The organism is Vibrio gallicus (assembly GCF_024346875.1).
GTDB classification, from domain to species: domain Bacteria; phylum Pseudomonadota; class Gammaproteobacteria; order Enterobacterales; family Vibrionaceae; genus Vibrio; species Vibrio gallicus.
The window spans coordinates 346028-403698 of sequence record NZ_AP024872.1 but is presented as its reverse complement, the minus strand read 5'-3'; the positions used below and the strand labels follow the sequence as shown (position 1 = coordinate 403698).

The 57671-nt window shown below is 43.7% G+C and carries 55 protein-coding genes, 1 pseudogene and 1 riboswitch (1 of these 57 cut by a window edge); of the genes and pseudogenes, 16 read left to right on the top strand and 40 right to left on the bottom strand.

Annotated elements, in window-relative coordinates:
* Positions 1–78 precede the first annotated feature (78 nt).
* The 4 genes from cobA to nirB form a co-directional block, all read right to left on the bottom strand.
* A complete protein-coding gene (gene cobA, locus OCU28_RS13420; protein WP_261818185.1) occupies positions 79–840 on the bottom strand; it encodes a uroporphyrinogen-III C-methyltransferase in 762 nt (253 codons plus the stop codon).
* Between the two features lie 172 nt (positions 841–1012).
* Positions 1013–1822: a formate/nitrite transporter family protein gene (locus OCU28_RS13415; RefSeq protein WP_261818184.1), complete on the bottom strand. Its 810-nt coding sequence runs from the start codon at positions 1820–1822 to the stop codon at positions 1013–1015.
* A gap of 118 nt (positions 1823–1940) precedes the next feature.
* Positions 1941–2264, bottom strand: coding sequence for a nitrite reductase small subunit NirD (nirD, locus tag OCU28_RS13410; protein ID WP_261818183.1), 324 nt, complete (start codon positions 2262–2264; stop codon positions 1941–1943).
* A gap of 14 nt (positions 2265–2278) precedes the next feature.
* Complete coding sequence (gene nirB, locus OCU28_RS13405; protein ID WP_261818182.1) at positions 2279–4834, bottom strand: nitrite reductase large subunit NirB; 2556 nt, start codon at positions 4832–4834, stop codon at positions 2279–2281.
* 242 nt (positions 4835–5076) lie between these two features.
* On the opposite strand from nirB, the gene add reads away from it, so the two are divergent.
* Positions 5077–6072: an adenosine deaminase gene (add, locus tag OCU28_RS13400; protein ID WP_261818181.1), complete on the top strand. Its 996-nt coding sequence runs from the start codon at positions 5077–5079 to the stop codon at positions 6070–6072.
* Between the two features lie 44 nt (positions 6073–6116).
* Here add and OCU28_RS13395 read toward each other — a convergent pair whose 3' ends face one another.
* On the bottom strand, positions 6117–7046 hold the full coding sequence (locus OCU28_RS13395) for a GlxA family transcriptional regulator (RefSeq protein ID WP_261818180.1): 930 nt from the start codon (positions 7044–7046) through the stop codon (positions 6117–6119).
* Positions 7047–7148: 102 nt separating this feature from the next.
* On the opposite strand from OCU28_RS13395, the gene OCU28_RS13390 reads away from it, so the two are divergent.
* Complete coding sequence (locus OCU28_RS13390) at positions 7149–7670, top strand: cysteine hydrolase family protein (RefSeq protein ID WP_261818179.1); 522 nt, start codon at positions 7149–7151, stop codon at positions 7668–7670.
* A 50-nt stretch (positions 7671–7720) separates the two neighbouring features.
* Here the strand turns inward: OCU28_RS13390 and OCU28_RS13385 are convergent, their stop codons facing one another.
* The 3 genes from OCU28_RS13385 to OCU28_RS13375 all read right to left on the bottom strand — a co-directional run bounded on the left by OCU28_RS13385 (position 7721) and on the right by OCU28_RS13375 (position 10853).
* Complete coding sequence (locus OCU28_RS13385; RefSeq protein ID WP_261818178.1) at positions 7721–8341, bottom strand: LysE family translocator; 621 nt, start codon at positions 8339–8341, stop codon at positions 7721–7723.
* A 152-nt stretch (positions 8342–8493) separates the two neighbouring features.
* A complete protein-coding gene (locus OCU28_RS13380; RefSeq protein WP_261818177.1) occupies positions 8494–9981 on the bottom strand; it encodes a DUF1254 domain-containing protein in 1488 nt (495 codons plus the stop codon).
* Between the two features lie 152 nt (positions 9982–10133).
* Positions 10134–10853, bottom strand: a complete 720-nt coding sequence (locus tag OCU28_RS13375) for a LysR substrate-binding domain-containing protein (RefSeq protein WP_261818176.1) — start codon at positions 10851–10853, stop codon at positions 10134–10136.
* Between the two features lie 145 nt (positions 10854–10998).
* Between OCU28_RS13375 and OCU28_RS13370 the strand changes: the two genes are divergently transcribed.
* Positions 10999–12192 (top strand): ISL3 family transposase, encoded by a 1194-nt coding sequence (locus OCU28_RS13370; RefSeq protein WP_261816841.1) that lies wholly within the window; start codon positions 10999–11001, stop codon positions 12190–12192.
* Here OCU28_RS13370 and OCU28_RS13365 read toward each other — a convergent pair.
* From OCU28_RS13365 to OCU28_RS13350, 4 genes are all read right to left on the bottom strand, one after another.
* Positions 12144–12374, bottom strand: a complete 231-nt coding sequence (locus OCU28_RS13365; RefSeq protein WP_390623831.1) for a LysR family transcriptional regulator — start codon at positions 12372–12374, stop codon at positions 12144–12146. The two genes, OCU28_RS13370 and OCU28_RS13365, sit on opposite strands and share 49 nt — an antisense overlap.
* Positions 12375–12524: 150 nt before the next feature.
* Entirely contained in the window at positions 12525–13718 is a 1194-nt protein-coding gene (locus OCU28_RS13360) for an acetate/propionate family kinase (RefSeq protein WP_261818175.1), read from the bottom strand.
* A 278-nt stretch (positions 13719–13996) separates the two neighbouring features.
* A complete protein-coding gene (locus OCU28_RS13355) occupies positions 13997–15883 on the bottom strand; it encodes a DEAD/DEAH box helicase (RefSeq protein ID WP_261818174.1) in 1887 nt (628 codons plus the stop codon).
* Between the two features lie 314 nt (positions 15884–16197).
* Positions 16198–16335, bottom strand: coding sequence for a lipoprotein (locus OCU28_RS13350; protein WP_261818173.1), 138 nt, complete (start codon positions 16333–16335; stop codon positions 16198–16200).
* 416 nt (positions 16336–16751) lie between these two features.
* Between OCU28_RS13350 and rnb the strand changes: the two genes are divergently transcribed.
* The 4 genes from rnb to OCU28_RS13330 all read left to right on the top strand — a co-directional run bounded on the left by rnb (position 16752) and on the right by OCU28_RS13330 (position 22428).
* Positions 16752–18737, top strand: a complete 1986-nt coding sequence (rnb, locus tag OCU28_RS13345) for an exoribonuclease II (RefSeq protein WP_261818172.1) — start codon at positions 16752–16754, stop codon at positions 18735–18737.
* Positions 18738–18931: 194 nt separating this feature from the next.
* Positions 18932–19606 carry an AraC family transcriptional regulator gene (locus OCU28_RS13340; RefSeq protein WP_261818171.1) on the top strand — a complete coding sequence of 225 codons (675 nt, stop codon included), beginning with the start codon at positions 18932–18934 and terminating at the stop codon, positions 19604–19606.
* Between the two features lie 22 nt (positions 19607–19628).
* On the top strand, positions 19629–20777 hold the full coding sequence (locus tag OCU28_RS13335) for an iron-containing alcohol dehydrogenase (RefSeq protein ID WP_261818170.1): 1149 nt from the start codon (positions 19629–19631) through the stop codon (positions 20775–20777).
* Positions 20778–21465: 688 nt separating this feature from the next.
* Positions 21466–22428, top strand: coding sequence for a hypothetical protein (locus tag OCU28_RS13330; protein ID WP_261818169.1), 963 nt, complete (start codon positions 21466–21468; stop codon positions 22426–22428).
* Between the two features lie 49 nt (positions 22429–22477).
* Here the strand turns inward: OCU28_RS13330 and OCU28_RS13325 are convergent, their stop codons facing one another.
* The 7 genes from OCU28_RS13325 to OCU28_RS13295 all read right to left on the bottom strand — a co-directional run bounded on the left by OCU28_RS13325 (position 22478) and on the right by OCU28_RS13295 (position 30377).
* Positions 22478–22888 carry an RNA-binding S4 domain-containing protein gene (locus OCU28_RS13325; RefSeq protein WP_261818168.1) on the bottom strand — a complete coding sequence of 137 codons (411 nt, stop codon included), beginning with the start codon at positions 22886–22888 and terminating at the stop codon, positions 22478–22480.
* Positions 22889–22933: 45 nt separating this feature from the next.
* Positions 22934–23545, bottom strand: coding sequence for a glutathione S-transferase family protein (locus tag OCU28_RS13320; protein ID WP_261818167.1), 612 nt, complete (start codon positions 23543–23545; stop codon positions 22934–22936).
* Positions 23546–23655: 110 nt separating this feature from the next.
* Positions 23656–24246, bottom strand: coding sequence for a DUF502 domain-containing protein (locus tag OCU28_RS13315; RefSeq protein ID WP_261818166.1), 591 nt, complete (start codon positions 24244–24246; stop codon positions 23656–23658).
* 305 nt (positions 24247–24551) lie between these two features.
* Positions 24552–24869 carry a N(4)-acetylcytidine aminohydrolase gene (yqfB, locus tag OCU28_RS13310; protein WP_261818165.1) on the bottom strand — a complete coding sequence of 106 codons (318 nt, stop codon included), beginning with the start codon at positions 24867–24869 and terminating at the stop codon, positions 24552–24554.
* 52 nt (positions 24870–24921) lie between these two features.
* On the bottom strand, positions 24922–26352 hold the full coding sequence (locus OCU28_RS13305; RefSeq protein ID WP_261818164.1) for an aldehyde dehydrogenase family protein: 1431 nt from the start codon (positions 26350–26352) through the stop codon (positions 24922–24924).
* A gap of 230 nt (positions 26353–26582) precedes the next feature.
* On the bottom strand, positions 26583–28181 hold the full coding sequence (locus OCU28_RS13300) for an isocitrate lyase (protein WP_390623830.1): 1599 nt from the start codon (positions 28179–28181) through the stop codon (positions 26583–26585).
* Positions 28182–28214: 33 nt separating this feature from the next.
* Positions 28215–30377 (bottom strand): malate synthase G, encoded by a 2163-nt coding sequence (locus tag OCU28_RS13295; RefSeq protein ID WP_261818163.1) that lies wholly within the window; start codon positions 30375–30377, stop codon positions 28215–28217.
* A 139-nt stretch (positions 30378–30516) separates the two neighbouring features.
* Between OCU28_RS13295 and OCU28_RS13290 the strand changes: the two genes are divergently transcribed.
* On the top strand, positions 30517–32073 hold the full coding sequence (locus OCU28_RS13290; RefSeq protein ID WP_261818162.1) for a DUF3612 domain-containing protein: 1557 nt from the start codon (positions 30517–30519) through the stop codon (positions 32071–32073).
* On the opposite strand, the gene OCU28_RS13285 is transcribed toward OCU28_RS13290, so the two are convergent.
* On the bottom strand, positions 32070–33344 hold the full coding sequence (locus OCU28_RS13285) for a hypothetical protein (RefSeq protein ID WP_261818161.1): 1275 nt from the start codon (positions 33342–33344) through the stop codon (positions 32070–32072). The genes OCU28_RS13290 and OCU28_RS13285 overlap by 4 nt on opposite strands.
* A 397-nt stretch (positions 33345–33741) precedes the next feature.
* Here OCU28_RS13285 and OCU28_RS13280 point away from each other — a divergent pair, with 397 nt between their 5' ends.
* On the top strand, positions 33742–34359 hold the full coding sequence (locus OCU28_RS13280; protein ID WP_261818160.1) for a LysE/ArgO family amino acid transporter: 618 nt from the start codon (positions 33742–33744) through the stop codon (positions 34357–34359).
* A 223-nt stretch (positions 34360–34582) separates the two neighbouring features.
* On the opposite strand, the gene OCU28_RS13275 is transcribed toward OCU28_RS13280, so the two are convergent.
* On the bottom strand, positions 34583–35710 hold the full coding sequence (locus OCU28_RS13275) for a ribosomal protein uL16 3-hydroxylase (RefSeq protein ID WP_261818159.1): 1128 nt from the start codon (positions 35708–35710) through the stop codon (positions 34583–34585).
* 146 nt (positions 35711–35856) lie between these two features.
* On the opposite strand from OCU28_RS13275, the gene OCU28_RS13270 reads away from it, so the two are divergent.
* Entirely contained in the window at positions 35857–37032 is a 1176-nt protein-coding gene (locus tag OCU28_RS13270) for a multidrug effflux MFS transporter (RefSeq protein WP_261818158.1), read from the top strand.
* Positions 37033–37106: 74 nt separating this feature from the next.
* On the opposite strand, the gene thiE is transcribed toward OCU28_RS13270, so the two are convergent.
* The 14 genes from thiE to OCU28_RS13200 form a co-directional block, all read right to left on the bottom strand.
* Positions 37107–37733 (bottom strand): thiamine phosphate synthase, encoded by a 627-nt coding sequence (gene thiE, locus OCU28_RS13265; RefSeq protein ID WP_261818157.1) that lies wholly within the window; start codon positions 37731–37733, stop codon positions 37107–37109.
* Between the two features lies 1 nt (position 37734).
* Positions 37735–38526, bottom strand: coding sequence for a hydroxyethylthiazole kinase (gene thiM / locus OCU28_RS13260; protein WP_261818156.1), 792 nt, complete (start codon positions 38524–38526; stop codon positions 37735–37737).
* 9 nt (positions 38527–38535) lie between these two features.
* The gene (gene tenA / locus OCU28_RS13255) at positions 38536–39201 is read right to left on the bottom strand and encodes a thiaminase II (protein WP_261818155.1); all 666 of its coding nucleotides are present in this window, start codon (positions 39199–39201) and stop codon (positions 38536–38538) included.
* 8 nt (positions 39202–39209) lie between these two features.
* The gene (locus tag OCU28_RS13250) at positions 39210–40157 is read right to left on the bottom strand and encodes an ABC transporter substrate-binding protein (RefSeq protein WP_261818154.1); all 948 of its coding nucleotides are present in this window, start codon (positions 40155–40157) and stop codon (positions 39210–39212) included.
* Positions 40158–40186: 29 nt separating this feature from the next.
* Complete coding sequence (locus OCU28_RS13245; protein WP_390623834.1) at positions 40187–41107, bottom strand: ABC transporter substrate-binding protein; 921 nt, start codon at positions 41105–41107, stop codon at positions 40187–40189.
* Between the two features lie 36 nt (positions 41108–41143).
* Positions 41144–41950: an ABC transporter permease gene (locus tag OCU28_RS13240; protein WP_261818152.1), complete on the bottom strand. Its 807-nt coding sequence runs from the start codon at positions 41948–41950 to the stop codon at positions 41144–41146.
* Positions 41943–42698, bottom strand: coding sequence for an ABC transporter ATP-binding protein (locus OCU28_RS13235; protein WP_261818151.1), 756 nt, complete (start codon positions 42696–42698; stop codon positions 41943–41945). Before OCU28_RS13235 ends, OCU28_RS13240 begins: the two co-directional genes overlap by 8 nt.
* Positions 42698–43516 carry a bifunctional hydroxymethylpyrimidine kinase/phosphomethylpyrimidine kinase gene (thiD, locus tag OCU28_RS13230; protein ID WP_315972407.1) on the bottom strand — a complete coding sequence of 273 codons (819 nt, stop codon included), beginning with the start codon at positions 43514–43516 and terminating at the stop codon, positions 42698–42700. Before thiD ends, OCU28_RS13235 begins: the two co-directional genes overlap by 1 nt.
* Before the next feature lie 86 nt (positions 43517–43602).
* Positions 43603–43700: riboswitch (TPP riboswitch) on the bottom strand.
* A 54-nt stretch (positions 43701–43754) separates the two neighbouring features.
* Positions 43755–44411 (bottom strand): cupin domain-containing protein, encoded by a 657-nt coding sequence (locus OCU28_RS13225; RefSeq protein WP_261818150.1) that lies wholly within the window; start codon positions 44409–44411, stop codon positions 43755–43757.
* Positions 44412–44541: 130 nt separating this feature from the next.
* On the bottom strand, positions 44542–44997 hold the full coding sequence (locus OCU28_RS13220) for a hypothetical protein (protein ID WP_261818149.1): 456 nt from the start codon (positions 44995–44997) through the stop codon (positions 44542–44544).
* 1 nt (position 44998) lies between these two features.
* Entirely contained in the window at positions 44999–45403 is a 405-nt protein-coding gene (locus OCU28_RS13215) for a hypothetical protein (protein ID WP_261818148.1), read from the bottom strand.
* Positions 45404–45450: 47 nt separating this feature from the next.
* A complete protein-coding gene (locus tag OCU28_RS13210) occupies positions 45451–45951 on the bottom strand; it encodes a hypothetical protein (RefSeq protein WP_261818147.1) in 501 nt (166 codons plus the stop codon).
* 3 nt (positions 45952–45954) lie between these two features.
* Positions 45955–46398 carry a hypothetical protein gene (locus tag OCU28_RS13205; protein WP_261818146.1) on the bottom strand — a complete coding sequence of 148 codons (444 nt, stop codon included), beginning with the start codon at positions 46396–46398 and terminating at the stop codon, positions 45955–45957.
* Positions 46398–46751 (bottom strand): hypothetical protein, encoded by a 354-nt coding sequence (locus OCU28_RS13200; RefSeq protein WP_261818145.1) that lies wholly within the window; start codon positions 46749–46751, stop codon positions 46398–46400. The genes OCU28_RS13205 and OCU28_RS13200 overlap by 1 nt, the downstream gene beginning before the upstream one ends.
* A 251-nt stretch (positions 46752–47002) precedes the next feature.
* Here OCU28_RS13200 and OCU28_RS13195 point away from each other — a divergent pair, with 251 nt between their 5' ends.
* Together OCU28_RS13195 and OCU28_RS13190 are read left to right on the top strand one after the other, a co-directional pair.
* Positions 47003–47731, top strand: a complete 729-nt coding sequence (locus OCU28_RS13195; RefSeq protein WP_261818144.1) for a nitroreductase family protein — start codon at positions 47003–47005, stop codon at positions 47729–47731.
* Between the two features lie 101 nt (positions 47732–47832).
* On the top strand, positions 47833–48624 hold the full coding sequence (locus OCU28_RS13190) for a LysR family transcriptional regulator (protein WP_261818143.1): 792 nt from the start codon (positions 47833–47835) through the stop codon (positions 48622–48624).
* A 46-nt stretch (positions 48625–48670) separates the two neighbouring features.
* Here OCU28_RS13190 and OCU28_RS13185 read toward each other — a convergent pair whose 3' ends face one another.
* On the bottom strand, positions 48671–49702 hold the full coding sequence (locus OCU28_RS13185; RefSeq protein WP_261818142.1) for an HlyD family secretion protein: 1032 nt from the start codon (positions 49700–49702) through the stop codon (positions 48671–48673).
* A gap of 5 nt (positions 49703–49707) precedes the next feature.
* On the bottom strand, positions 49708–50217 hold the full coding sequence (locus tag OCU28_RS13180; protein ID WP_261818141.1) for a magnesium transporter: 510 nt from the start codon (positions 50215–50217) through the stop codon (positions 49708–49710).
* Between the two features lie 255 nt (positions 50218–50472).
* On the opposite strand from OCU28_RS13180, the gene OCU28_RS13175 reads away from it, so the two are divergent.
* From OCU28_RS13175 to nhaC, 3 genes are all read left to right on the top strand, one after another.
* Complete coding sequence (locus OCU28_RS13175) at positions 50473–50844, top strand: DUF2750 domain-containing protein (RefSeq protein WP_261818140.1); 372 nt, start codon at positions 50473–50475, stop codon at positions 50842–50844.
* 382 nt (positions 50845–51226) lie between these two features.
* Positions 51227–52789: a polysaccharide lyase family 7 protein gene (locus OCU28_RS13170; protein ID WP_261818139.1), complete on the top strand. Its 1563-nt coding sequence runs from the start codon at positions 51227–51229 to the stop codon at positions 52787–52789.
* Between the two features lie 195 nt (positions 52790–52984).
* Positions 52985–54397, top strand: a complete 1413-nt coding sequence (gene nhaC / locus OCU28_RS13165) for a Na+/H+ antiporter NhaC (RefSeq protein ID WP_261818138.1) — start codon at positions 52985–52987, stop codon at positions 54395–54397.
* A gap of 442 nt (positions 54398–54839) precedes the next feature.
* Here nhaC and OCU28_RS13160 read toward each other — a convergent pair whose 3' ends face one another.
* From OCU28_RS13160 to OCU28_RS13150, 3 genes and pseudogenes are all read right to left on the bottom strand, one after another.
* Entirely contained in the window at positions 54840–55073 is a 234-nt protein-coding gene (locus OCU28_RS13160; protein ID WP_261818137.1) for a hypothetical protein, read from the bottom strand.
* A 270-nt stretch (positions 55074–55343) separates the two neighbouring features.
* Positions 55344–56450 carry a Fic family protein gene (locus tag OCU28_RS13155; RefSeq protein ID WP_261818136.1) on the bottom strand — a complete coding sequence of 369 codons (1107 nt, stop codon included), beginning with the start codon at positions 56448–56450 and terminating at the stop codon, positions 55344–55346.
* A gap of 395 nt (positions 56451–56845) precedes the next feature.
* Positions 56846–56965 (bottom strand): annotated as a pseudogene (locus OCU28_RS13150) (LysR family transcriptional regulator); the annotation flags it as partial.
* A 117-nt stretch (positions 56966–57082) separates the two neighbouring features.
* Between OCU28_RS13150 and OCU28_RS13145 the strand changes: the two are divergent.
* Positions 57083–57671: the 5' portion of an MFS transporter gene (locus OCU28_RS13145; protein ID WP_261818135.1), read on the top strand. Its footprint extends 632 nt past the window's final position; 589 of the gene's 1221 nt are visible here — the first part of the coding sequence; its start codon is at positions 57083–57085; its stop codon lies beyond the right edge, outside the window.

Sequence of the window (57671 nt, the reverse complement as noted above, 5' to 3'; positions counted from 1 at the left end):
ATATGGCTCGGTAGGTTTTGAGTTAAATCCTTTAACTAACCACCTACTACGCGCTATTTAAATGTAGAAGATATCCCGCTAATTGTCGAGCCAACTCAATTGTTTATGCAGGCTTGTGACACTACCCACAACTATCAAAGATGGGCTAATAGCCTGCATCGCGATTTCAGACAATGTGCTCAAGGTTCCGGTCAATACTCTTTGATTAACGGTCGTACCGCGTTCGATAATGGCAATCGGTGTGTCACCATCTAATCCATTATCCATAAGCTTAGCTTGAATATTAGGGCTTTCTTTTAATCCCATATAAAAAACCAAGGTAGTATTCCCTTTAGCAAAACCAGACCAATCCACTTCCATCCCTTCACGTTTTAGATGACCGGTAATAAAGTGTACGCTCTGTGCGTGATCGCGATGAGTAAGCGGAATACCTGCATAAGCCGTACACCCCGCAGCAGCTGTAATACCTGGTACTACCTCATAGGGAATAGCTTCAGCTGCCAGTTTTTCGAGCTCCTCACCGCCACGACCAAACATAAAAGGATCACCGCCTTTTAGCCTCACCACATGCTTGTTTTCACGTGCTTTATTCACTAATACTTGGTTTATTTGGTCTTGGGGTACACAATGAAGATTGAGCCGTTTACCCACGTAAATCCGCTCTGCCTGAGGATTAACTAACTCCATGATCTCTTCTGAAACCAGCCTGTCATATAATACAACCTCAGCTTTTTGGATGAGTCGTAACGCTTTTACAGTCAAAAGGTCTGGATCTCCAGGCCCCGCACCGACTAACGAAACAAATCCACCTTGATTTGCTGAAGTTGCATGTTTTGTCATAGTTATAACTCGCTATTGGCTAGTCAATACACCTAGCATCAAGTGCTTAAGTTCAAATGGCTAAAAATTGTATATAACGCGTCTCCCGCAGTATTCCACAGAGGACCAGCTATATACAATTGCCCCACAAAATGCAGGGCAACTGCGCTATATTGCTACATGTTGTAGTCGTTTATTTACCCACAGCAGGTGCTGTTTTAGCGTGAGTAAGATAAAGAGGAATACAGGTAAATAATAAACCACCTACGATATTACCTAAAATGGTTGGGATTAGATTGAAGTTCAACCAAGTCGCAATACCAAAATCTGCACCTAGCATCATACCTAGAGGGAACAAGAACATATTTACAACCGTATGCTCAAACACAAGCGCAAAGAAGATGAAGATAGGAAGCCACATCGCAACCACTTTACCAGCTACAGTACGTGAGCTCATATTACCAATGACACCTAAGCACACCATAAGGTTACAGAAGATAGCGCGAACAAAACACGTTATCCATCCATCAAAGCCCATATGTTCAAATCCTGCTGAGCGCGCTGTCGATGCAGCAATAAATTTCTGAGCAACCGCATTTGGCTCTATAGAGAAATTAGCCGTCAAAGAAACGGCGATCAAAAACGCGACGATCAAAGAACCAATAAGGTTACCTAAACCAACCCATCCCCATACACGTAATACGCCACCCCATGTAACCCCAGGACGCTTATCAAATTTTGCCAAAGGTGCTAAGCCAAATGCTCCCGTGACCAGGTCATAGCCCATCAGGCTTAAAATACAAAAACCTACTGGGAACACCAAAGCCCCAACAATACCGATTCCTGTTTGCACAATAGTAGTGATTGCGACTACAACTGCTAGTGAAAGAATAATCCCCGCCATAGTGCCTCGAAGTACCAGGTCACGAGTGCTAGTTTTTATCTTCGCTTCCCCAGCATCAATCATAGTTTGTACTATTTCTGCAGGTTTAAAGTCGTTCATTTTGTTCCCTATCATTAAATTTAAAAATAAATAGGTAAGCGTTCTCGGAAACAAGCTATACACCAAGCCCCCACTCGTGTGTAGCCCTATAGCCCAGAACGCTTCGACTATTTAATCTTTAGGCGGACACTTCCACATAATCTTTATTAACGCGCGTCTTGTACGCCTTAATATTGAAGTTTTCATCTTCCTTACACGCACCAGTCAACAGATTAAAGCGTTGTTTTTTGAGGGGGCTCGCCACCCAAAATTGCTGGTCATGCTCCACAATAAGGCCGCGAGACAGCACATTTGATTGATAAAATGGGTCCATATTGCTTATCGCGAAGACTGATTTTTCCGCTGTAGGGCGAAAAATAGCAACCTGCTCTTCACCAACCAATGCGCACACACCAGTACCTGGGATGATGTCGTCTATATTGCAAACTTTAGTAAATGCCATGATGTCGTCTCCCTTTACACCAAATCAACATGAAGGATATCGCCCTTCGCTTGTGGGTGCTTTTCAGTAAATGTTGCCGGACGATGCTGGTCACGCTCGGTTACAAACACCACGTTATCATCGCGTTGATCTGAGTTAATGAAATGGGCAAAGCGTTTGAGCTGTGCTTCATCGTTTATCGCATCGGTCCACTCACAGCGATACTCTTCAATAAGTTTGGCCACATCACTCTCTAACTGATCGTTAATACCAAGCTTGTCCTCAACAATAACCTCGCGTAGATAATCAACCCCGCCTTCGAGGTTTTCTAACCATACCGAAGTGCGTTGCAGTGGCGCAGCGGTGCGGATATAAAACATCATGAAACGATCGATATATTTGAGTAGCGTTGCTTGATCAAGATCCCCTGCAAGCAGGTCACCATGACGAGGCTTCATACCACCATTACCACAGACATATAGGTTCCAACCAGCATCAGTTGCAATGATACCTAAGTCTTTACCCTGCGCTTCGGCACACTCTCGGGTACAACCTGAAACACCAAATTTCATCTTATGAGGCGTTCGAATACCCTTGTAACGGTTCTCGATCATCACACCAAGCCCTACTGAGTCTTGAACACCATAGCGGCACCAGGTTGAACCAACACAGGTTTTTGCCATGCGAAGTGCCTTAGCATACGCTTGACCGGTTTCGTACCCTGCGGCAATCAGCTTCTTCCAAATAGCAGGAAGGTCATCCTTTTGCGCACCGAATAAGCCAATGCGCTGTGCGCCAGTTATCTTGGTATAAAGGTTATATTCTGCAGCAACATCAGCCAGAACGCCGAGTGCTTGTGGTGTAACTTCACCACCAGCCATACGAGGAATAACCGAATAGGTGCCGTCTTTTTGCATGTTGCCTAAGAAGTTATCGTTGGTGTCGTGCAATTTAACCAATTCAGGCTTAAGGATGTGTTCACCCCAGCATGATGCCAAGATGGAGCCGGCCAGAGGTTTACACACTTCACAGCCATAGCCTGAGCCATGCTTTTCAAGTAACTCATCAAAGGTCTTGATTTCACCAATGCGTACCAGATGGAATAGCTCTTGACGAGAGTATGCAAAGTGTTCACATACGTCGTTTTTCACTACAACGCCCGCTTTTTCAAGCTCCGCATTAAGTACAGATGTGACCAAGGGAATACAACCGCCACAACCGGTTCCCGCACCCGTCACTGACTTTATATCGCCTATGGTATGGTGGCCATCAGCAACCGCTTGTGCGATCTTGCCTTTGGTTACGTCAAAACATGAGCAGATCACAGCAGATTCAGGCAGTGCATCAGCGCCGAGAGTCGGCTTTTCTGCGCCAGCGTGAGCTGGAAGGATCAACGCGTCGGGATGTTCAGGAAGGTCAATTTCATTTAACATCAATTGCAGTAAATCGCCATAATCGGAGGTATCTCCAACCATTACCGCGCCAAGCAGTTTTTTGTTATCTGCGGATACAATAAGGCGTTTATAGACTTCTTGCTCTTCGTTTTGGTATACGTAGCTCTTACAACCTGGCGTGCGACCATTGGCATCACCTATTGAACCTACTTTTACCCCAAGCAATTTCAGTTTTGCTGACATGTCAGCGCCTTCGAATGTGCTGTCGTTACCCACTAGATGATCAACGGCAACAGTAGCCATTTTATACCCTGGGGCAACCAAGCCATAAAAGTGCTCATTCCATGACGAACACTCACCAATGGCATAAATATTGTCATCAGAGGTTTGGCAATAATCATTAATCGCAATACCACCACGAGGGGCAATATCTAACGTCATTTCACGAGCAAGCTTATCTTGAGGACGAATCCCAGCAGAAAAAACGATGAAGTCGGTTTCTATCTCAGTACCATCAGCAAAACGCATAACGTTGCGGGCATTAACACCTTCAGGTGCGATCTCAAGGGTATTTTTACTGGTGTGAACCTTAACCCCCATGCTCTCAATTTTTTTGCGTAACTGATTGCCACCAGCTTGATCAAGCTGCTCTGCCATTAGCTTAGGTGCAAATTCGACAACGTGAGTCTCAACGCCCAAAGCTTTAAGTGCGCCTGCCGCTTCTAATCCAAGTAGACCACCACCAATAACTACCCCGACCTTGCTTTTCTTAGAGCAAGCTTCAATCGCTTTTAGGTCTTCAATGGTTCTATAAACAAAGCAGTCTTTACTCTCACGGCCTTTGATCGGTGGTACAAATGGGAATGACCCCGTTGCCATAACCAGCTTATCGTATTGAATTTCACGACCAGTACTAGAGTGTACAATGCGCTTGTCACGGTTAACGTTAATCGCACGCTCACCAATCAATAGATTAATACCGTGCTTTTCATAAAAACCCTCTTTTACAAGAGAAAGCTCGTCTGCGGTGTGGTGTGAGAAATAGGAGGAAAGGTGAACACGGTCATATGCCTTACGTGGCTCTTCACAGAACACGGTGATATCCATGTTTGTGACGTCTGTTTTATCAACCAGATCTTCAATATAACGGTGTCCCACCATACCATTTCCGATGATGACTAACTTCATCTTGCTCATTGGTGGTTCCTTAATTTATGAATTAATACTGCGCTCGATTCTATGGGTGCGACGATTACCAGAATTGATCTAAATCAATTCAAGACCAATATACCCCTTATTGGGTATTTGTATTACAAGATGATGATTCGATAGCGTTATTTATTAATTTGAATGTTTTTAACGAGTTACGAAAATTGTAACTATCTCAGTCACTTGTTAGAATTATTAGCAATCAAAACCATTGACAACCCTATATAACAATGAATTATTTCGACCTTAAAAAAATAGACCTCCATTGCCATTTAGACGGCAGTCTACGCCCAGCAACTCTCATCGAGCTGGCTAAATTGCAACATATCGAATTACCAAGCGAAGATGTGTCTGTTATTGGTGAAATGATGATAGCGCCCGAAACCTGTAACGATCTTCAGCAATATTTAACGCGCTTTGACCTACCTCTACAGGTGATGCAGACAGAGCATGCACTAGAGCGTATTACTTATGAGGTCTATCAAGATGCGGCCCAGGAAAACGTTAAATATATGGAAGTGCGGTTTGCCCCATTATTGCATACCCAATTAGGGCTGAATGTAGAACAGATTGTAAGTGCAGTTGTTAAGGGCCTAGATCAAGCCCAGCAAGACCATGATATCCAAGGCAATATTATCATTTGCGCATTAAGAACCATGCCAACTGATACTATTATCCCGATGCTCGACCAGTGTCAGCCGTTTTTAGGTAAAGGCGTGTGTGCCTTTGATCTTGCTGGCGCTGAATTTGCCGGTTTTTGTCACGACTTTATCTCCCACGCAGATTATGCGCGAAAGCTTGGTTTTAATATTACTATCCATGCGGGTGAACAAGGTGAAGGGCAGAATGTCGAAGATGCGATTCGTTTATTGCATGCTCAACGCATAGGCCATGGGATCTTCATTCACAACCATAAGGGTGGATATAACGCAGTCAAAGATGGCAACGTCGGGCTGGAAACATGCCCTAGCAGTAATGTTCAAACTAAAGCGGTTAAACAGTTGAAAGACCACCCTGCAGCTCAGTTCTATAGACAAGGGCTACCGGTGACTATCAACACAGATAATCGTACCGTATCCAATACCACCATGACAAAAGAAGTACAAAAGGTAATTGAGCACTTTGAGTTAACCGAATCGGATTACCATAAAATTTACCTGCAATCGGTTGAACAGAGCTTTGCTAGTGATGAGATTAAACAGCAGTTAAAGTCACTGCTTAAGTAAACATACTCTCTTGCATTATTACGAGCTAAAGCGGCGCGACAGAGTTAACTGTCGCGTACAAATCGCTGCCGAAACATCTTAGGGGTTAGCCCTACAATTTTCTGAAACTGGTTTCGGCAAGCACCCACATCCTCATATCCCACCTTCCTAGCTATGCTCTCAAAGCTTAGGTTTGAACACTCCAATTGTTCACACGCCATTTGAATTCGATATCTTTGAACATATTGCAGCGGCTTATAGCCAGTAGCTTTGTGAAATCGTCTCAACAAGGTGCGTGTAGTCAGATGACACTGCTGTGCAATATTTGTTACTGATAAAGGTTTCGAATAGTGCGTATGAATCCAGTGCTGAGCCTTGATGATACTTGCATCCCCATGGGTTTCCGATGGACTAAACTGAGCGTAATAGCTCTGTTGTCGAGACCCAGTATCGACCACTAGTATCTTACCTACTTGACGCATTACAGAGGGCGAGCAGAAACGCGATATAATCTCTAATCCTAAGTCGACCCATGCCATAACCCCAGCAGACGTGACAATGTCACCATGTGAGATGAGAATTTTGTCCGCATGTACTGGAATATCTGGAAAGTGCTGGGTAAACAACTCGGCCAAGGCCCAATGAGTGGTGATGCTACGCCCGCCAATTACCCCACACCTAGCCAGTATGAACGCCCCGGCACATGCCGATGTCAATACGCAACCCTTAGCGTGGCTGCCTTTGATCCATTCGATTATCCATTCGTCTACCCTCAGATAAGCTCTATCTTGATCAATACTAGGTGGAATAATAATTAGCTGTGACTCAATACAATCGTCAATACATTCGACAATACTGATACTGAATTTGATTCCAATCGCCCGTTGCGCTAACACACGATTTGCCACCTCGAATAACTCACAAAGCCCATACACTGCTGATTTGGAGACGCTTGGGTAGGCAAGCAATGCCACTCGCTGCTGTCTAATTGTCATTTTTACCACTTTTTATGTCATAAATGACTACTGTCAAAACAGTATATCGCCAACATAATAGGCGCATCAATTACAAATATTGCACGCGAATAGGAACTCAACATGTCAAATCAAGCGCTAATTGTTATCGACCTTCAAAATGATTATTTTCCGCAAGGTAAATTTCCGCTATGGAATACCGAACACACCCTAAACAATGTGAAGCAAGCTATGATTCAAGCTCTGCAAAACAATGTATTAATTGTGCATGTCCAACACATTGCCGACCCTAAATTGGGGTCAGCACCATTTTTCAATCATGGAACGCAAGGGGTTGATATCCATCCACAAATAATGGAGATAGCACCACAAGCACAGATTGTTATTAAGAGGTATGCCGACGGGTTTCATTGCACTAATTTAGACGAGGTGTTACAGCAACATAATGTTTCTGAATTAGTATTGTGTGGCATGATGACGCAAAATTGCATTACGCATACCGCACTGTCAAAAACTGCTGAAAAATACAATGTTTCAGTCTTGTCTGACTGCACCACGACCGTAGATGAAATGGTGCACAAGATAGCTTTAAACGCCTTAAAACCACGTATCGTTTTGGCAACGACACAGCAGATCTTTGGCTAAAGTCCCAATACAGAGAAGAGTGAGCCTACTTCTTCTGTATCTACAGGGGGTTATTCAATTAACAACCAGATCGCTACCATGATCATCAGGCTTCCTGCTATTCGGTTCATCACTTTTACGTTGTCTCTATTGGCCAACATAGCGCGAAGCCCCTTTCCACCCGATGCATAAATCGACATACAGATAAACTCAGATAGCATAATGATAGCGACTAAAATGGCCAGTTGTGGGGTTAGAGAATACTGAGACGAAATAAACGGAGGTAATAGGCTTACCATAAAGGCCCAGCCTTTAGGGTTGGCTATCGCGGTAATAAATCCTTGTGCCATTAAGGCGTAGTTGGAGCTTTGATCAACACTAAGGCTTTCGGAAGATATGGCCATCTTTCCCTTAGAGCGCCACATTTGGATACCTAGATAGGTAAGATAACTGGCGCCAACGATCTTAAATAGCAGAAATAGAGTGGGCATTTTGATCATCACGGCCGCAATCCCCACAACCGCACTGATAGCGACTACCGCAACACCGACGACCTCTCCTAGCATCATCCATAGTGTACGCTTGTAGCCTATACTCATGCCTAGGCCCAGCGCAAGCGTCATACACATCCCTGGGGTAATTGAAACAAAGAAAAAAGTAGGGATAAATACCCATAATACTGACGTGTCCATTAACATCCTAATTAATTACCAGCGCAATGATTCGAAATTATCCCATCATAAATAAATATGCAACCTTACAGACCAATCCAATTCTACAAAGGCGCTTTATAATGCTAATGCATAAGTAAAAACACCACAGTCAAGCTGTGGTGTTTATAAGATTATTTCTGAAGTTCGAGATCCCCTGGACGCCAACTCTTATCAAACCAAGCTTCAGTTGGACCATAGACTCTAAACAACAAGTTGAACCCTTTATTGGGCATAGTCTGAACCCAGTTGTTTTCCCAGCCTTTTGGTGCTTTCGGCGCGAAATGTATGGTAATCGAACCATCTTTATTAGTGCGCAGCCCCTTTTTCAAACCATCCACACCAGCTGAGCGTTGATCGGTCTCCAACATTGAGCGAGTTTGATTATCGTAAATCATAAACGACCAAAAATTAGCCACTGGTATCCCCTTAGGTAGGGTAACCGTATAGTGTTTCGACCCATCATATAATTGACCATCTGCATCTCTAGAACCAATTAAATAAGCTGACCCCTTGCCTACTTCCTCTGTGACCATATCTGGCGTCGTTCCCGTGGCATAAAAGTGAAATACTGCACGCTCACTTAGGTTTAGTACGCCATTTTCATCTTTAAACTCATAACCAGATATAAGCGGTGTGTACCATGCACGATCGTCATACACTACCATCTCCTTATCTGGCGAGAATGTGGCTCCTCGGATCTCTGCGGTGGCAATCTTAGCAGCCTCAATAAACACCTGTTGCATCTCTGGGCTTGGTTTAAACGGCGTACCTTTCTCTATTCCAAGCTCTTTTGCCAAGCCTATAAATTCTTCGTCCCAAAGCTGGGTCGGTTCATATTGAACCAGGGCATTAATCTCCTGATAAAATGTCTCATCCATGGCATGCACAGTATTGTATTTTTCACCGGAAATATTAATAAACTCAGTTTGCTGCTCAGGGTTAGAGTATGGATATATCTTCATCGTATCTTTTAGTTGAGCGATTGATTTATCTAATGTGTCAGGGGTACTCACCAAGCGCAGCAATAACCAATGTTGATAACCGTCGGTTTGAATCGGGATATATCCAGCTGGGATCTTCCCTTCATAAGAGTTGTGATAAACAAAGTATTTGCCACCTTTACCTTGGTCTTGCGGATGCGTCACCCCAATACGACTGGTGAACTTAAACGCGGCATTGTCAATCAGCCCCAAAACAGGGGAATTGAGTTCTACAACCACAGGACCGTTTTTAACGTCTATCTCACCGGTAATATAAGGCGTTGTGGTATTAGGGGTTAACCACAGGCTCTCCGCAGTCAACATCTGCTCGGAGATAGCAATGGTTTTATTTGCTTGCATACCAATGCTTTCGTGGCCCGCTAACATACCTTGCATTGATGCTGCTGGAATTCCCGAAAGAAACAACCTTACCGCATTTGCCGTATCTACAAAGTTATTCGCCTTAGCGATTGTTTCAGCGTTCGGCGCACCGTCGGTATAGTGCAAATCACCAAGGTAGCTAGATTGCACATGATTTGGTGTAATGACCTGCTCAGGTACATTTGCACTGTATTTAGGGGTGGCATAAGCGCCACATGCTAGGGTTGAGATTAACGACGCTAAAAGTAACTTTTTCATATTGGATACTCACCTTAATTTAGTAACTACGTTTTCGTATTCAGGGGCCTTCTAGGCTTTGAGTTAATCCTAAGTCAGACACTAAAACCCTCCCAATGACTTACATGCAAGTAGAATTATGCATTAACCGGGTATTACTTTAGGAAGGCATATTATTCTAGGATAGCCATTGTTTGCTGTTCAATTTGCGAGGCGAACCACTGATGGGCAGGAGAATGAAAGACTCTTTGATGTTCAATCAGAAACAGTTGCACATGGTACTCCTGCGCCTGTTTAAATTGGTAGATTGGCACAAAATGCTGTTCAAAATCAGGTAAGTGTTTAAGTGCATTCATGCCAAATATGACACTATCTGTTCGTTTCGCTACATCCAGCAAAACTTGGGTTTGGGTGCTTTTTAGCTCTGGGGCGACCTGTATTCCGTAGTCACGAAATAACCTCGATAGTGGCGCATTAAACGCCTGTTTATGGTCTTCTTCTACCGTCATTGCCACAAAGGGATATTGCATGATTTGAGCAATATTAGGATTGCTGTAAGCCAAAGGATGCTGCTTACCAACAAATAATTCAGGATAAATGGTGCCAAGTAATCGTGAGCGATATTTCTTGTTATTCTGCTCACTATAGTAGACCGCAAAGTCCAATTTTCCGCTATCTAACAGATCAAAAGGGTTACTCTTTGCAGAGATTTCTATCAAATTGGAATGGGGTGATACCTTGAAAATATGACTTGCAAGTGATGGCATCATTAGGCTACCTAGCAAGCTGGGCATCGCTTTCGAGAAGGTTTCGTAGCACAAGGAAGCGTCAAATTCTTCACTGCCAAATAACGCACTTAACTGAGGTAATAATGAACGGAGTTCTTTTTCCAACTCCAGCGCTTTAACCGTTGGCACTAAACCTTTTGCGGTCCGATTAAATAAGGTTCATCGCGGATTAGTGGGAACTGAAAACAAAAACGGTAGTTAGTGGTAAGGTTACATCGCCAAACACAACCTTTCACAAACTACCGTTTTCATGCCGAATAATACTTTCCTATCGTCGTTCTGGGAAGGCTTTCAGATCGTAAAGTCTTATAAAACTGATTCATTAATCTCTATCACCTTAATTCCTGATACCCCTGCATACTGTTCTTGTGGTCAAGTTTCTGACTCTATTCATGACACTCAGTGGCGAACGCTTAAGGATGCGATGATGCTAGGCACACCCGTCGAATTACTCGTTCAAACTCGGCGCATCAGGTGTTCAAATTGTGGTATCAAGACTGAGTCTATTTCTTGGGTTAAGCCATATTCTCGCCTTACCAATCGGCTGATTGATTACATTGAGAATCTATTACCATTGCTACCCATCAAACACATTTCAGAGCTTACTGGGGTGCACTGGCACACCATCAAAGAAATAGATAAGCAACGTCTGAAGCGTGTCGTACCTGAGGTTCCTTGGGGTTGTTTGCGTCAACTGGTCATGGATGAGTTTGCCATATTCAAGGGGCATCGTTACGCCACTGTTATCGCCGATGCACAAACGCATCAAGTACTTTGGATTGGTCTAGGTAGAAGTCGTAAAGATATACGTCCGTTCTTTGAAATGCTTGGAGAGCATGCTCAAAATATCGAAGTTGTGGCAATGGATATGAACACCGCTTTTGACCTAGAGGTTCAAGCTCATTGTCCAAAGGCTTGTATTGTCTATGACCTTTTTCATGTCGTCGCTAAGTTTGGTCGAGAAGTTATGGATAGAGTTCGAGTAGATCAAGCCAACCAACTTAAAGATGACAAAAGTGCACGGCGTTGGGTCAAGCGCTCACGTTGGGTATTACTGAAAAATAGAGAGAACTTAAATACTAAGCAACAAAGTTACCTGGATGAAATACTTGCGGTTAACCGTGACTTAATGGTGACCCATTTACTTGGTGCTCAGCTCAAGGAGCTCTGGTACTGCGACTCGGAAAAACAAGCCAAAGACCTTTGGGAAATATGGTGGCAGCAAGTCCATGAAAGCGGAGTAAAACCGCTCATAAACTTCGCTAAAAAGCTGAAACCGTACCTTCATGGGATAGTGTCTTCAGCTTTGTATCATTTAAATACATGCACCTTGGAAGGGATTAATAACAAGATCAAGCTAATCAAAAGAATGGGCTATGGGTACCGAGATACGGATTACTTCTTTATGAAGATAAAAGCGGCCTTCCCCGGAAAGCCGCGATGAACCTTAAATAATGGGTCTTCAAAGGTATCTCGCAAGCGCTGTAGACTGCGACTCATCGCCGATTGAGAAACAAACATAACCTGCGCGGCTTGAGTCACATTTTTCTCTCTTAACAGAACATCCAAACTAACCAATAGATTTAGGTCTACCCTAGCGAGTTTCTTAACACGATCCGTTTGCATCTGATCTCTACTAACATCAATATTTGTAATAATAGTAAAGCACTAATTCTCGGTAAATGAATATTGTGAGTAAGATTAATTTGTTTGATACGAAAAAAAACCGCCCATTAAAGGCGGTTAGTTAGGTGTTTGTATCTGACAATTAGCAGATTACAGAAGCGCTACCGATTGCTGAGCAATAACGAACTCTTCGTTCGTTGGGATAACAACTGCTTTAGCACCAAGCATCTTAGATTCAGCGATTTGACCCGATGCACCAAAGCGAGCGGCTTCGTTGCCTGCAACGTCTTCTTCAAAACCAAGGATTGAAAGGTTCTTGATAACTTCACGGCGAACATCAAGAGAGTTTTCACCAATACCACCAGTAAATGCAATCGCATCTAGTGAAGAAAGAGGTGCTAGGTAAGAGGCAATGTACTTAGCTACACGATAGGTAAATACGTCAAATGCGAGTTTAGCGCCCTTGTTACCTTCGTTCATTGCTTCTACGATGCCACGCACGTCAGAGGTAATTTCAGAGATGCCCAAGAAACCTGATTTTTTGTTCAGCATTTCGAATACATCTTCACGAGCCCAACCTTTCTTGATTAGGAATTCAATAACGATTGGGTCGATATCACCACAACGAGTACCCATCATTAGGCCCGCAAGTGGAGTGAAGCCCATTGAGGTATCTAGACATATGCCATTTTCAACAACAGCAACAGATGCGCCGTTACCTAGGTGAACAGTAATAACGCTTGTTTCTTCAACTTTCTTACCGATCATTTTTGCAGCTTCACGGCTTACGAAGTAGTGGCTAGTACCGTGTGCACCGTAGCGACGAATACCATATTTCTCATAAAGTTCGTAAGGAACAGCGTAAATGAACGCTTTTTCAGGCATTGTTTGGTGGAATGCAGTATCAAATACAGCAAACTGAGGCAAAGATGGGTAAGCTGACATTGCAGCACGAATACCTTTTGCACCCGCTGGGTTGTGTAGAGGAGCAAGTTCAGAAAGGTCTTCAATCTCTTTAAGAATCTCGTCATCAATGCGAACTGCACTATCGAATTTCTCACCACCGTGAACGATACGGTGACCTACCGCTACGATGCTATCGCAAAAGCCTAACTCTTCCATAAGCTTAACAACACGGCTAACAGCTGCTTGATGAGGATTTTCTAGGTCGCTGATTGCTTCCTGAACTTTCTCGCCATTAAACTTCCAACCAATCACGGCTTCTGGCAAGCCAAAGCATTCGCCAAGACCAGAGATCAATGCGTCTCCTGATTGAGAGTCAATAACTGCAAACTTTAGAGAAGAGCTGCCTGAGTTGATAACTAGTACGTTCTTGCTAACCATGTTTAAAAATCCTAAATATGACCGGGGTGCATTATATTTATGCGTTTGATGCATTCGATTATCAAATATTTTTTGTCGAATTCAAATTTTTTTAAGTTGAATTGTATTACAAAAAGCAAAAACCTTGAGCTGGATCATGTTTTGAATTTTTTTGAGCTCTAAATTTAGTAACTTATATATCATATTCAAATATTTTTGAACCAGATCGATTACTATTCACTCTATATTAAAATATTGTAGTAAAAAAAACGGCGCTATAAGCGCCGTTTTTTTAGATATTACTCTGCAGTTTTGTTGCGGGTATGGCCTCTTTCTCCACGAAAGTTGCCACGATTGTCTCCGCCACGGTTACGATCGAAACGACGTTCCCCGTCACGACGACCACGACCACCTTCACGGTTACCTTCGCGGTTACCACGATAACCACCACCATCACGACGAGCACCACCACCATCACGGCGACCACCACGAGATTCGCGGAAATCGTCAAAGTCGCAAACTACAGCTGCGGTTTCTTTTTGACGAATACGAAGCTTACGTAGTTTACCAGCGGTTTCTGAGCTCATTGCTTTTGGCAATTGTACAAAGGTATGTTCCGGAGCAAGTTTAATTGCACCGATAGAACCTTTAGTAAAGCCTAACTCATTTGCAAGTGCGCCAACGATATCCTTAACCTGGACACCTTGCTCACGACCAACTTGCAATTGGTAAGTATCCCACTCTTTGTTGTCTTGACCGTAACCACGACCACCTTCACGGCCGCCTTCACGACGACCATCACGCCCACCTTCACGACGTTCAGTGCGGCGCTTCTTATCACGTTCAATAGCCGCAACCATAGGATCATCGCCAACATAAAACAGAGGACGTTTACCTTGCTGACGGCGTAATAAGATAGCCGCCAATGTTGCCGCATCGATCTCTAGGTTTGCTTGTAGCTTTTCTACTAATTCAGCAAACTTATCTAAAGAGCTATGTGACAAGTCAGCTGCAAGCTCAAGACCCAGTTTGTTTAGACGTGATTCAGCTACTTTATCGCGTAGTGGCAGTTGAATCTCTTCCATTGAAGATTTGGTTACGCGCTCGATAGTGCGCAGCATACGCATTTGGTTAGTGCGTACCAATAGGATAGCTTTACCCTTACGTCCAGCACGACCTGTACGGCCGATACGGTGGATATACGATTCTACATCGAATGGAATGTCGTAGTTAAATACGTGTGTAATACGAGGCACATCAAGACCACGAGCAACAACGTCCGTTGCTACTAGGATATCAATCACGCCGCGTTTAATATTGTCTACTGTACGTTCACGTTGAGACTGAGGAATATCACCATGTAGCGCCGCAACTTTAAAGCCACGGTCTGCTAGATAGCTTGCAAGGCGTTCTGTGTCTTGGCGTGTACGCACAAATACAATAGAAGCGTCAGTTTCTTCAGTTTCAAGAATACGAGTCATTGCCTCATCTTTCTCAACGCCTTTAACTACCCAAAAGTTTTGCTCAACTTTATCAACGGTGTGGTTTTTACCAGCAACATCTACGAATGCTGGATCACGCAAGAAACGCTCTACAATGGTTTTAAGCATTGGAGGCATAGTTGCTGAGAAAAGTACACGTTGTGCCGAAGTAGGAGCATGCTCCAAGATAGCCGTTACATCATCTACAAAACCCATGTTAAGCATTTCATCTGCTTCATCGAGAACAAATGTATTTACTTCATCTAGGTGTAGACGATCACGGTTGATAAGGTCTTGTACACGACCAGGTGTACCAACAACGATATGCGTTCCATTTTTAAGAGCACGCATTTGATCTACGATTGAAGTACCACCGTAGATTTCAAGAACCTTAAGGCCACGAATGTTTTTACCAAGGTTTTTGATTTCAGCTGCAACCTGGATCGCAAGCTCACGTGTCGGCGCAAGAATGATAGCCTGTGGTTTGCGTTGGTCTAGGTTAATTTGAGTAAGAAGTGGTAGAGAGAAAGCCGCTGTTTTACCAGTACCAGTCTGTGCTTTACCTAGCGCATCTTTGCCTTGCAAAAGCAAAGGAATAGAAGCTGCTTGGATAGGTGTAGGAGTAACAAAACCCATGCCGTCAAGGGCAGAAAGGATTTGTTCACTAAGTTTTAAATCGCTGAATTTAATTTCAGATTCTTGCATTGGGATCCCAGTTTACTAGTCATTAAAAACGGTCCCATGTGCTTTCTAATTCATACACAAATCCAGCATATGCAACATTTCCGTGCTTTAAGGAAAGGATAAGCATATAAAACGCATCAAGCCGCCAGGGACAAAATAAGGAGGCGAATTCTGCCTTAAAAAACGGACAATTACCAGAAATAAATTGAAATAGATCACAGATCGGGTACTAACTACCCCACTCTATCATTGTAATTCTGGTAATTTGGACTCTGTTAGTACGAGTTCTGTCCGCGTTTTAATGCTTAGATTTAAGGGTATATGTTCTCGGTACCCTAATATTTGCGCCCTTGCCCATCAGAGTGTAGTTGTTTAACCAGATCTTGACGATCTTGATATGACATATTGTCGGATCCCGTATGGGCACAACCGGCTAATACAAGGGTGAGTAACGCAGCGAATATTATTTTCATGAGTGTTCTCCTGTCTACCTACACCGCACAACAACAAGTCGTACTGTTGCAGGTTATACGCCTTGAACGAGCATATCGATCTACATCTACAGCGATTTAAGCTTCTGACCGTTACGCTAATTAATAAGACCGGATTTACACTAAAAACTTCCCAGACTGCGCTTAATCACAAAATTAGTTACCCTCAACATATCTAACCACACTCATAAATCAGGTGCAGTAACAGTTAAATCGCAGCCAACAAATGATCTTCTTGTTATACATTCCTTTTGGTTGAATGTAGAATATAACCCAGTAACACGTCGCCCAATTTACGCGCCTCCAACAATACCTCTTGGCAATGCTCAGAGCGTTTTGAGGCAGGCTTTGGAAAAAGAATTAAACCTATTTAATATCAATGAGTTACATTATTATACATGTTTGCAGATAACCCGTTGCTCGCTCAACTAAAACAGCAGATAAAAGAAACCTTACCTACCAAAGAAGGTACCATTAAGGCCACAGATAAAAGTTTCGGTTTTCTTGAAGTCGATAGTAAAACCAGCTTTTTTATCCCACCTCCTTACATGAAAAAGGTCATGCACGGTGATAAGGTTCGAGCGGTAATTCGTACTGAAAACGACAAAGATTCAGCCGAGCCGGACCAGTTGCTTGAGCAAGCCGTTAACCGTTTTATTGGTCGCGTAAAGTTATTCAAAGGCCGTCTAAATGTTGTTCCTGATCACCCACAACTGCGTAAGCTTTCTCTAAAAGCGAAAACGGCACGTGGCATCAAACGCGATGAGTTTGCTGAAGGAGATTGGGTTGTCGCTCACCTAATCGAACATCCTCTTAAAGGCGCTGATGGTTTTCTGGTTGAAATTACTGAGAAAATCACCGATTCAAATGACAAAATTGCCCCTTGGTGGGTAACTTTAGCTGAGAATGATCTACCCAACACTGAGCCTACAGGCCTTGATGAGTGGACGTGCCTTGATGATGAGCAATTGGTTCGCGAAGACCTGACACACATTCCATTTGTGACCATAGATGGCGAGTCAACTAAAGATATGGATGACGCTCTATTTGCGAAATCTAATCCCGATGGCAGCTTCGAGCTCACCATCGCAATCGCCGATCCAACCGCTTATATCACGCCTGACAGTGAAATGGATAACGTTGCTCGCCAGCGCGGCTTTACCATTTATCTTCCTGGGCGCAACATTCCTATGTTGCCACGTGAATTGGCGGATAACTTATGCTCTCTTATTCAAGATGAACAGCGCCCTGCATTATGCTGCACCGCCACTATCTCCGTCGATGGTACTATCAACGATGATATACGTTTCTTTGCAGCGAATATCAAATCGCACGCTCGCCTAGCTTATAATCACCTATCTGATTACCTAGAAAATGGTTCAAGTGAAGCATGGCAGCCAAGTGAGACCATCGCTCAAGTAGTCACCGATTTAAACAACGTTGCTAAAGCACGTACACAATGGCGCGAAACAAATGCGGTGATCTTCCCTGATCGTCCTGATTATCGCTTTGAACTTAGCCAAGATAATGACGTTATCGCGATTCACGCGGATAAACGCCGCACCGCCAATAAACTGGTGGAAGAATGCATGATCAGCGCCAATATTTGTGCCGGTCGAGTATTATCAGAGAAATTAGGCTACGGGGTATACAATACCCACAGTGGCCTAAAAGAAGATAAAATTGAAGGCGTTTTAGAGTTAGTTACTGCCCACGGAGCTCAAGGGTTCGATGCAGAAAACGTGACCTCTATTGAAGGATTTAGCGCACTTCGTCGTTGGTTAAATGAACAGCCAACTCAATATCTTGATAATCGCATTCGTAAACATCAAACCTATAGCGAAATCAACAACAAGCCAGCCCCTCATTTTGCAATGGGCTTAGAGCTATATGCGACTTGGACATCCCCTATCCGTAAATATGGCGATATGATCAACCATCGTCTTCTAAAAGCGGTGATCTTAAATAAACAGCCGGTGCAACAACCCGACGATACTGTGGGTGAGGAAATGTCTTTGCACCGCAAGCATCATAAGATTGCAGAGAGAAAAGTAAGTGATTGGTTATATGCTCGCACACTACATAAAGACGTTTCGGCTAAAACACAGTATCACGCAGAAATCTTTGATATCAATCGAGCGGGAATGCGCGTTCGTCTACTAGAAAACGGTGCTGCGGCCTTTATTCCAGCGTCACTGATTCTCGATAATAAAGCGCGCATCGAGCTCAACAATGATGAAGGCACATTATCCATAGACAAAGAAATCGTTTATAAGCTAGCGGATACCTTACAGGTAACGCTATCAGAGGTGAATATCGACAAACGCAACATCGTCGCAAGACCGGTAGAAGTGTTTGCTGATGCGCCTGAAAAGTCAGAATAATTTCGGCTTAGAGGCTACCTTGTAGGTAGCCTCTTTTTTTTAGCATGTTAATATGAAGCAGTCGCAGTATTCAGATACCACGCATGGGCCATATTACTCACTTAACACTCTCATCAAGCGCACCGAACGCTCATTGTTTTCCACCACAATATTCGTGTGGCATCGTATGGTTAGTCTCTGGATCCCTAAAAATAGTGACGCCCGCTCAAGATATTGTAATCGGCGAGAGTCAATATTGTTTTTTTAGAACTACCGACAAATTAGAAGCTTTAAGCATCGATAGAAACAGCCCTTCTGTTGAAGCGCGCATCATCTTGTTTGACCCAAACTTCCTTGAGCATCAATTACCTAACACTCAAGGTGCAACAACCTCAGCCTATCCAATATTTGCAGCATCAGATTTAGATACTCTACTACTCAGAACCTTATACAGCAGCCTGGAATTGTCTCAGGATCAACACACCCATACCCATATAACTCAAGCGCTGCTGGCACATATGAATTATTGTGATCCTACTTTCTTCAACTTCGTATACCAATCACTAAGTTTGAGTTTAGTAGAGCGCATCATTTGGTTTATTGATACCAGACTCGATCAAGATCTCTCTCTAGGGAATCTTGCACAGTATTTAGGGTGTTCAGAGTCTACAATCAAGCGAAGATTATTCGATGAATCACTATCTTTTAGCGAACTGCTGCGAACAAAACGACTGCATAAGGCAGCAACACTTTTACGCTCAGGTCGACAGACTATAACGACCATAGCGACACAATCAGGATTTAACAGCGCCGCTCATTTTGCCAGTAGCTTCAAAGGCTATTACGGCTGTACACCGAAAACATTTCGTCGCGAGCGACGCAAGCCATAACATTAAACAAAAGGGAATTTTCATGAAATTCAGCTATTCAAACCCCACTAAAATCCATTTTGGACAAGGTCAAATCTCTCAGATATCAACCGCAATCCCGTCGACTAGCAAGGTGTTAGTCATTTATGGTGGTGGTTCAATCAAGAACAACGGGGTTTATGACCAAGTTGCACAAGCCTTAGAAGGCCATCAATGGCAGGAATTCTCTGGTGTTGAGCCTAACCCTACCGTAGAAACCTTAGACAAAGCTGTCAGCCTAGTAAAGGCACAAGGCATTGATTATATCGTCGCTGTAGGCGGCGGCTCAGTTATCGATGGTTCTAAATATGTTGCGGCGGCGGCTCACTACGAAGGCGACGGTTGGGACATCTTGATTGGAAAACATAAGGTAACCAGTGCAGTCGATTTAGGGGCTATTTTAACTCTGCCGGCAACCGGTTCAGAGTCAAACCAAGGCGCAGTCATTACTAAAAAAGCCACTCAGGATAAACTGTCATTTCTATCGCCTTGCGTTCAACCAAAATTTGCAGTTCTAGACCCAGATTCAATGAAAACTCTGCCAGAACGACAACTGATTAACGGCGTTGTTGATGCTTGGGTGCACGTATGTGAGCAGTATCTAACCCTTCCTGTTGGAGCTATGGTGCAAGATGGCTATGCTGAAACCTTACTCAAGAATCTAAAGACCCTAGGTGAGCAATTCCAACAGCGTGATAGCGATCAATGGCGCGCCAATTTAATGTGGAGTGCAAACCAAGCGCTGAACGGCCTAATAGGAACCGGAGTCCCGCAAGATTGGGCGACTCATATGATTGGCCATGAACTCACAGCGCAATGGGGTGTTGACCATGCACGCTCGCTAGCTATCATTCAGCCGTCGCTACTACGTAATCAAATCGAAGCCAAGCGTGGCAAACTACAACAAATGGGTAAAAACGTATTTGGGCTTGCTGAAAGTGACGATTTAGCCGAACAAACTATTGCCCATATCGAGGCATTCTATCAAAGCCTTAACGTCCCAACGCAATTGACCGAACACGGTGACGACAAGCAAGGCGCTATTACTATCGTGCTAAAACAACTCGAATCCCATGGTTTGGTTGCCCTAGGAGAGAGCCAATCAATCACCTTGATTGAGTCGAAACAAATTCTCGAATCCGCGATCCAGTAACGTAAATCACGATTTGTAATCGCTACGCAAAGGCAACCTTATGGTTGCCTTTTATGTCATTTAAGCCTCGACAATCTTCATTAAAGTGAACTCAGCGCAATACTCCTCACTATTATCGCGCTGTGCAAAATAATATTGAGTAATTGCAAACCTAAGATTGATTGATCATTAAACACGCCCAAACAAAAGGTGAACACCAACACCAACCTTGTTCATTGTTTTAAGGTGATACTTGCACCTTAACCTGCCTAACCTCAAGGTATGCACGGTTAAGATAACAATCCTAACATCAACAAAAACACATAACCGCATGTTTACACTAGCCTTTTAATAATTAGCACCTTCACCTGCCCTGTACTTCACAGCCGGACAGTCATTTAACAGATCGAGCTTCTTCTGGCTATAAACAGAGCAAGCAATAGCTTAAAATGTAGATAAAGCTGAGCCCAAAACCACTCAGCAACACCCCTGCGAATCAAAGTAAGATCCCATTTTCGATCTGTTGTCTTTTTCGGTCAAAGGCTTCATATTCATCGCAATTCACAAAAGCACGAAAGGAAAAACTTCAACCACGAATGATTGGAGTTATTGGTTCGCTAGATAAATAAGGCAGTTTAACGCGTACCCAAAAAGAGCAAACTTTCCTTTATATATGAATATTATCTAAGGCCTATAAATGAAAAATACTATGAAAATTTCAAGCGTTGTAACTGCTTTACTTGTAGCTATTGGCGTGACTGGTTGCAATGACCACTCTAAATCACCAGATGTTGAATACCTCGACTTAAATAAGACCGAGCTAAACGCTATCGATACATTGATAACCGGTGTCAACAAAGACTATGACTGGCCGATAAGCGCTAGCAGTGAAGATAAGGCAGATAGTAACAGCAAATATACTACGGTAAAATTTAGCGCAACCAAACCCTTCACCTCAGATACAGTAGAAGGCGAGTTTTCTCAAGAAATTCATAAGATTTTCACTTATAACTGGCAAGAGCTTAAAAAAAATGCAGCGGGAGAATATGAAGATATTGCTTCTAAACCCCATCAAATTAATATCGGGGTGCCTGGTTTAGCAACGACTCAGGATAAACTACAGGATTTACTTAACAGCGACCAACTCTCCCGTGAAGATATAATCAAACAGGCAGTGTGGAGCCACTTCGCACTACCAATGGCATTGGGAAACAACCAGATTGGTGCCTATACCAGTTTTGATGCACTCACCAATGAGCCTGTAGTTGCTAACGGCAATAAGCCATTATGTAAATACACTGTGAATACGAACCAGGCTCCGCGTAGTGACTTTAGTATGCGATGCAGTATTCCCGCATCTATCAGCCCATTTAACAGCCTAACGTCCGTGACTCTTGAGCAAGTGTATAATAATGGCCAAAGCCCTCAACAGGCAGCCAAATATTACACAACGAGTCGTGGTACAAACTACGAGGCGTATCACTTTATACAGGTTATCGAGCCTGAAAATGCAGAGATACCATCTGCTGATATACTTATCCACCCAGGTATTGGAATCATCTCTATTGAGCTAACAAATATCAAGCTTTCACAGAGTTACAGCATCCAAGCCACACAAACAAAGTGGCAATGGTTTAACAATAATCCCAATATTCTTGACCAAGACAACTAATAAAAAAGGGCAGCTATTTAGCTGACCTTTGTTGTCTGTTTTTGTTCTATCAGAAAAAGTCTATCGATTTACGACCCGACTTCGGGTTTCTTTGTGGCTGTTGCGGCTCAGGCTTGGCTTCCTGTACTGGTTGAGGCTGTGGCTCAAAAGGCGCTTCTGCAATTTCTGGCAGCTCAAATTCAGCACGTACCGCATCTGGATTCAAAATAACCAGGTAGAACTCCTCGTTAAACTGCACCAAATCACCATCCACCAGCTTACGGCGTTTACGCAGCTCAAGCTCGCCATTTACCGCGACAAAGCCCTGGCTTATCGCTTGTTTTGCTTCGCCACCACCGCTTACCGCATCAGCAATTTTAAGCACCTTGTAAAGCTCAATCGGTTCACTGGTAACCTCTACGCCTATCGCTTCTATTTCGACTTCTTGTTCTGAGTCAAACTCAGGGGCATCATGTGACAATGTTTTGTGCCTTGTGAAAATATTTACTTGGGTTAAGTGTAACTGCTATTGAAACTCTGGCATAGCAGAGAGTTTGGCATGCCAAGCAACAATAGCTGGGTATTGAGCGTCGAATTCAACCTTAAACGCCATCTTCATCACATTGACAAACAAGAACGCCGTAATATCGACAATCGTTAAACGATCACCCACAACATAGGAGTATTGGGACAGACGTTTTTCCAGTTTATCTACAAACGAAACGGCTCTTTGCTTAGCTTCCTCACCCCAAGCCGCTACACAATTTTCGCGGTCTGCATAAAACCCGCTAATATTACGAAACCCTTGAAAAGCCATCATCAAGCCTTGCAGCTCAACAACACGATGCCACATTTCAACTTGCGCCTGCTCCACCGCTCCCTTACCAAACAAGTCATGCTTGTTATCTACCACAGAGTCTAAATAACGACATACCGCTACAGATTCACTGATACAGGTACCATCATCTAGCTCTAGCATAGGTACTGTGCCACTTGGGTTACGGCTCTGAAAATCTGCTACAAGGTTATCACCCCCCTTGAGATCGAGCTGTATTCTTTCTACATCTGTATTTAGAAACTTCAAAAAAATGCTCACTCGACGGCTACTTGGTGTTGCAGCAGTTTCAAATAATTTCATAACTCGTTCCTTGATTTTGTGTGCTTATATATGATGCCTATTTAAAGGTAGTCTTAGCCTGCCGTTACTCAAATTTATATTTCTAATTAGAGACACAAGTCATATATCTATTATTTTTCAAACAGTTGCTGAGTTCCTGTTCCGCACAATGTTATCACGCGCAACGCTTCAGTAGAGTCCACATCCTCAAGAATATCAACATCACGGTTTGATACGATGTAAGAGTATCCAGATGTAGGTACTGGCGCTGTCGGGCAGAAAACCACTACGCTATCAATCTTATCTAAACTCTCAATCACAAACCCAAGCAATGACGCATTTTCACGCCCAGTTGGATAAACTCGACATGCTGTTTTCTTAGTGATATTTAGCGAATCACCATCAAGTAATTGCTTAGTGGTTTCTGAAATAAAGCCGTAGCCTGGCACCTTTCTGGCTATCTTTTCAAACAGACCATATGCTGACTTACCAATCTTGGTAGTGATGATCAGCCCAAGAGTGAAGCAGCTACCTAAAATCAAAGCAAAAGCCAACGCAATAGAGATTTGCTCAGAATAGCCAAAGTTCCCCACCCAATCGACTATTGGGTGAATAAGATCGGAAACAGTTGTTAGAGTCCAAACGACCAAGTAAGCCATTGCAGCAATCGGTAGCAATACCATCAAGCCCAACATAAAGGTAAGTTTTATTCGTTTTTTCATGATCATTTCCACAAAATATTCGGAGCCGGATTCTAACAAACATTGAGAGGAAACGATGCTTAGTGATGTAAAACCTTAATACTCATTATTTGGTGATAGAACAAACTAATACTAAGCGATTGTATTTATTATTCTTTTCTTGCATTTCAGCCATGTATAAAACTAAGTGAATAAATACATTGCAGATAATACCCAATCAATTGAATACTTTTCTCAATTTTTTAACCACGTTCTTTTTAGAGGACACACACCTAATATTGGTGTATGTCCTCAATTACAACCCTCTCAATTAAAGCGCTTATCTGCTAATTCGCAACTAAGCTGAAGCTGATCACATACAGTGTTTCAGTTTGTGGATAGATCTCTCTTATTACGCTCTTGAGCTCACTCAATGTCATATTCTCTTGCGCCGCATGCAGTTGTGACAGGTCTTTAAATTGTATCGGTTCAACTGATTTAATCATCAGATCACAAAACCAACGCCCCTGCTCAAATGTCGCAACGCTCACCTGACTATTGAGTAAAAAATCTTTCTCATCTTGATTACGAATCGTAATCGTTTTTTTACCCGATAAGATATCCGCCTCAAAGCGCTCAAAAAACGTTATCGTGGTTAAGCTCATGTTTGCTATCTCTTTTATATTTTGAGTTGAACCGATTACTATGTAAAAACACCTATTTTATAAACAATTTACGTAGCACTCGCAGTGTCAGGCTTTTCGCTTTTAGCATATAGCGCGCTCTAGGTAACCAAGTTGGCGTCCTCAATACAGTGCGCGCATGACTAAAGCTTAGAAAACCTTCCTTACCATGATAACGTCCCATTCCCGACTCACCAATACCACCAAACGGCGCATCTTCTGCCGCTACCTGCAAAATAGTATCGTTGATCGCCACGCCTCCGCTGTGGGTCCGGTTAAGGATATAATTGGTACTGATATCATCTTCGGACATAATATAAAGCGCCAACGGCCTTTCGCCTTTATTGATAATGGCAACCGCTTGCTCTAGATTTTGGTATCCTACTACTGGCAAGATTGGCCCAAATATCTCTTCTCTCATTAGCCGCAGTTCCGTATCCGGATTTAACACCAAATGAGGAAGCATGCGACGGGAATTATCAGATAATGCATCGCCAGTAACAGGTACTACGCGACAGCTCTCGCATAATTCAGCTTCCGATAAGTACTGCTGCAGCCGACGATGTTGGGTGTCATTAATGATATGCGTAAAGTCTTGAGGATTATTGCCATACAAGGTGATAAAACGCTCAATAAATAACTCGGCAAATGCATCGGCTTTATCTTGCTCAATCAATACGTAATCAGGCGCTACGCAAATTTGTCCCGCATTGACACACTTACCAAAGATAATACTATCCATCACCTTATTTAAATCACTCGATGGGGTGATAACGACTGGCGATTTACCTCCTAGCTCCAATGTAACTGGAACCAAATTTTTGGCGGCGCTTTGTGCCACTAGGCGACCTGTATGGGTTGAACCGGTAAATAAAAGATGAGCAAACTTTAAACTGGTAAATTTTGCAGCTATTTGCGCATTCCCCGTCACAACCTGAACATGTGAATCTAATGGTCTAAGTAGGTCCTTTATCACCTCATTGGTGCGAGGAGTATACTCACTGAGCTTGACCATTATTCTATTACCCGCTGCAAGAGCGGTCGCTAATGGTGCCAGGCTTAGCATAATTGGAAAGTTCCAAGGTGAAATAATTCCAACGACGCCTACAGGCTGATATTGAACCTCAAGCTTTGAGGGTGACAACAGCAAACCGGCTTTACGAGGCGATGCTTTCATCCATTTATTTAGATGTTTAACGGTGTAATTGATATGAGAAACCGTTGGCATGATATCCGCCATAACCGTGTCAAAATCACTGCGCGATTCAAAGTCACTATTTAGCGCAGTAATCAATGCATTTTGGTTTTCAAGCAGTGCTGATTTTAAGAGTTTAAGTAAACCAGCACGATGCTCAAAACTGGAATTAGGTTGAGCGTTGTAAGCTTGTTGCAACAATTCAAAGCTGCTTTGTAGTTCATCCTGCACTTGCTCGACGTTATCTCGAATAAGGTTTAGGTGTGGCATTAACAATTCCTTTTTTATTTTTATAGTTTAGTCGGCTCAACAATAGAGAGAATCACCTTTCATCAAAGATGTAATACGTACTTAGTGAGAGTTTAATAATAAGAGTCTATAACCGTCAGTACGTACATATTACTAGCAAATGCAATTGAGCCTGTTGCGCTTATATTTACACGGTCAATGAAACAAAAAAAGGAAGGCTTTCGCCTTCCTTGTCTTGGGTCTACTTTTATCTAACCAAATTGGTTCATGGTGTTATTTTCGCCGGATGCTTTTAGCGCCTGTTCGCCAGAGAAGTAGCTTTTATGGTCATCGCCAATATTAGAGCCCGCCATATCCTGATGCTTCACAGAAGAAAGCTGCTGGCGTATCTCTTGACGCTGAACACCTTTAACATAAGCCAGCATCCCCATTTCGCCAAAGTAATCTTTAGCCAGATTATCCGTTGACAGTGCAGCGGTGTGATAGGTAGGTAGCGTAATCAAATGGTGGAATATACCCGCCTCTCTGGCCCCATCACGTTGGAAGTTTTGGATACGGGTATCCGCCTCTCTTGCCAACTCGGTATCATCAAAGATACTACTCATCAGCTTCTCTCTATCATAAGCCGAGACGTCTTTACCTTGCTCTGCCCATGCATCAAATACTTGCTGGCGGAAGTTTAGAGTCCAGTTAAACGATGGGCTATTGTTGTATACCAGTTTTGCATTCGGTACCACCTCTCGGATGCGATTAACCATACCCGCTATCTGTTCCACATGAGGCTTTTCGGTTTCAATCCACAGTAGATCAGCCCCGTGTTGTAGGGAAGTAATACAATCAAGAACCACTCGATCCTCCCCAGTATTAGGCTTAAACTTCACCAAACCATTTGGTAGTCGAGTCGGCTTGATAATACGACCACCTTGTTTAAGAACCATATCACCGCTTTCAAGCTCATCTAGTGAAGTGATCTCTTCGCCATCTATAAAGGCATTGTATTGCTCTGCCAAATCGCCAGCACACTGTGATACAGGGATCTTCTGAGTCAAGCCTGCGCCCAGTGAATCGGTACGCGCCACGATAACGCCATCATCAACTCCAAGCTCTAGGAACGCATAGCGAACCGCATTAATTTTAGCGAGAAAGTCTTCATGAGGTACCGTCACCTTCCCGTCTTGGTGTCCGCATTGCTTGGCATCTGATACCTGATTTTCGATCTGAATACAGCATGCGCCCGCTTCAATCATCTTCTTGGCTAGCAGGTAGGTGGCTTCTTCATTACCAAAGCCTGCATCAATATCTGCCACTATCGGTACGATATGGGTCTCAAAACTGTCTATTTGTTTTTGCGCGGCGATTGCCTTGATTTCATCACCTTGCTGACGTGCATTATCAAGAGCATGATAAAGATGGTTTAACTCGCGGGCATCCGCTTGTTTTAAAAAGGTGTACAGCTCTTCGATAAGTTTTGGTACTGCGGTTTTCTCATGCATTGATTGGTCAGGAAGTGGCCCTAATTCAGAGCGCATCGCCGCCACCATCCAGCCAGACAGGTACAGATAACGACTTTGAGTCGTACCAAAGTGTTTTTTAATGGAGATCATTTTCTGCTGACCAACAAATCCGTGCCAGCAACCCAAAGACTGAGTGTAGTTTTCACAATCATCGTCATAGGCCTGCATATCTCGACGCATAATTTTGGCGGTATACTTAGCAATATCCAGCCCAGTTCTAAAACGGTTTTGAAGCTGCATGCGCACCACAAACTCAGGGTTAATTGCGCTCCACGTGTCTCCTTGCTGTTGAGTCGTATTCGCTGCGTTTTCCAACATAGTTCTATAGCTATTCATGGTGTCCCTCTCCTAGTATCAACTCAGTTCGTATTAGTGCTGTTTTGCTAAAATTCGATAGTGGTGTAATAAAGGCTCGGTATAGCCGTTGGGCTGCGCCATTCCCTCGAAAATAAGTGCTTTTGCGGCTTGATAAGCCAGGCTAGTGTGTGTGTTCGGTGTCATATCTTGGTAGCCCGCTGTATTACTATTCTGGCTATCCACCGTCATTGCCATCTGCTGCATGCACTCCTCTACCTGTTGTGTTGTGCAAATCTCGTGCTTAAGCCAATTAGCAATATGTTGGCTAGATATCCGTAAGGTGGCTCGGTCTTCCATTAGACCAACGTAATTAATATCAGGTACCTTTGAACAGCCAATACCCATCTCAACCCAACGCGATACATACCCCAAGATCCCTTGCACGTTATTTTTTAGCTCACTCTCAATCTCTGTAGAGGTGAGTGTCCTTTGATCATCAAGCAGTGGGATATCTAACATGCCTTCGCGATAAGACTTGGTCTGGATCTGTTGTTGACGCTCAAATACATTGCATTGCAAGTAATGCAGCGCATGTAGCGTAGCGGCGGTTGGTGACGGCACCCATGCTGTCGATGCACCCGCTTGCAAATGACTGGACTTTTGCTCCATCATCGCCGCCATCTCGTCTGGCATTGCCCACATACCTTTACCAATCTGAGCCCTACCGGACATTCCACATTGCAGGCCAGTTGCAACATTGTTGTTTTCATACGACTCAATCCAGCGCTGATGTTTTAACTCCGGCTTGGGCATAAATGGGCCGGCATTCATGCTGGTATGGATCTCATCGCCAGTTCTATCTAAAAAGCCTGTATTAATGAAGAACACGCGCTGCTTTGCTTGTCTGATACAGCTTTTCAGGTTTAGTGAAGTGCGACGTTCTTCATCCATGATCCCGATTTTGATGGTGTTTGGCGCAAGCTCTAGCATCTGTTCAACACGAGTAAATACATCGCAGGCAAACGCCACTTCTTCAGGACCGTGCATTTTTGGTTTCACGATATAAATAGAGCCTTCACGACTATTACGTATTCGGCATGCTTGCGGGTTCTTAAGCTCAATAGCCGCGATAAGCGCTGTTATTACCGAATCAATTAATCCTTCAGGTGCCATGTCTCCATTGCGCAGCGTAACAAGATCACTGTTCATCAAATGGCCTACATTACGGATCAGAAGTAGTGAGCGACCATGCAGATTATAATCCTCGCCGCCACGACCATCGTAGCTACGGTCACCTTCCAAACGACGGATATGATGTACGCCATCTTTTTCAAACCCTGCACTTAGTGACCCTGTCACTAACCCTAACCAGTTTCTATAGGCATCGACCTTGTCCTCACCATCTACCGCGGCAATAGAGTCCTCAAGATCCATAATGGTTGAAGTTGCTGACTCCATTTGAATATCATCAATATGAGACAGATCATTTTTACCAATCTTGCCTTGGCGATTTATAATCAATTCCACATGTAAACCATTGTGCTTTAAGATAATCGACGTTGGTTCACGCTCTGGATCACTAGCGGCAACAAACTGGCGCGGATTTTTAAGACCTGAGTGCGAGCCATCTGGGAAGTAAGCCAATAGATTTTGAAAATAGACGGTGTAGCTTTCTACATCTTGATGCGAGCCCTCATCTAGAGGAAATACCTCATCGAGCATATTTTTTGCATACTCAATTGCGCGCTTGCCACGTGCTGGGTTGTATTTTTTCCCTGCCTGCATACCGCCTTTACTTGGAATAACATCGCTTCCATATAATGCATCGTATAAGCTTCCCCAACGCGCATTAGCCGCGTTCAGTGCAAACCGAGCATTTTTGATTGGCACAACCAGTTGTGGCGCCGCAATTGCGGTTATCTCTGTGTCGAGATTTTGAGTTTCAATAGTAAAGTCTTCCCCTTCATCAACTAGATAGCCAATCTCGGTTAAAAACTGCTGATACTGCGCCAAAGTAAAGCTAGGGTGTGTGTAATGAAATTGATCAATTTGAGCTTGAAAATCATCCCGCTTTTGCAATAGAGCTTGATTACGCGGCGCGAACTCTTCCAATAGTTCAGTGAAGTCATGCCAGAAGGCCTCGACATCAAGATTCACTAGAGGAAGGACTTCAGTATTCAAGAACTGGGACAATTGGTGGTGAATTTGGCATTGTTTGGTTAGCGGTAAATTCATAGCCTTTTCCTCTGGTCAAATATGAGCGCTGCTACAGCGACTTCACAAAACTGATTTATTCCTCTTGGGTACGATTTAACTTTAACTAATTCTTTACTAAAATTTCACAAATAAAATTACACAGTGTAAATTTTACAAAATGAAATCAAAAACCAGCTTATTCAGACAATCACATTTTCTTGGCACCAAGATCAGGAATCTACGCAAACGTAACCACCTTACGCTTGAGGATTTATCAGCGCGTTGTATAAAATTAAACCCAGAATCTGCGCCCTCAGTGTCTTATCTATCAATGATTGAACGAGGCAAACGTGTACCGAGCGAAGACATGCTCGAGGTAATTGCGGATGTATTCCAAAAACCATTAAATTGGTTCTTAGACGATGCCAACGACCACCACGATATTGTTCCAGATAAGAGTGGGAAAGGCGGTGTTAGAGGAATGGCGCTTGAGCCTAGCTTTCTGTTTTCCAATGATATTTTGCAAATTGCTATTCCAGAAATGCTGGCTCAAACCGGTACCACCGGCCGACAATTTGCCCATCTTTTGATCCGAGCTCACCAAGAGCACAATCAGAACCACTTTCCCGATCTAGAGCGAGCAGCAGAAGAGGTTGGTCACAAACGTATGCCACTGCAGGTGGATGACCTGCTTGAAATCTGTGAAGAAATTGGCCTTAAAGTAAAATGGTTTAGTGATAGCCCAAAGCCTGTTGTTGATGCCTTAGATGACACGCGCCATCGGGTAACTCGCTCCTATTTTGAGCCACCAAATATCGTCCATATCAACAAAATACTCAAAAATGACCCAGTGCGACTAAAATATGACCTTGCGGTGAATATTGGGCACATGGTGCTTCATCAGGGAGATGGTGAAAAAAGCAATCTTATTGCAGATAGTAAGCCAAGCTATGGACTTAGAGATGAGAGCCAAACTAGCAACTCAGTCGAACTAGATTCCACTAAGATCCTACACGCCTGGCGCGATTTTGAGTGCTCATTTTTTGCGGGAGCACTGCTGTGCCCTAAAGTACCCTTTCGACAATTGCTTGACCGCAGCGGCTATGATATTTCGGTATGTAAATTGGCGGGTGTATCGGAATCCATTGCTATGCGACGTATGACCGCTGTATCACCCTACCCTCATTGGCATTACTTTGACGCCTACCATCCGGGTATATTAAAGGCAGTATATCGAGGTAATGGCATTCCTCTACCATGGGGCAATATGAAGATGGTCGAAGATCCCTGTCAACACTGGGCAGTGTTTCGTATGACAACCAAAGACAAAGACTTCAACCAGAGCGTGGCTCAGATATCAATTCTAATGCAAAACGATGAACCGCATATCTACTGCTGTGAATCGGTTAAAGTCAAAGACTTTGCTGGTAACGCCCATGTTCTGTGTAGCGGTCTCGACCTCAACCCTGCGATTCAGGCGCAAGGTTTTGACGCTATCAACATAGCCAATCAACTAAAAGATTCCTGTATCAAAAACGGGGGCACTGGGCCAATCCCTAAAGATATACAAAACTTGCTACTCACCGTAGGCCGTATCTTAAATATTAATTGGATTGAGCGCGGAATGGACAATCGCGCTCGGCTTATCTGTTCGAGAGGCTCTGTTTGTCCACGAGTTCCACAGTGTAAAACCTCCACACCACTACAAGAAATTGAAGTGCAAACAATGAGTTAATTAGTGTTGGAGGAGGAGGACTGTCGAATTAGGTTATTTAGCTGGTGGGTAAGCTGCTCTCTTAAAGCTTGCTCACCTTCGGAGAGAAATTTAGGCTGATGCGCCGCAACTACCTTTATGTTAGGTTCTCTCGATACAGGATTCTCTCCAGCCTTATCAAAAATCGAATTTAACATTCGCATTGACTTATCCATTAAATCCTCACTTTGCTGTTCATTAAGAATACGGGGTTTATCAAACCCTAATGCAGCCAATATGTCGTTGAAATGCATCTTATACCCTGCACTTCCGCCATCAAACGGGATGAGCTTTGAGCCGAGTTTGTCGCATACCCAAAGATAGGGAGGATGTTTTATGGTGCCAAAACCGATCGCGATTATCGAATCAACAAAGTGGACTTCAAGGCGCCTGTCCCAAATATCCCCCGCCTTACCAGATTCAATAACTACCTCGCAATCAAGGCTAGCACTATCACTAGATTGTCCCTTTAATATCCCAGAGCTATAAAGATGGGTTTCCACCCCTACCTCAAAATCAAGGCCAGGATAGTCAATTCGTTCTAATATGGATTGCTTGAGTTCAAAGCCATCTTGCAAACGGGATGATTTTTGAAGAAAACGAACCAATCCGGCTACGGCATGGATCCCCATATCAAGCCCATAGCCTGCCCCTCCATTTTTGTTTGGATCGAGCACCCCACGAGCGTTTAATCTTTGTATGCGGTTATCGAACTGAAAGTCCGACAATTCATCGGGGAGCTCGACTGGATTATCGGTAGCTATAGAGACCAACTTAGTGATTTGACCGCGTGACGTTAACAGGTCACCGTCAAATAATGCCTCCATAGACGGAGTGACCAACGCAGTATCAATAAAATAAAATCGGTTACCCTGAGCTTTCAATCGCGGGATCACACGCCCAAAACCTTCATCAACCTCATGCAATGCAAAAGAGGGTTTTTCGACCACAAACAAAAGGTCTTTACACTCAATTAAACTGGAAAGTTGCTTAATAAGCATAAGGTGAGTGCTAACCGGCGTGAGCAGCATAGCACAAGCAATAGATTGATTTGGTTGATGATTCAGGAAATGCTCGATAGTGCTATAGCATGCGCTGTAGCGACTGTCCTTTATTGTCGCCGTAGGGGTGACAGGGTCTATTGCGATGATGTCATAATGCTCAAGTAAGGCGTCAAAAAGCCCACTATAGAAGCCAACAACAGAGTATTCAGGGTCGCCCAACCCACCAAAAACCAAAATTGCCTTACGCACAGCCCACCTCGATACAAACTCAGATAAAGAAATAGTTTAGCAAAACCAACAACTAACCACCTCGCAACCCGTGTCGTAATTGTTAGAACTTACTTATCGTTTTATTTACATCTGTATTGCAACGATCTTCACAGATTTATCGAAATTAGCAACAATACAGAGATTTAAACTGCCCACATCGTAAAAACTGGCTCCGTTAGTTTGGTATTCACATAGTAATACTTGGATTGGCAGTGACTTTTCCGCTCACTTAGTTAACCTATAGGTAATTAACTTATTTAGAGCAAAAGAATATGGTTACTGTCGCAGTGTCAATTGAACCTATCGTTTTCAATGATTGCATACACACCCTTCTACATTGTAGTCGCCAAGACAATACCAATCAGGTGGCTATCAAATGATCCACAGTCTATTAACCGGTGCACTTATATCGGGAAGCTTAATTGTTGCCATTGGCAGTCAAAATGCATTTTTACTAAAATGCAGTTTAACTAAGCAGCACCCTATGTCGGTAGCAACCGTCTGTTTTATTGGCGATATTATATTGATAAGCACCGGTGTCCTCGGCATTGGTACCCTACTATATCACTCACCTTTATGGCGAGATATTCTTACGATATCCGGCGTTATATTTCTATTTTGGTACGGTTCACTTTCGGCAAAGTCTGCATGGCAGGGCACCAGTCAATTGAGTCTGACTAACAAAGGAACCAATAAAAGTTGGTTACAGCTGATGCTAATGACAGCGGCAATCACCTTCTTAAATCCACATGTATACATTGATACGGTAGTTATTTTAGGGGGAGTTACTTCCTCGATGACGCAGCAACAGAAAGTGTGGTTTGTAGTTGGCGCTTTGATGTCATCCGGAATATGGTTTTATGGCGTAGCGTATTTTTCTAAGGTGCTAATCCCGTTATTTGAAAGACCACGCATGTGGCAGATACTAGATACAATTATTGCAGTGATTATGTTTGGTATTGCGATAAAGCTTGCTCTGCCATTAGTCACTTAATGAAAGCGGTGCTGGGATTCTGGGGTGCACATCATCGATTCATCACCACTCTACACTACCGTCGTCCCCGCGCAGGCGGGGATCTGTAGGCTCTCGAACCCAATCATGTACACAGCACTAATTGAAGCCACCGCCCCTACAGATCCCGGCTCAAAACACCACCGGGAAGACGCGACAAACTGATAGTCATAACACTACTGGGTAACGGTGGGAAGACTGACAGCTATCCGAAATACCAATAACCTTTATTCACTAACTCAGTCAACAATGTGATCCCTTCGGTGGTCATGTTCTTAACGGACAACGACTCTTCATTTGCCAATAATTCAACCAGCTGTACCAATTCATCTGAGGTTTTAAATACTTCTCCATTCACATAGATCAAGGTCGGCTCGTCTTGATGATACAAGGTCCCTAGGCCTGCAACCTTAAATAAGGTGTCACCTTGGCCTAATTGTAACGAGACATCTTCGCAACTCCACTTTGGCTCTGGGGTGATAATATTGAGTTGATGTCTCGATTGAGTGAGCATGCTGCCCATAAAATCTTTTACCAGCGTAGGGGCATTAATTTGAGCCTTAAGCATATCAACTAGTGAAGTGAGATCGTCCGTTTTCAACTCACCATTATTAGGTTGGGTTGAAAGTTCTGGCTTGTGCAGATGCTTATCCCCGTAGTCATGAGCCAACACAAAATCCGCAAAATTGCTGATTAACTCTTGCTCTTTTGGTGAGCGAAAGCCAATTGAATAGCTCATGGAGGGCTCTAGTGCATAGCCGTCATGAGGAAACCCTGGTGGGATATAAAGGATATCTCCCGGCTGCAATACATCGTCAATTTGCGCATCAAACGACTCTATCTGTCGCAATGCCGAATGATGTTGCACCTCTTTATATTGACCGACATCCTTAGCGCCCACGCGCCAGTGTCTCTTGCCACTTCCTTGAATAATAAATACATCATATTGATCAATATGTGGCCCCACACCGCCACCTTCTACCGAGTAGCTAATCATCAAATCGTCAAACAGCCACTGCGGCATGCCCTTAAATGGTGTAACCAGTTGCGCAGCCCCTTCATGCCAATGATTTGCAGCTTGAACAATGAACGACCACGATTTCTCAGGAAGCTCTGCAAATTTATCTTCAGTGAAAGGGCCGTGTTCAGCACTCCACTCCCCCGCCAAATTTGACACAAAGCGCGAATCAACTTCTTGTTCCATGGTTAAGCCCGCCAGCTCTTCTGCGGTCAAGGGGTCTACAAAATTGCTAAAACCACCTTTAATAATGGTTGGTTTTTTTTGCCAATATTCGGCCAGAAACTGTTCAAGGGAGAAAGATAATTGATACATGTGCATTCGATTCAAAGAAATTTGGCGCCATAGTACCAAAATCTTCAATTATGCCTAGCCTTGGTTGGTAATAACCCATAATTCAATACTATTCATATCACAAGCTTGCTACTATCAGCGCCCCTGAAAAAATAGCCCCTAAAGACATGAACTCAAAAGCGCCAATTTACCTATTAATGTTATTGATTATCGTCAGCCCAATGGGTATCGATATCTACCTTCCGGCACTGCCGCAGATGGCTGACAGTTTACACACGCCAATAAGTAACATTCAGCTAACTATTACTCTATTTTTAGCCGCACTAGGAATGGGACAGCTGCTTGCAGGCCCACTTGCCGACCGCTATGGTCGAAAACCACTTATTATTGGCGGATTATCTCTATATATCTTGGGCTCTGTTATCTGCGCTATCGCCAGTCATGTCGAGATACTGTGGTTGGCAAGGATCATACAAGGTTTAGGGACATGCGCGGTTTCAGTCGGTGTAATGTCAGGGGTAAGAGATAGCTATAGCCCACAACGAACCGCAACTATATACAGTTATATCAATGGGGTAATCTGCGTGATCCCAGCCTTAGCCCCTATGGTGGGCGGCTGGCTCAGCCAAACATGGAGCTGGCACGCCAATTTTGTGTTTATGGGGATTTACGCACTATTAATCCTAATGCTAACCTTGTGGCGATTACCTGAAACTCGCCCCGCACACACAGTTGCAAGTAGCAGTCTTATTAATTTTCAGCAATTTAAGCCCATACTTCAAAGCCCAGTGTTTCAGCTCAATACTGGAATGGTAATGCTGGCAATGGCTATCATTATCGCATTTGTCAGCATCGCACCGGTACGACTTATGGTTGAGCTTGGTATTAGCCCCACCCTTTTTGCATTGTGGTTTGGAAGCAACGCGGTAATCAATATTATTGGCTCATTTAGTGCGCCAGTGGTGATACGTAAACTGGGCAAGACTCGCGCTCTGAAATTGGCTATGACGTTGTGCGCTGGCGCAGCACTACTTATTGTAATGTTGCAAGGTGTCCATCATCCGGCAGCCTTTATGGGGCCAATATTTATCGCCAGTACCGGTTTTTGTTTAGTATTACCGATTTGTTGTAGCTCGGCCCTAGAGCCTTTTGCTGAGCGGGCGGGCACTGCGGCCTCTTTGTTGGGCTTCTTCCAAATGGCCGGAGCATCACTGCTGGTGGGTTTAGTGAACCTACTTCCGTTTGCTTCACTGCAACTAATGGGGTTAATGATGCTATTACCTTTGCTATGGTTTGCAGGCAACTCGCTGCTTAGAAAAGCCAATCAGGCTCATCAAGGTTAAGGCTGTACCATAAACGCACTCGTCAAATGGCACTAGCGCAGTACTAGAAATGACTCGAGTACTGAGCATTCACGTTAGCGGGCGCGACGAATAAGCTGTAACAACTCACTACTTACACGTTTGGGATCTTCGGCGGAAGAAATAGCCGACACCAGCGCGATACCTTCTACCCCCGTTGCCGCTACTTTTTGAATATTGGTGTGATTAATACCACCAATCGCCACTAAGGGTTTGCTCGACAGAGAAACCGCACCTTGCAAGCCAACTAATCCCCAGTGGTTAACGGTATTAGTTTTGGTTGCGGTTGCGAAAATGGCACTCACCCCAAGGTTATCAACATCTAGGCTTTGCGCCGCAAGTAATTGCTGTTCGCTCTCCACTGACAGCCCCAAGAGCTTATCTCGACCAATTAGGCGTCGCGCATCATCAACAGGCATATCGGACTGTCCCAAATGTACGCCACAGGCATCTATGGCAAGGGCAACATCGACACGGTCATTGATAATTAAAGGCACATCACTGCCTTGCAACACCGATTTTACAGCACGTGCACGCTGGATAAACGCACGCACATCGCCGTGTTTTTCTCGTACCTGAACCATGGTCACGCCACCCTCAACAGCCTGTTCAACCACTTTGCACAAGGTATTTAACGACTGATGTTCATCGGTGACAAAATAGAGTTCATAAGGGTTGCTCATGTTATACCTTGCTGATCTTCAGACGCTGACGGAGCATCTGTTCATCAAGTTGATAAAGGGTGTCTAACAAATTCATCTGTAAACTGCCCGGCCCTGCTGATTTCTCAGCTGCGATCTCACCCGCAACGCCTAATATAGCGGTTGCAGCCATCCCAGAAAGGTCGCCAATTGCCGCAAATGCACCAGTTATCGCAGTATGCGAACAGCCCATACCAGTGACAAATGGCATCATTTCGTGACCATTTTCTAGCTTGAATACACCCGCACTACTAATCACATAATCGGTTGCACCCGAGATAACGACCGATGCGCAATACTCCTTCACTAAGTATTGCGCTGCGTTTACCGCAGAATCGCTGCTATCTAGGGCATCTACGCCCTTAGATTGTGCTTGCTCACCCGCTAACGCGATTATTTCAGAGGCATTGCCACGAATAACCAGCGTATCTGCTTGCTCTGCGATTTGGCGCGATACCTCGGTGCGTAATGTACTCGCACCGCACCCGACTGGGTCCAAAACCACCGGTTTACCATGGATATTGGCTTGCTCTACAGCGAACAACATCCGCGGTACCCATTGACTATCGAGGGTACCAATATTGATAACGAGAGCGCCAGAGAAGCTCATCATCTCAGCCATTTCTCTTGAAGAGTGCGCCATAATAGGCGATGCACCAACGGCTAGCAGCGCATTGGCTGTATTGTTCATCACCACATAGTTGGTTACATTAACCACCAGCGGCTTGGTTTGGCGTAGCGTATTCAAACACGCGATTACTTGAGCGATTTCCATTAATTATCCTTACTTAACTGCGTTTAGCCCCTGCTCCCAAAACGCAATTTCCATGCGGGTCGCAGTGCGAAATACTTCTATTAATTGTTGTGCTCTGGCACTGTCTGGATCAATATCCGCCAGCAGTACGTCTAGGTTTTCAATACTTTGGCTGACGCCTTGTTGGAACTCCTCAGAGCCATACATAGTCAACCAGCTCAGATAAGGATTGCCTTCGAGTAAAGTACTATCGCGCTGCGCAAGGTTCGCACCTATCTCTCCATAACCAATAGCGCAAGGCGCAAGCGCAACATACAAATCAATTAGGTCTCCTTGATTGCCAGTATCTAATACATAGCGGGTATAGGCTACCGTACCAAAATCCTCGGTTTCAGCTTCCATTTCAATCTCGCTGATACCCCAATTCTGACACCACTCTACGTGGTGTCCTATTTCGGAGTCCAGCAGTGCATGAAGGCTTGGTAAAGCAATACGCATCTGTTGCAGGCTTTTGGCTTTATATATGGCGAGCGCATACGCTCTGGCGTAGTGCTTTAAAAATAGAAAATCTTGCTTAAGATAATGCAAAAAGGCGTCGTGATGCAGCGTACCATCGGCCAACTGGTGAACAAAGCTGTGCTCAATATAATGTTGCCATTCCTCATGACACGCATGTAAAAGTTGTGAGGTTTTCATAATCTATCCTAGTTAAAAAGAGGCACATACTTAACGCTATTTGGCACGCTATTAATGATTTTATTGTCATGCATAAAGTTTGCGTAATTATCATATCGCTGATGATCAACCGCAGCTGGGCGCAGCGCAAAGCGAGTTAAGGTATCGTTCCAAGCGCGGCGGTTTAATTCATTGTTCAAGGTATCTGGGTTATAAGCCACGAACTCCTGCCACGCCTTGTTGGGATGATTAACAATATATTGAGTCGCCAGCTCAATGGCTTTGTTAAACTTCTTAATTTTTTCAACATCATAGCTATTTGCATTGGCTACAAATACCAGCTCATCATAGGCAGGAACACCGTGCTCTTCAGGGAAGAATGCCTTTGCTTTATAGCCTTCCAATGCTAGCTGATTGGATTCAAAGTTACGTAATCCTCCCCAGATAGCGTCCACCTTACCCGATGCCAGTGATGACGAAAGCGCCCAACCAATGTTGATGATCTGCACATCTTTAAAAGCAACACCTTGGTTTTTTAGCATAGTGCCAATGGTAGCCTCTTCATTGCCTGAAATAGCGACCCCAATCTTTTTACCTTTCAGATCAGCCAATGACTGTATCTTGCCATTATCCAGTACCATCAAGGTATTCAATGGCGTTGCGATAAGCGTACCACTGCGAATTAAAGGCAAACCTGCGGCAACATCGATAGTTAAAGTGGGTTGATAAGAGACTGCCATATCGATTTTGTTTGCTGCAACCAGTTTGGCCGGAACGCTTGGATCCGCTGGCTCTTGAATTTCTACCTCAATACCTTGTTGTTTAAATAGCCCTTTCTCTTTTGCGATGATAATTGGGCCATGGTTTGGGTTAACAAACCAATCTAGCATCAAGGTGATTTTATGGTCTTTAGCCAGCACGGCTGGACTAAAGACAAAGGTAATTACGGTAACTAAACTAACTAATAATTTTTTCATTGGTCTTCCTTTGTGACTCGAAAATTGCATTAGTGGATAAAATAAGATTGCTTATTGGGTAGGGTTTTGATCATTTTCAGACCATACATAAACTGCGCATATTCAGCATAACGCTTAAGGTTTCTAGCCGCCGGTCGCAAGGCAAAACGGGTCAGGGTATCGTTCCACGCCCTATGATTAAGTTCGTTATCTAGAGTGTCTGGGTTATACGCCACAAACTCTCGCCACGCCTGTTGGGGATGATTTATAATGTATTGCGTAGCAAGCTCCAACGCCTTATTAAAACGGGCAATGGCATCGCTGTCGTGCTGATTGGCATTGGCAACAAACATCAGCTCATCATACGGGGGAATGCCGTGCTCTTCTGGATAGAAAGACTTTGCCTTAAACCCTTCTAATTCCAGCTGATGAGATTCAAAATTGCGCATCCCGCCCCATATCGCATCTACGCGACCAGATGCAAGAGATGACGAAAGCGCCCAGCCTACATTAACGATCTTCACATCATCAAAGCTGACTCCTTCATCACTCAGCATCTTATCAATGATTGCCTCGTCGCTGCCAGACACCGAAACGCCTACGGTTTTGCCTTTCAGATCAGCCAAGCTATTAATTTTACCGTTATCCAACACTGACAATGTGTTTAACGGTGTCGCCAATAACGTGCCTGTCCACACTAAAGGAAGGCCAGCAGCGACATCTATGATAAATGAAGGCTGATAAGAGATCGCAAGATCAACCTGCCCTGCGGCAACAAGTTTCGATGGTACGCTAGGGTCAGCAGGTTCTTGGATATTCACTTTAAGCCCTTGCGCGGCAAAATAACCGTTTTGCTGTGCAATGATTATCGGTCCATGATTTGGATTTACAAACCAGTCAAGCATTAGGTTTAGCGTTTTTGGGGATGCACTTGCCTGAGCACTCACCAAAACCAGTGCAGATATCAATATCGTTATAAATTTTTTCAAAATTTCGTCCGTGAACTATTAATCAAATTGCCAAGGGATAAACTTATTTAGCAGCTTATCGGTAATGAAATACAGGGTGATTGAAATTAGAGCGAGCACAAACAGAGCGGCAAACATCTCATCTATCATCATACGCGCATTGGCTTGCAACATTAGATAACCAAGGCCGGCACTCGAGCCTACCCACTCACCAACCACAGCGCCAATCGGTGCCACTACCACTGCAACGCGTATTCCCGATGCTAGGGCCGGCATCGCGGCAGGCAGTCGCACTTGTTTTAGCATCTGCCAGCGAGTTGCCCCCATAGTTTGCGCAAGGTCAAGATAGCCGCGAGGCGTGTTACGGAGCCCGTCATAACAACAGGTGGTTACGGGGAAAAATATGATCAATGCCGCCATCACAACCTTAGAGGCAATGCCATAGCCAAACCACAGCATCAAGATAGGCGCGATAGCAAATACAGGGATTGCTTGCGAGGCGATAAGAATGGGAAGTAACCAGCGGCGTAACGGTTCAAACAACAACATCTGTAGGGCAAACAACAACCCCATGCCGAGTCCTAACAACAAGCCCAACACAATCTCTTGAGATGTGATCAGCGTATGGTGCCACAGTACATCCCATCGAGAATGCAATCTGTTCATTACCGCCATAGGTTCTGGCAAGATAAAGCTCGGTAGATCAAACAATGTCACCGCGCCTTGCCACAAGCCTAATACCACCACACACGAGATCATCAACCTTAAAATATGAGAAGATTGAGACTTAAATTTATGAGCTAATTGCTGCGTGGCAACCACACCAGCACCACTAGGTTTACTCATTCTCACCTCCCAACAGTTCAATGATTCTTTGCTGCAACTGAGCCAATTGTGCATCTAAAGGCCGCGGTGTTGGTGAATCTGGTAGCGCAATTGATGTCATTGTAACGGGTGTCGATTCCATCAAGTAAACTCGGTCACTGAGTCGTAACGCTTCTTGAGGGTCATGGGTTATCAACACCACCGTTTTGTCTGTGAGCATTTCATTGGCCAAATTTTGCAATCGATAGCGGTTGACTGCATCTAAAGCCGAAAAAGGCTCATCCATCAAAACCACGGGTTTATCTTGCATTAGGGTGCGAGCAAGCGCCACGCGCTGCTTCATACCGCCCGACAGTTGTCTTGGGTAGTAGCCTTCTTTGCCCGCTAAACCAACCTTGAACAACAACTCAGATGCTTGACGTGTTCGCTCATCATTAGATAGCGATGCGCCGACTCCAAATCGATCACTAAAGCACACATTTTCTAATACCGTAAGCCACGGCATAAGCAGGTCTTGCTGAGCCATATAGGCAATATGCTGGCTAAGATGTTGCCCCTCAATACCAAACTTAATATCACCACTCCAACTGGCATGGTCACTGAGCAAGCCAGCCATTAGACGCAATAGCGTGGTCTTACCGCAGCCACTTTTCCCAAGGATAGTAACCCAAGTATTGGACTCAATATGCAGCGAGAACTGTTCAAATAATGGTGACAGAGCGTCATTGAATTGCAGTCGCCCTTGCGTAATAGCAATGCGGCTTGGCATTACTTCACGCTCTGGTCAAAAAAGTGATGTACCGGCCCATGACCTTTACCAACGTTTAACTCGTCGGCATGGGCAATTGCGTTTGAGATATACGCTTTGCCTTTGGTCACCGCTTCGATTAACGACTTTGACTGGGTTAGATAAGAGGCAATCGCCGATGAGAGCGTACAACCAGTGCCATGGGTGTTTTGAGTATTGATACGTTTAACTGTGAAGGTTTCAACGCTATCAGCAGTAATAAGTAAATCGGTACTGTCTGCCTCTGATTCAAGATGTCCCCCTTTTAATAGCACCGCTTTGCACCCTAATTGGCGCAAACCACTGATCATCTCAACCATTTCTGGCTCGCTGTTTGGCACCGGAACTCCGAGCAAGGTAGCGGCCTCAGGAAGATTAGGGGTGATAACATCAGCTAAAGGAAGAAGCTCCGTTTTAAGGGTTTGAATAGCCGAAGATTGTAAAAGAAGATCGCCGCTGGTCGCGACCATCACCGGATCAATAACCAAAAATTGCGGTTGATACTGCTTGAGCTTTTTTACAACCGCTTGAATTACTTCCGTTTGGGCCAGCATGCCAACCTTAACCGCTGAGATATCAATATCGGTAAAAACCGCATCGAGTTGCTGCTCAATAAAATCTGGCGATACAGGGTAAATACCTGTCACGCCTTGTGTATTTTGGGCAGTTAAAGCGGTTATAACCGAACAGGCATAGCTCCCTGTAGCAGAGATGGCTTTAATATCGGCTTGGATACCCGCACCACCACCACTGTCAGAGCCAGCAATAGTTAATACGTTTGCGATTTGAATATGTGACACAGGCACGTTCCTTTTGTGTAATTGGCAACCCAATTCAAACAAACGAACGAAACCAAAGCCTGCATAGCTAGGAGAGAGATCTGTAGCTTTTGTGGCGATTAGTTCCCTACGTCAGTATTAACTGAATCAGGTTCAACGGGTTCGCTATTGCGATCTCAGCCTAATGGCTCCCCGACTAATACGTTTGTGGCGATACTAACAGACAATTTTTTGCTATGAAACAACTAATCTGGAAAACTCAGCGTCTACGCAATAAATGCCCAGTTTTTACATAAATGACCGTATCTTCAGTAACATAAGGAAGATGCTGGCTCATATGGGGATTTCTTATCCATGTATAAGCGGGATACGATCCAAATTCATCGACAAGCTCACCGCTAAGTACCAATATCTCTTCACCGCCAAAATGGGAGTGTAATCGAAAACGCTCTCCGGCAGGCCACTTGACCAAGGCTGTATTTTCTTCCTCAAAGCTGTGTAACGGCATAACTTGCAGGCCGCCAATCCCCGTAGACCATGGCTCAGTTAGGGTGTTAATTGTTACCGCAGACTTATCATTGTGGTGAAATTGGTTAAGCTTAACCAGCAAGGTGCAGCCATGTTCACTATAGGGAGTGTGCATACTAGCCGGAGGGTTACGAATGTAGGTTCCCGCTGGATAATCCCCCATTTCATCAGAAAAAACCCCATCCAAAACAAAGATCTCTTCACCAACAGGATGAGCATGCTGTGAAAATTGCGAACCCGCCTCATACTTAACAATTGAGGTAACTAAGCCCGACTCCAAGCGCTCTCGCTCCAAAGGCTTGCGCCACACCCCTTGCATAGGGCTTGCTTGCCACGGCTGCAAAGCTGTCTCGACCACCACCCTGTTATTCACATCCATATTCAGCATAACACCCCCAAACATCTCGCATCTGCCTTCATATTAGGTGAATAATTGAGGACAGGCACCTTATTCCATTCACAGACGATTAAGCACAGACGATTAAGGGACACACACCTAAGATTTAAGGACAGGCGCCTTATTCACAATCAATATCCCACACCATATTTACTCGGTAATGCCCAGCCCTCATCGTGGACTTTGGGCGTTTAACCTCCAAATAAAATTCTATGTCATGTGAGGAGTCTAATTCTGAAACATCGAATTCAACGCCACGTCGCCAATAATCAACGCCGCCCTCATATTGGGAGGGAGTTTTTACCGTGACGTAGATGACATCTTGCGTGTTGGTTGATGCGGGTTCATCTATAGATACATCCATCAAGGTCAACCTAAAACGATGATAATCAGAGTCAATATTGGCTTTCAAGGTTGCGCTTTGATACTGCTCATCACCTGAAAATTTAATCTCTCCCTGCTCTTGAACCTGGCTTAATCCACACTGCCGAACTCTATGCCCTTCATTGGCAAAAGAGATATGGGAATAAAAACAAATCAGCGATGTTATCAACCAGCGCAACATAGAGGAGTTCATATTAATCGACCATTACCCGCACGATAAAATCATTCACGGCCTTTTGTGTCACTGCTGTCTCAGAAAGGGTCAGGCTATTTTCGGTTTCTACTCGAAATCGAGTGCTAATTACGACATCTTTATCGTCGTAGTAGTAATTAATCACCAAGTCACAATCGACAACCTTAGGGTGATTTTCGGCAAGTAAGGTGCGAGTATAATTAAGCCTGCTATCAATGCTGACTATCTCTACCTTGCTCCAATTAATAAATTCAGATGTGGATATAGCATCAAATACGCGTCGCTCATGATAATCCGCCCCTTGATGGCAAAACTGCTCAAATACCTGACTATCTTGTGTAGAAATGCCATTAGCACAGGCAATGTTACTCACCAAAATGCTAACTAAAACTATAAATATACGCATAGTCGCTCTTTAGAAAATAGCTGGCCTGACATACAGGCCAGAACACCTTAGTTACAATCCACGGTCCAAACCGAAACTACAGAATATGCACGAGCATCAACGGTATCTGAGTCAACCACTGTCGCGGAAATATTGACTTCGTTGTGCGAGCTGTTGCCTGGGCCTTTTACCAATTCAACTCCATCGCCACTCCAGAAAGCCACGCCACCCGTTGTCGATTGCCCAACAGCGCCATCAACCTTAAATTCAAGGTTGTCATCTAGTGAATCTAACGATGATGCGCCAAGATCCAGTTTTAATGTTCCGGTACTGCCCGTATTATTTAGGTATCTGATAGTACCTTCATCTCCCCAAGTCTTATCTGAGGCGCCACTGGGTGTCATACCTAGTGAACCGCTATCTTCTGCATGGGAATGGTGAAAGCCGCACTCACCCTGAACTTCACCATTAAAGGTAATGGTTCCCGCCGAAGAGTTTGGGCCAGCTAGGGCAAGAGAACTAACGCTTACCAAGCCTAGGGCCAACGCAATATTTTTAACTTTACACATTTTTTACTCCGAAAATGTTGTATTGGTTTGTTTCATTTTTAGTAAGCGGTATTTCTCCGCCTCTATCTGTAAGAGTTTCAGTTCGTGCTCTGCGCGAGCCAGTTCTTCTTCTCTGTTTCGTTGACGCAACTCATATTCATAGAGCCTTGTACAATCAACTCTGTCTTCACCCCCAAACTGGATCGTCACTGCGGCATAAATGCCAGCTTCATCCTGATCTTGGTGATAATAATTGTTGTAATAGTTGTCACTGTCTTCATTGCCAGTTGCACCATAGGTTCCAACCTGGAAGGTTTTGCCAGTAGAAACGGCTTGCTCGCATGAAGACCCGTCGGAAAGCCTGACCCTATCCGTGCCGGATGGATTTGAAATACTGGGTATAGGGTTGGCAAATGCATGGCCGCAGAAGAGTAAAACTGCGCCTGCTTGAAATATAACCTTCAACATCAAAACCTCTTAAAACTAAGGCGAGTGCAGACTTCATATTGATTCTGAGCGCCAGTATCCATACGAGTACATACCCGCTTATGGGTTGTAGTGCCCGGCGGTGTATTAACTGTGATATCCAGTTCCTTTTTTTGGTTAGCCTGTAATATCAAAGGGTTAGGGAATCGTTTATCATCAATTCTGATGTAATATTTCGCAGCTCCGTCATAGCGGTTTATGAGCGTAAATTTCACATGGGTCTTATCAGAGTATGTTTGATACTCTGTTTGCTGCCACTGATGTACGTTTGCATAAGTAACAGTGCTAAGTAGTAACCCTGCCATACACAGCACTGCCCTTACTAAAATCGCCATTACCTCCCCCTTTAAAGTTATGAGTCATGTTTAATATGCTATTAAAGGGGCCTATAGTATTCACAACCACACTGATTGATTTACCTAAATACGCCACTTTTGATTAATTAATTCGAAGCTCGTAATTTAGTTAACTCTGTAATGAGTAGAAAATGACTTAGGAACATAAATGATATACACCTGATGCATATCCTTTCGTGGTAAGGCTTGGTAGACTAGCTATGCCCTTAAACCACTGACAATGAAGCCCAATGCCACACAATCAATCATTAACCGAACTTATTAACAGCCGTCGTTCGGTACGAAAATATGATCAATCCCATGAATTGGATCCTCAGGTCGTCTGCGACGCATTAGAACTGACGCTACTTAGCCCAAACAGCAGTAACATGCAGTTATGGGAGTTCCATCGAGTGATCAACCCACAAAAAAGACAGCAGCTCGCTGATATCTGTATGGGACAAAACGCAGCTAAAACGGCTAATGAATTGGTGGTATTTGTCACTACGCCAGGTAAGTGGAAAAGCCGAGCACAAGTTAATGCCAAACATGTTCGTCAAAACTTTGCCGATCGCCCTCAAGATGACATCGCCAAGCGGGCAACCAAGTATTATGAAAAGCTCATCCCCTTTGTATACAGCAATGACAAACTGGGAATTAAGGGCAAGTTACGAGCAATGCTGATGGCATTTATCGGCTTAAAAAAGCCAACTTATCGTGAAGTAGAAAAACAAGACCTTAGAGTCTGCTTGCATAAAAGCACCTCTCTTGCCGCGATGACCTTTATGCTCGCAATACGAGATCAGGGCTATGACACCTGCCCGATGGAAGGCTTTGACTCAGTAAGAGCAAAGAAATTACTCGGTTTAGGTAACACAGATGAAATCACGATGATTGTAAGTGTTGGCAAGCGAGTTGAAGAAGGCGTCTATGGTGAGCGACACCGCGTGCCCAGCGACAGCGTTATTTTCACTCACTGATAAGACGCCATTAAATATAACCAATTGTTTTTATTAAACAACTGGTCCATTATTTGAATAGTAATGTAATCAAATTGACTCATGGATGAGGAAATCCAAGCATGCAACTTCTGTCAAATCTGCCGGTATTTATCGCGTTAATGCAGACACATTCAACGCAACGTGCTGCAATCAAACTAGGTCGCTCTCAATCTTATGTATCAAAGGTACTTGCTCAACTCCGAGAAGACTTAGACGACCCTCTTTTTGTACGAAGCGCCGAAGGGCTCGCGCCAACCTCTTATGCTGTTAGCATATTTCCTAAACTGCAGACTGCACTTGAACAAGTGAATCACGCCCTTGAGCCTGAAGATTTTGACCCTAGAAATTTACAGAAGGTATGCATTCATATCTTGGAGCCGTTACTTGCGCGACATGGTAAACAGATTATTCTCAAAATCCGCGAACAGACCGATGCCATTATCGAAGTTCGCAGTTGGAATAATCTTTCCGAAGGCATGCTTATCGATGAAGAAGTTGACTTAGGGGTGCACGTATTAACCGACAAACCTCAAACACTATGGCAGCATAAGCTCTATCGAGGCGCAGGGCAGTTTTCGGGTAATCGAGATGGCTGCTATATAAAATTTGTCGCAACTGGGGTCAACGAAAACCTCAATCGCTTTCAAGAAGTGATTCCAAATGCTGAAGCATCGATCATTGTAGATAATCACGTACTACTCAACCAACTCAAAGACATCGGCTATACCTTAGACTTTATTAAGTATGCTAAAGAGTGTGATTTCCCCAATCTTGATGTTGATCTCGCTATCATTCTTAAGGCATCTAAGCGCAAATCACCTAAATACCATTGGCTGCAAGGGATAGTTGAAAGCGTACTCAATCAAGAGTAACCCAAAAGCTCTCAAAAAATTTGAGAGCTTTTTCTTCCATTACTAACTACATTGCCGATAGGTAGGCTTTATAAGCTTTCAAGCGCACGGTCGCAGCGCCAATAATATCCATAAAGCCAAGAACAGCGTAAGGTTTGTTAGCTGACACCCACCCAGATCCTGTCGCACCAATAGGTACGTTATAACCCTCTGGCTCATCAAACTCGATAACAATCGTTCGCCCATGTGAACCGGTATTATTGCCAACGTGCTGTCTTACATTCTGTGAACCCTGACGAACAGAGACCTGCGCTTCTCCGGTTCCCGTTGTCACACTATGTACTCGTCCACGAAAAATCTCGCCGGGATAGGCATCTACATAGAACTCCGCAAACTGCCCTATCTCAATACCGCGATAAGATTGATCAGGAATACGCATCTCAACAAATTTCTTATTGGTATTATATAAGTGCATATTACCCGTTCGTGTACCTTCTGAGATATTGGTGATAGAAAGTTGCCCATCAAATGGCGCCTTTATTTCACGACGAGAATTCTCCCACTCTGCGGTGGCTAATTGTGCTTCAATCCCCTTAATTTGAGCGTAAGCTGATGCTATTTTTGCATCAGCTGATTCGATACTTGTTCTCACATCATCCCTTTCAGATTCATGTGCAAAATCATTGAGCTTAATAAGACGTTCTAAGGTGCGCTTATCGTTATCTTGTTGTGTTCTAAGCGCCAATATCTCCGCTTCATAGGCCACTTTTTGTGCCTTAAGGCTATCTAGTTGCGATTCGGTATCTTCAGAGCGCAAGGTATAAATTACCTCACCCTTTTTAACCATTTGGTTGTGTGTTACAAAAACCTGATCTACTTCTTGACCTATAAGTGGACTGAGCACAGCATGCGGTGCTTTAACCGTAGTACTGTCAGTCAAATCTGCTGGCGACCAATAGCGGTGTGCTATAAACAGCATTGACGCGATAAACATACCAACACTGACCATTATGGTTCCGCTACGCAGATTCCATTTAACCACGCCAGTCTTAACCAACAGCCAACAAATCAAAATATAAGGCAGCATTATCTCTTTCATTATTGTTACTCCTGCATATCTGACTGAGTTGGTTTTGTTATCCCGTTGCGAATAACCTTAGATACGGATTCACCTATAACATCCCATCGAGTAAACGCAATAATAATGGCTAATACCCACCACGCCTTATTGATAAACAGGCCACACAATGAAAGTGCAAACACGATTTGAGTATGAGCACTCGACATCTTCGCCGCCTTATGTACTGCAATCTCGTGAAGTTGCCAAAAAAGGTATAAGACGTAAACAATCACAGAAAGGGTGATAAAGAAGACAAACCCCATAAACACTTCAGAATCTAGCAATTTAATAATGCTTGAGTGACCATTGGAAAAATACTCAGCAGGAAGCTCCGTACCATGAATGGCACCAAGCTTAGAAAGGGCAACCGATGAACCCGCGATAATCGCAAAAATCACACCGATTTTTGCGAACGATTTGATATAGCCTAATATGCTCCCTGCTAACTTACGTCCCTTTCCTTCATCAATTGAAGGTAACGTGTTTGCCGACATGATTGATTCACCGTAGTAATTAAATTCACGCTAATTATTACAGCCCCTGAACCTTTTGTCGGAATTACCGAAATTCCAATTAGTAATATCTCTGGGGTAACGCGCCTGTCCTGAAATTACCTCTCATAACACCACAACTGTGCGTTAGGGAATAAAGCCAGCTGAGCTGGTTTCTAAGAAATACCGACATAGGATTTAAAAATTATGCTTACCCACGTACACTAATGGTTAATTTGATAATTAGTTGGAATCTCCATGACAACGCTTACAATCCCAAAAGATCCTCAAGAGCGCTTTAACCTTTTCTTTAAGACAGCTACTCAGACAAAAAAGATTTGGCTTCTAATCGATGAGCACGGCAGCGTAATGCTCAATACCGATGATGAAGACTGTGTGCCAGTATGGCCTTCTGATGAGCATGCCCTGCAATGGGCAACGGGTGAATGGGAAGGATTTACCGCAGAACCTATCTCTCTCGCCAAATGGAAGAGTCGCTGGACCGGCGGTTTAGAAGAAGATGAATTGTCGCTGGTTGTTTTCCCTGATCAAGATGGTGAAGGGATCGTTCTTTACCCTGAAGAGTTTGAATTTGAACTCATAAAACAAGAAAACAAAGCTCAACGATAATCTGTATTTAGGGGACTTAGTTTTAAGTCCCTGCCTCTCTGGCAATCCCTTGCGCACCAAACCCACCTAGCGACCGGTTAAATTCCAACCAACACACTCAATGTAGAACACTTTATCTGGTGCATATTCACTCACCCAATAGAGATACTTGTCACAAACTTATTCATAAATTCTATTCCGCTCGCATTTATGAACATCCTCACACACTTGTATTATAAAAATATATATCATTGGCAACAGAAAGATAAAAAAGTCTAAATTCTAGCATTTTTAGGGCATCGAGAAACAATTCCTCTCTGACCTAAACATAAAACACCGATATGAGTGTTGTTTTATACTACAAATATTAACATTGACCTGCATTCCATTGAGTGAATAATAAATGAAAAATATATATCTAAAAAGCTTACTAGCTACTTCAGTTTTACTAGCTGTTGGTTGTACTTCTACTTCAGCTCCACAATTCCCTAACAACAAAGAGACTGGCGAAGCGCTTCTTACTCCAGTTGCAATGACAGCAAGCAGCCATGATGGTAACGGCCCTGAGCGCCTATTTGACCAAGATCTTACGACACGTTGGTCTTCAGCTGGTGATGGTGAGTGGGCAATGTTGGACTACGGTTCAGTGCAAGAGTTTGATGCTGTTCAAGCCGCATTCAGTAAAGGCAATGAGCGTCAAACCAAGTTTGATATTCAAGTAAGTGTTGACGGTGACAACTGGACAACTGTACTTGAGAACCAAGAGAGTTCAGGTAAAGCAATCGGCCTAGAACGCTTCCAGTTCGAACCTGCTGTTAAAGCTCGTTACGTAAAATATGTTGGTCACGGTAACACCAAAAATGGCTGGAACAGTGTAACTGAACTAGCTGCTGTTAACTGTAACGTTAATGCTTGCCCTGCTAGCCACATTATCACTTCAAGCGTAGTTGCGGCTGAACAAGCAATGATCGCAGATATGAAAGCGGCTGAAAAAGCACGTAAAAAAGCACGTAAAGACCTGCGTTCAGGTAACTTCGGTGTAGCTGCAGTTTACCCTTGTAAAACAACCGTTAAATGTGACACGCGTAGTGCACTACCAGTTCCAACTGGACTACCAGCAACACCACTTGCTGGCAACGCACCAAGCGAAAACTTTGACATGACTCATTGGTACCTATCTCAACCATTCGATCATGATAAAAATGGTAAGCCAGATAACGTTTCTGAGTGGAACCTTGCAAACGGTTACCAACACCCAGAAGTATTCTACACAGCTGACGACGGTGGCTTAGTATTCAAGTCTTACGTTAAGGGTGTTCGTACTTCTGAAAACACTAAGTACGCACGTACTGAACTGCGCGAAATGCTTCGCCGTGGTGATCAATCAATCCGTACTCAAGGCGTAAACAAAAACAACTGGGTATTTGGCTCGGCTCCTGTTGCTGACCTAAAAGCCGCTGGCGGTGTTGATGGTGTTCTAGATGCAACATTGAAAGTAGATCACGCAACCACTACTGGTAATGCAAATGAAGTCGGTCGTTTCATCATTGGTCAAATCCATGACCAAAACGATGAGCCAATTCGTCTGTACTACCGTAAACTGCCAAACCAAGCAACTGGCGCGGTTTACTTTGCACACGAAAGCCAAAACGCAACTAAAGAAGATTTCTATCCTCTAGTTGGCGACATGACAGCTGAAGTTGGCGAAGATGGTATCGCACTTGGTGAGAAATTCAGCTACCGTATTGAAGTAGTTAGCAACACTATGACAGTAAGCCTGATGCGCGAAGGTAAAGACGACGTTGTTCAAGTTGTTGACATGAGTGACAGTGGCTACGACGCTGGTGGTAAGTACATGTACTTTAAAGCGGGTGTTTACAACCAAAACATCAGCGGTGACTTGGACGACTACGCTCAAGCTACTTTCTACAAGCTAACAGCTACACATAGCAAATACGAAGGTTAATTTAACCGCAAGTATGCACAATAACAAAGACCTCCACCTCTAGGTGGGGGTCTTTTTGTATCAATGAAATCTGTGATGCATAATCATAGCTTGTTCTCTTCTTAAGAACTGATTCTTCCTAGGGTCATTACTCTAAATCTGTTATGGTGTAACAAATTTATTGTTACCTTGCCTAAATCGATAGGCACCAATATCATGAAAGAAATCAAATCCTCAGATCCATCGTTTACACTCTCGCTCATCACATTCATTACAATTATTCTAGTTATCAGTATTGGGCTGTTTTATCTAAAAACCAGCCTACATAGCTTGATGCTCTGTTGCATAGTCGTTGCAAGTCTTAGTGCTCTAACCATCTCAAGCAATGGATTTAACGCCATTCGTAAAGCAATGAACAGTGGTTTAAGTAGCGGCTTCTCCGCGATCTATATCTTCATTTTAATTGGTGTGTTAATCGCAGCATTCATCCAAAGTGGTACCCTAGCGACACTCATTTACTATGGCGTTCAAACTATCTCACCCAGCTATTTCTTGCCTGGCGGATTAATACTATGCAGCTTAATGTCACTTGCGACAGGCACAAGCTGGGGTACCGTTGGAACAGCAGGTGTAATGCTGATGGGAATTGGAACTGCAATGAATATTCCAGCCCCACTTATTGCAGGAATGGTCATTTCAGGTGCATGTTTTGGTGACAAAATGTCTCCTGTATCAGACACCACTAACTTATCTGCAATGTCATCTGGAACGAACCTTTACGTTCATATCCGTAGCATGGCATTTACCACCGGTCCCGCATATATTATTTCGCTGATCATCTTCGCTTATCTTGGCCTGAAATTCGGTAGTGACCCCATCTCTCAAGGTGATCTAAATAACCTAACCTCAGGGATAGAACAACTTTATTGTGTAGGGCTAATCCCGCTGCTGCCGTTACTTACCATGTTAATACTCAGTATTAAAAGAGTACCTGCAGAACCTACCATGATGATTTCAATTATCGTTGCGTGTTTAATCGCACTGTTTATTCAAGACAAATCATTCACTGGGGTATTGAACGCACTTTATAGTGGAGAGGCGCATCACAGTGGGATCCCGTCAATAGACCAATTATTTGGTCGCGGGGGCATTACATCTATGATGTGGACGCTTTCTCTATCGCTCATGGCACTAGCCCTTGGTGGAATTTTACATGAGTTTGGATTTATCCGAGTGTTAATGTCTGGGATACTGCAACGAATCCAAAGAACGGCTTCATTAGTTTTTGTCACTATGTTGTCGTGCTTTTTAGGTAATCTAAGTATGGGCGAGGCATATATGTCAATCATTCTAGGCGGTAAGCTATTCGGAGAAGCCTTTGATAAGTTTGACCTTGATAGAGCCGTAATGTCTCGAACGTTAGAAGAAGGGGCAACCCTAACAACCGCATTGATCCCTTGGACGACAGCTGGCGCTTTCTTCTCTTCTACCCTCGGCGTTCAGGTTTTAGATTATGCACCTTGGGCGCTACTTAATTGGATAAATCCCCTACTGTCGCTTGTCCTCGCCTATCTTGGCATTGCCCTATTCAAAAAAGGCACACTCACACCAATAGTAACGGCTAATTGATCTAGCTAAATGTCGGTGGGCATTAAGGATTAGAACTATGAGATTAAAGATCAGAACTTTTCGAGGCTTTTTACGTAGTTTGCATTTTGCTTTAACAAGGTTTTGCCCCATTATTGGTTTCGCCAAAACATCTACGCTCTCGGTTGGGTGAATTTTGACCAAGTATAACTAATCTGACACCCAAAACTCATAAAGTACGAAAAATGGGTGTTAGAGTGCAGTTCTTGACTCAAATGAACTCGCTGGTTTTTGCTCTGTAAATCGTTACAAACTTTAAGGCAGCATAGAATCATATCGCCTTGATTAATCGTCTAAAATCTTCGCTAAGAGCGTTTGACTTGCTTTAAGGGTTGTTTCTGAGCGCAAATTCACGGATTTTACATAATAGGAATAATGAACACCGATTTTGTTGGCGTGGTGTTATTTTTACTTTTAATTAATATCACTTGATGGGCACCGTTTTTTGAGAGGTGGTGCCAGTGGGGGACGTTTCACTAATATCTAACCAAGCAACTAATGATGAGCGTTGCTCAAAATAACAAGATTCACAATCCTTACATAATCCTGAGTCTTGTAAATCTACTGTAGGCTTAACTAAAGTAGACTCACCATGCTTGTGAATAGAGTCACATATATCACTATCATTTGCTTTCATAATGCGTTCAAGTCGGCTCATTTTTCTTTCCTATAGCGTTTTATATAATTGGGTGAAAATATCATTTTAAGTTTTATCTTGATTTGTGATTTGGGGAAATTACTGGACACCCATCACTTTGTTAGCACGTTTTTTACTACTGTTTTTAGCCATATCAATAGAAATCAAAGGATAATATTAGGGTCAGGTATTGAATTGTGCACCGTTAATGGGGGCAAAATACAAGACCCCCTTTGTGTTACTTAAGATATGGGTGTCCAGTATTTTAATAGAGAAAACCCAACGATCTTCTCAGCCAATCTCCGCTAAAAGATATCGCGTACTTCGACCACCTGCCCCAGATTTAACTAGGCAACCAAGCTCCACGAGAACTGCCAAATGCCTAGTCGCCGTTGGTTTACTCACCTTCGCTACCTTGTGGTACCGAGAGGTGTTTATTCCATCAGGGAAATCTCCGTCTAGCATTCTATTGAGCACCTTTGTTTGCTCATTGGACAATCGAGTTTGGTCGATTTGTCTCCAAAAGTTAGTTTTAATTACCGTTTGCTCTATCTCTTTTAACGCGGCATCAAACGTTTCATTCAGCGTAACAAGGAACCAATTTAGCCAAGCCGTTATATCCATTCCACCCTTCTGAGTTTGCTCCAAGATTTCGTAATAGCTTTTGCGGTTCGCGAGAATGCCTACCGACATAGCATAAAACCGCACTGACTGCCGCTCTGCTTGAGCCAGCGCTAGGTCGGTAAGGAGTCGAGTTATTCGACCGTTACCATCGTCTAAAGGGTGTAGCGTTACAAACCATAGGTGTGTAATTGCCGCTCTTAACAATGGATCTAGCGAAACATCAGCCTTCGACTCGTTAAACCATTGAATAAAAGCGCCAAGTTCATTATCAAGGATGTCTCTTGTGGGTGCGTCAAAATGCACAACGGGTTTATCTATACGCCCAGATACGACTTGCATGGGGGCGTCACCTCTTAGCTGCCCACCAACAACTGGGTTGAACATAGTGTAGCCCTCAGGGAACAACAATGAGTGCCAGTACAAGATACGCTCAAGGGTCAATGGTGTATCTAGGTTATCAACAGCGTCTAGCATAATCTCCGCAAGACCGTCAGTTTGCATGGTGGTTGGAAATGGCTTTTCTTCCGTGACGCCCAATTTGTTTGCGAGAGATGATCGAACAGAAAAGGCGTTTAACTTCTCTCCCTCTATTGCGCTAGAATGAATGATGTTGGCCAGCAGGGTATCAAGCATGTTTCGAGTTTGATCTAGTGGTTGACAAAACATCTTACCAAGCAAGATGCCTTGATTGAGGCGCGTATCTCTTACAAGAGGTTCGATGATAGTTTTATCCCAGTTAAAGTGAGGCCATGACTCTTGTTGCCAAATCCACATAATGACTCCTTGATTCGAAAACAGCACACATTCAAATCACATTATGATGTGAATAAGGTAAACTATCAAATCAAAAAGTGATTAGTTTAGTACTAATATTCGCATCATCAGAACACCAGAGACAAAAGAGATCTCTAACGAGACCGATTCAAACTACGTGATCAGGTAGTTTGAATCGGGGAAAGTACTGGACACCCATTACTTTGTTAGCACGTTTTTACTACTTTTTTTAGCCATATCAATAGAAATCAAAGGATAATGTTAGGGTCAGGTATTGAATTGTGCACAGTTAATGGGGTCAAAATACAAGACCCTCTTTGTGTTACTTAAGATATGGGTGTCCAGTATTTCACTTTTTTCTCCTCTCGGCGAAACAGCACCACGCCCAATGACTACTCAAATTTCTTGATTGATATGCTAAGTGCAGACTACGCGATATGGATTTCTTTGGCTGCTTGCGTGAAGTTGCCGTGCTTTGCGACCGCCAAAAAATGCTTGAGCTGTTTGGATTCCATGAGATCAAAAATATATGGGAATGATATTTTTAATATATTTCTTATATCAATGTCTTGGTGATAGCCTAATCACACTTTGTGCATTCTTTTTTCGTATCACCCTTCATTGAGGCAAACATGGTCAGCTTTGGTTCACCAGAATATAAACGCATTACCCTCTCTCTTGCCCTAGGGTCCTTTCTTGTCTTCTCTAACCTGTATCTTCTTCAACCTATGTTGCCCGCCTTTGCAATACAATTTTCTGTGTCAGAAACTCAGGTAAATTGGCTGTTTGCTTCAACAACACTGGCTCTGTCATTTAGCTTGGTGCCTATGGCAGTGATCTCTGAATCAATAGGAAGAAAGCCGGTGATGATGTTTGGATTGCTGGCCATTCCTGTCATATCAGGGCTTATGCTGCTGGGCCAATCGTTTCTGTTCTTAGTGGTGTGCCGAGCAATTATTGGCGTTGCGCTTGCCGCATTTGCCGCTGTGGCGGTGGCCTATATGGCAGAAGAACTTGATAGCAAAGCCTTTTCTATGGCAATTGGTAGCTACATAGCAGCCAACTCCCTAGGTGGCATCGCCGGCAGGATCAGCGGTGGATTAATTGCTGATCACTACAGCGTGGCAACAGCAATTCAAGTTGCGCTAGGGTTTACATTAGTTGGGGCGTTGCTTGTTGGTTACCTATTGCCAAAACAGCAAGGCTTCACCCCTGCCTCTA

What these genes read in the sequence shown, in the direction of transcription:
- cobA (WP_261818185.1), bottom strand. Translation starts at nt 840, where the DNA reads ATGACAAAACATGCAACTTCAGCAAATCAAGGTGGATTTGTTTCGTTA.
- OCU28_RS13415 (WP_261818184.1), bottom strand. Translation starts at nt 1,822, where the DNA reads ATGAACGACTTTAAACCTGCAGAAATAGTACAAACTATGATTGATGCT.
- nirD (WP_261818183.1), bottom strand. Translation starts at nt 2,264, where the DNA reads ATGGCATTTACTAAAGTTTGCAATATAGACGACATCATCCCAGGTACT.
- nirB (WP_261818182.1), bottom strand. Translation starts at nt 4,834, where the DNA reads ATGAGCAAGATGAAGTTAGTCATCATCGGAAATGGTATGGTGGGACAC.
- add (WP_261818181.1), top strand. Translation starts at nt 5,077, where the DNA reads ATGAATTATTTCGACCTTAAAAAAATAGACCTCCATTGCCATTTAGAC.
- OCU28_RS13395 (WP_261818180.1), bottom strand. Translation starts at nt 7,046, where the DNA reads ATGACAATTAGACAGCAGCGAGTGGCATTGCTTGCCTACCCAAGCGTC.
- OCU28_RS13390 (WP_261818179.1), top strand. Translation starts at nt 7,149, where the DNA reads ATGTCAAATCAAGCGCTAATTGTTATCGACCTTCAAAATGATTATTTT.
- OCU28_RS13385 (WP_261818178.1), bottom strand. Translation starts at nt 8,341, where the DNA reads ATGGACACGTCAGTATTATGGGTATTTATCCCTACTTTTTTCTTTGTT.
- OCU28_RS13380 (WP_261818177.1), bottom strand. Translation starts at nt 9,981, where the DNA reads ATGAAAAAGTTACTTTTAGCGTCGTTAATCTCAACCCTAGCATGTGGC.
- OCU28_RS13370 (WP_261816841.1), top strand. Translation starts at nt 10,999, where the DNA reads ATGCCGAATAATACTTTCCTATCGTCGTTCTGGGAAGGCTTTCAGATC.
- OCU28_RS13365 (WP_390623831.1), bottom strand. Translation starts at nt 12,374, where the DNA reads ATGCAAACGGATCGTGTTAAGAAACTCGCTAGGGTAGACCTAAATCTA.
- OCU28_RS13360 (WP_261818175.1), bottom strand. Translation starts at nt 13,718, where the DNA reads ATGGTTAGCAAGAACGTACTAGTTATCAACTCAGGCAGCTCTTCTCTA.
- OCU28_RS13355 (WP_261818174.1), bottom strand. Translation starts at nt 15,883, where the DNA reads ATGCAAGAATCTGAAATTAAATTCAGCGATTTAAAACTTAGTGAACAA.
- OCU28_RS13350 (WP_261818173.1), bottom strand. Translation starts at nt 16,335, where the DNA reads ATGAAAATAATATTCGCTGCGTTACTCACCCTTGTATTAGCCGGTTGT.
- rnb (WP_261818172.1), top strand. Translation starts at nt 16,752, where the DNA reads ATGTTTGCAGATAACCCGTTGCTCGCTCAACTAAAACAGCAGATAAAA.
- OCU28_RS13335 (WP_261818170.1), top strand. Translation starts at nt 19,629, where the DNA reads ATGAAATTCAGCTATTCAAACCCCACTAAAATCCATTTTGGACAAGGT.
- OCU28_RS13330 (WP_261818169.1), top strand. Translation starts at nt 21,466, where the DNA reads ATGAAAATTTCAAGCGTTGTAACTGCTTTACTTGTAGCTATTGGCGTG.
- OCU28_RS13320 (WP_261818167.1), bottom strand. Translation starts at nt 23,545, where the DNA reads ATGAAATTATTTGAAACTGCTGCAACACCAAGTAGCCGTCGAGTGAGC.
- OCU28_RS13315 (WP_261818166.1), bottom strand. Translation starts at nt 24,246, where the DNA reads ATGAAAAAACGAATAAAACTTACCTTTATGTTGGGCTTGATGGTATTG.
- yqfB (WP_261818165.1), bottom strand. Translation starts at nt 24,869, where the DNA reads ATGAGCTTAACCACGATAACGTTTTTTGAGCGCTTTGAGGCGGATATC.
- OCU28_RS13305 (WP_261818164.1), bottom strand. Translation starts at nt 26,352, where the DNA reads ATGCCACACCTAAACCTTATTCGAGATAACGTCGAGCAAGTGCAGGAT.
- OCU28_RS13300 (WP_390623830.1), bottom strand. Translation starts at nt 28,181, where the DNA reads ATGAATAGCTATAGAACTATGTTGGAAAACGCAGCGAATACGACTCAA.
- OCU28_RS13295 (WP_261818163.1), bottom strand. Translation starts at nt 30,377, where the DNA reads ATGAATTTACCGCTAACCAAACAATGCCAAATTCACCACCAATTGTCC.
- OCU28_RS13290 (WP_261818162.1), top strand. Translation starts at nt 30,517, where the DNA reads ATGAAATCAAAAACCAGCTTATTCAGACAATCACATTTTCTTGGCACC.
- OCU28_RS13280 (WP_261818160.1), top strand. Translation starts at nt 33,742, where the DNA reads ATGATCCACAGTCTATTAACCGGTGCACTTATATCGGGAAGCTTAATT.
- OCU28_RS13275 (WP_261818159.1), bottom strand. Translation starts at nt 35,710, where the DNA reads ATGTATCAATTATCTTTCTCCCTTGAACAGTTTCTGGCCGAATATTGG.
- OCU28_RS13270 (WP_261818158.1), top strand. Translation starts at nt 35,857, where the DNA reads ATGAACTCAAAAGCGCCAATTTACCTATTAATGTTATTGATTATCGTC.
- thiE (WP_261818157.1), bottom strand. Translation starts at nt 37,733, where the DNA reads ATGAGCAACCCTTATGAACTCTATTTTGTCACCGATGAACATCAGTCG.
- thiM (WP_261818156.1), bottom strand. Translation starts at nt 38,526, where the DNA reads ATGGAAATCGCTCAAGTAATCGCGTGTTTGAATACGCTACGCCAAACC.
- tenA (WP_261818155.1), bottom strand. Translation starts at nt 39,201, where the DNA reads ATGAAAACCTCACAACTTTTACATGCGTGTCATGAGGAATGGCAACAT.
- OCU28_RS13250 (WP_261818154.1), bottom strand. Translation starts at nt 40,157, where the DNA reads ATGAAAAAATTATTAGTTAGTTTAGTTACCGTAATTACCTTTGTCTTT.
- OCU28_RS13240 (WP_261818152.1), bottom strand. Translation starts at nt 41,950, where the DNA reads ATGAGTAAACCTAGTGGTGCTGGTGTGGTTGCCACGCAGCAATTAGCT.
- OCU28_RS13235 (WP_261818151.1), bottom strand. Translation starts at nt 42,698, where the DNA reads ATGCCAAGCCGCATTGCTATTACGCAAGGGCGACTGCAATTCAATGAC.
- OCU28_RS13225 (WP_261818150.1), bottom strand. Translation starts at nt 44,411, where the DNA reads ATGCTGAATATGGATGTGAATAACAGGGTGGTGGTCGAGACAGCTTTG.
- OCU28_RS13220 (WP_261818149.1), bottom strand. Translation starts at nt 44,997, where the DNA reads ATGAACTCCTCTATGTTGCGCTGGTTGATAACATCGCTGATTTGTTTT.
- OCU28_RS13215 (WP_261818148.1), bottom strand. Translation starts at nt 45,403, where the DNA reads ATGCGTATATTTATAGTTTTAGTTAGCATTTTGGTGAGTAACATTGCC.
- OCU28_RS13210 (WP_261818147.1), bottom strand. Translation starts at nt 45,951, where the DNA reads ATGTGTAAAGTTAAAAATATTGCGTTGGCCCTAGGCTTGGTAAGCGTT.
- OCU28_RS13205 (WP_261818146.1), bottom strand. Translation starts at nt 46,398, where the DNA reads ATGTTGAAGGTTATATTTCAAGCAGGCGCAGTTTTACTCTTCTGCGGC.
- OCU28_RS13200 (WP_261818145.1), bottom strand. Translation starts at nt 46,751, where the DNA reads ATGGCGATTTTAGTAAGGGCAGTGCTGTGTATGGCAGGGTTACTACTT.
- OCU28_RS13195 (WP_261818144.1), top strand. Translation starts at nt 47,003, where the DNA reads ATGCCACACAATCAATCATTAACCGAACTTATTAACAGCCGTCGTTCG.
- OCU28_RS13190 (WP_261818143.1), top strand. Translation starts at nt 47,833, where the DNA reads ATGCAACTTCTGTCAAATCTGCCGGTATTTATCGCGTTAATGCAGACA.
- OCU28_RS13185 (WP_261818142.1), bottom strand. Translation starts at nt 49,702, where the DNA reads ATGAAAGAGATAATGCTGCCTTATATTTTGATTTGTTGGCTGTTGGTT.
- OCU28_RS13180 (WP_261818141.1), bottom strand. Translation starts at nt 50,217, where the DNA reads ATGTCGGCAAACACGTTACCTTCAATTGATGAAGGAAAGGGACGTAAG.
- OCU28_RS13175 (WP_261818140.1), top strand. Translation starts at nt 50,473, where the DNA reads ATGACAACGCTTACAATCCCAAAAGATCCTCAAGAGCGCTTTAACCTT.
- OCU28_RS13170 (WP_261818139.1), top strand. Translation starts at nt 51,227, where the DNA reads ATGAAAAATATATATCTAAAAAGCTTACTAGCTACTTCAGTTTTACTA.
- nhaC (WP_261818138.1), top strand. Translation starts at nt 52,985, where the DNA reads ATGAAAGAAATCAAATCCTCAGATCCATCGTTTACACTCTCGCTCATC.
- OCU28_RS13160 (WP_261818137.1), bottom strand. Translation starts at nt 55,073, where the DNA reads ATGAGCCGACTTGAACGCATTATGAAAGCAAATGATAGTGATATATGT.
- OCU28_RS13155 (WP_261818136.1), bottom strand. Translation starts at nt 56,450, where the DNA reads ATGTGGATTTGGCAACAAGAGTCATGGCCTCACTTTAACTGGGATAAA.